We start from the raw sequence: 56374 nt of genomic DNA, 5'->3' as shown, positions 1-56374 counted from the left end.
AATCTTACCAATAATGGATTTGGCGATGGCTGGGTTTTCTTCAAACCATTCGTTCAACTTTTCACCAACAAGATTTTCAACAGCAGGGCGAACCTCAGAGCTGACCAGTTTATCCTTGGTCTGACTGGAAAACTTTGGATCAGGTACTTTCACGGACAGCACACAGGTCAGACCTTCGCGCGCGTCATCGCCGGTCAGCGAGACTTTTTCCTTTTTGGAAATGCCTGTTTCAGTCGCATATTTCGTGATCGCACGGGTCAACGCGCCACGGAAACCCGCAAGGTGTGCACCACCATCGCGTTGCGGGATGTTGTTTGTGAAGGGCAGCACCATTTCGTTGTAGCTATCGTTCCACCACATCGCGACTTCGACAACGATATCATCGCGCTCACCGACAACATAAATTGGCTCTTCCATCAGCGGCGTCTTTGAACGGTCGAGGTATTTGACAAATTCCTTCACGCCACCCTCATAGAAAAGGTCAGCTTTCAGCGGCTCTGCCGGACGCAAATCTTCTAGAATGATCCGCACACCGGAGTTCAGGAATGCCAGTTCGCGCAGTCGCTTTTCAAGTTGATTGAATTCAAAATCGCGACTGGTAAAGGTTTCCAACGACGCAAGGAACGTCACCTCAGTCCCTTTGCGCCCGTTGGCTGGGCCTTCGACACGCAAATGTTCAGTCGTAAAGCCGCCCTCAAAACGCGCGTAATGCTCCTTGTCGTCCCGCCAGATGCGTAGCTCCAGATAGTCAGACAGCGCGTTCACCACGGACACACCAACGCCGTGCAAACCGCCCGATACTTTGTACGAATTGCTGTCGAACTTACCACCGGCGTGCAGCTGCGTCATGATCACTTCGGCGGCTGAAACGCCTTCTCCCTCGTGGATGCCGACAGGAATGCCGCGACCGTTGTCGCCCACTGTGACCGATCCGTCAGCGTTGATTTTCACGTAAACATGGTCCGCGTGACCGGCCAGAGCCTCATCAATGCCGTTGTCGACAACCTCATAAACCATATGATGCAGACCGGACCCATCATCGGTATCACCGATATACATGCCCGGACGCTTGCGTACCGCCTCTAAGCCTTTGAGAACTTTGATGGAATCAGCGCCGTAGTCTTCTTGTTTTTGTGGTTCGTCGGCCATGAAGGAAATCCTGTATTCTTATCCCCAAAATATATGCGTTTTGGGGGCGTTTGTCACGCAAATGACACAAGATTTTGTGGTTTTGCGCTGACCTTTAGGTCAACCCAATCACAACACCGACACCGATCAAAAGAACCCCGGCGATGATGTTCATCCGGCGAACTGCGCCGGGCGATTTCAAGACGCCCCGCACCCGGTCCACCGAGGCCGCAAGAAGCAGGTTTCCGACCAGCGGCACGACAAAACTCAGCGTGCAAATCGCAACCATATCGAGGGCGGTAACCCTGCTCAGATCGAAGAACCCCGGCAAGACGCCCATGTAGAACAGCACGGCCTTTGGGTTCCCGATGATCACTGCGACACCCGCCATGAAGCCCGCCCACATGCCGGGACGCGTCAGGCGGCTGTTGGCATCAAGCGCGTGGTCTGCGTTGCGGATCAGCGCGGCCCCCATCAGCATGAACACCAAGACAGCAACGTATTTGAGCAGGTCCATGAAGCCCGCAAATTCAGAGACAAGCCAGGCGACCCCCAGAACCGCCACAAGCGGCCAGAGGATGTCCCCAATGGCCACACCAATGGCAAGCGGCCACGCCGCCTGAAATCCGCCCGACAATGATCTTGCCAGCAGCGCAACCCATACCGGCCCCGGCGTCATGAACAGGATGACGAGCGCGCCTGCGTATAGCAAAAGATCGTAGACGCTGATGGTCATGTTGCGGGCAACGTCAAACTGCCGTCCGCATTCAGTTCCCAGAACGGATTTTGCGCGACTTCCCAGACGTGCCCATCAGGGTCCGCATAGTAGCCAGAGTATCCGCCCCAGAATACCTTTTCTGGCGCCTTGAGGGCCGTCGCCCCAGCCTTGACGGCCAATGCATAGGCGGCGTCTACCTCTGCGTTGGTTGCAAAGTTCTGTGCCAGCGTCATCGCCCCAGTTCCCAGTGTCGCATCAGGCCGCCCCTGATCTTTGGCAAGCGGGCCTAAGCCAAAGAAACCCAAGGCCATGCCATTGATCTGGTAAAACACCACTTCACCCGGCATTTCGCGCGTCGGGACCCAGCCCATCGCACCATAGAAAGCCTTGGACCTTTCCAGATCGGCAACGCCGAGGGTGATCAGTGTCACGCGTTGCGGTGTCATGGCGCGTCCTTTTGTGTGACGATGGATTGCCCATCCGTTTCAGTGACTTCGGCATACTGCGCCCGGTCGCCCAGTTCCTCGAATAGCTCCGCGCCTGTCCCGGTCATGAAAGCCTGCGCGCCAAGGCTGCATATCTCGTCATAAAGTGCGGCCCGGCGGGTCGCGTCAAGGTGCGCTGCGACTTCGTCCAACAACAGGATCGGTGGCGCGCCAAAGTCGCGGGCAAGGGCGCGACCATTGGCAAGGATCAGGCTGATCAGAAGTGCTTTTTGCTCACCGGTCGAACAATCTTTGGCAGGCACACCCTTATCGGCAAACACAGCATCCAAATCTGCGCGGTGCGGGCCGATCAGCGTACGTCCTGCCGCCATATCGCGGTTGCGGTTGTCAGCAAGGGCCGCTTGCAGATCATCAGGAATGGGTTCGGCAGACGTCAGCGCAAGCGTTGCTGTTGGAAATGCCGTCGTTGCGGCCTCTTGCGCCGATGACAGCTCTTCGATCGCGCGATGCCGGTTTGACTGGATCGCTGCCCCGGCCTCGGCCATTTGACCTTCAATCGCGGTGTACCAATGCGGGTCGCGCACCATGTCTTTCAGCAAGCGGTTGCGTTCGCGCATGGCCTTTTCGTAGGTCAACACGGCCTCTGCATGGGTCGGCTCAAAGCTAAGCGTCGCACGGTCCAAGAAGCGCCGGCGCCCTTCGGCGCCTTCAATCCAAAGCCGGTCCATGGACGGCACCAGCCACAGGATACGCCCAATGCGTCCAAGCGCTGTTTGCGGGGCCGCTTTGTCATCAATACGAAGCTGGCGTGGATTGCCTGCCTCGGCCCATGTTTCGATCTCATGGGTTTGATGCAGGGATTGCAACACCGCGGTGATCTTCCAGCCCAGCGCTTCTGGCCGGCGCGTTAGATCGTCAGCACCAGCGCGGCGCAAACCACGACCGGGGGACAAAAGCGAGACAGCTTCGAGGATGTTGGTTTTGCCTGCGCCATTGGGGCCAAAGATCGCAAGTGGTCGCGCAGTCAGATTCATCTCCACACGTTTGTGCGAGCGGAAATGAGATAGTGTCAGTTCAGTTAGCGCAAGTTTACTCATGGGCGCTGGTCAGAAATTTCGAAATTTTCTGGCCCCGTCACACGCGCATCGGCATGACGACATAGACCGCAGAAGTGTCATTGCCTTCGCGCATCAACGTCGGATCACCGGCAGAGTTGAACATAAAGACCGCATTCTCGCGGTCGACCTGACTTGCGATTTCGAGCAGGTATTTGGCGTTAAAACCAATCTCCAAGCGTTCATCGCTGTAGGCCACGGCAAGCTCTTCTTCCGCCGCACCGCTGTCGGGGGCGTTGACAGACAGCACCAGCCGGTCCTCGTCCAGCGACAGTTTGACCGCCCGCGAACGCTCGGACGATACGGTCGCCACACGGTCCACGGCTTTGGCAAATTCGCTGGCATCCACTTCCAATTTGCGCGTGTTTCCCTGCGGGATCACGCGGGTGTAGTCAGGGAATGTGCCGTCAATGACCTTTGAGGTCAGGGTGATATCGGGGGTCGCGAAACGGATCTTGGTTTCCGACACCGAGACTGCGATCTGCATATCGTCATCGTCGAGCAGCTTGCGCAATTCTCCAACGGTTTTGCGGGGCACGATGACGCCCGCCATGTCAGCGGCACCTTCGGGCAGATCGGCGTCAATGCGCGCCAAACGGTGGCCGTCAGTGGCCACGCAACGCAGCACCTTGCCGCCGTCGCTGTCGGACACATGCATATAGACGCCGTTGAGGTAATATCTTGTTTCCTCAGTAGAAATCGCAAACTTCGACTTGTCGAACAAGCGACGCAGCACCGGTGCAGGTGCCGAAAAGTTCGCGGCATATTCAGACGACGCCATCACGGGAAAATCTTCTTTCGGCAGTGTCGCGAGCGAGAAGTTCGACCGCCCAGCCTCAATCGTCAACCGGCCTGATGCACCGTCTTCGGTCAACGTCACCAAGGCGCCATCCGGCAGTTTGCGCACGATTTCATTCAACGTCACAGCGGCCACTGTTGTGGCCCCTGCCCGTTCGACCTTGGCCGGTGCGCGGTCGACCACTTCGATGTCCAGATCGGTCGCCCGGAACTGTACGCTGTCGCCTTCGGCTTCGATCAGGACGTTGGCGAGGATCGGGATCGTGTTACGCCGCTCGACGACCGATTGAGCCTGCGCAACCGCTTTCAATAGTGCCGCACGTTCAATGCTGAATTTCATGTCCCAATCTCCGCATATCTTGATACCGGACGCTGCCGGGACGCGAAATGTACCCTATTTCGCGCCACCCTCAAGCGTTTTGTTGGACTGTTTACGATGGGTTTGTCCGCGTCAAGCGCAGGGCTGGTTTTGCCCGATTATTCCTGCAAAGCGCGGCGCAAGAGTTCCAGATCATCGGCGATCTGACTATCGAGCGCTTTCAATTCTTCAATCCGCTTCACACCGTGCATGACCGTCGTGTGATCACGACCACCAAAGCGACGCCCTATTTCAGGTAGTGATCGGCTGGTCATTTGCTTGGCCAGGTACATCGCGATCTGGCGCGGCCGCGCATAGTTGCGAACGCGTTTCGGTCCGATCATATCGGACAGACGGATGTTGTAATGCTCAGACACTTTGCGCTGGATTTCCTCAACGGTAACCTTGCGGTCAGAGGCCTTTAGCACGTCAGATAGGCAATCCTGCGTCAATTCCAGCGTAATTTCGCGGCCAACGAGCGACGCGAAGGCAAACAGACGCGTCAGCGCGCCTTCGAGAACGCGGACGTTGGTTGATATACGGTGTGCGAGGAATTCCAGCACGCCATCTGCGATCTCAAGCTCTGGATATTGGGCAGCGTAGACATCAACCTTAGACTGCAGGATGCCAAGACGAAGTTCATAGTCGGTCGGGTGCAGGTCAACGACGAGGCCGCATTGCAGGCGCGACTTGATCCGCTCTTCAAGGTCCTTGATCTCGCCCGGGGCGCGGTCAGCAGAGATGATGATCTGCTTTTGGCCGTCCACAAGGGCGTTGAACGTATGAAAGAATTCTTCCTGCGTGCTGTCTTTGCCGCCAATGAACTGGACGTCATCAACCATCAGCACATCGACTGACCGAAAAAGCTGTTTGAAATCCATCATCTTGCGTTCGCGCAAGGCGGTAATGAAACGGTACATGAATTGTTCGGCGGACAGATAAAGCACGTTCAGCTCTGGTGAACGGAGCTTCAGCTCATGGGCAATCGCATGCATCAGGTGGGTTTTACCCAGACCAACGCCACCATACAGAAACAGCGGATTAAAGGTGACAGGGCCGCCTTCGGCAACACGGCGGGCTGCGGCATGAGCCAATTCGTTCGGCTTACCTACAACAAAAGTATCAAAGGTAAATCGGGCATCGAGCGGAGCACCCGACGCGGCATCAGTACCCGTCGGTTTGGTCGCAACTTTTGGTTTCGCTGCGGGGCGGTTCTGGCTTGGAACACGGAATTGCAGGCGTTGGACGTCCTCGCCGGCTTTGTTCATATGATAGATGATCTGATCACCGAAGTTTTGCGACACGTAGTTGCCGATGAAATTGGTTGGGACGTCGAAGACCGCAACCCCCCCGGACAATTGTGTAAATTCGAGCGGTTCAATCCAGCTTGAATAGCTATTTGCGCCCAAAGCACCCTCGAGTGCGCTCAACACCTTTGCCCAGATATCGTTAGTCATTTTGTTCCTTTGTCCCAAACGTTGCCATCACCACAAAAGAACACGCAGCGCGTGCCCACGACACAATGCCGGGGTCAAAGAAAACGCGCGCTCAGGTTGCCCCACCCAAACGGATCGCCTTCCACCCAAAACCATAAACCGTAGCACATGACCGGTACCCATAAGATACATATCAGCGCCAATCGGCAGCAAAAGAGCCACAAACAGCATCCAAAACCAAAGAGCAGCCCTTGGTTTTAGCGCAGACACAATCGGGCTGGATTACGTAGCTTTTGCTACTTTTTTTCCACGCCACCATTGCATGAAGTTGGACAAAAACCAGAGCGGATGCCTCTATTCAAACAGAAGCTTCTGTCGCCAATTCCTGTGCAAACCCCCTCATGTCCCCCCGGAACGATGTGAATCGCAAGGCCAACGTAGCAAGGGGTTTGGGCGCGCTTCAACACAACATCGTACTTGACTCGGCAATTGTTGAAAAAGAATCTATCGGCCCTTTGAAATCTCTCAATTTCTGCGCGGGTCGATCACACCGTCACAAAAAAAGCGCGCCCTGCTCGGACGCGCTTGAATTTTCGTTTTTTCGCCGGTTTGGGCAGAATCAGCCGATGGCTTTGACCCGTGAAGACAGGCGGGACATTTTGCGCGACGCTGTGTTCTTGTGCATCACACCTTTGGTGACGCCGCGCATCAATTCTGGTTGTGCGACCTTCAGTGCGGCGGCTGCGGCTTTCTGATCGCCGGATGCAATTGCCTCTTCTACAGCGCGCAGATATGTGCGGATCCGCGAGCGGCGCATCTTGTTGACTGCAAAGCGGGCTTCGTTCTGACGGGCGCGTTTTTTCGCCTGAGGTGAGTTTGCCATGTGTTCGTTTCCTAAGCTGGGCCTGTTCAGGGCCAAATTAAAATATGGTCAGCGCAGCAAGCCCAAGCCCCGGGTTTTCGAACCGGTTCATCTGGCCAAAGCGGGCCTCACACGCATGTCTGCGGCGCTATTAGTGGATGACTGCGCGCGACGCAATCAAAAACTGACCAGCCTCAATAGATCCGCTTGGAGTGGTCTTGATACAGGACCTCAAGTTCCTCGATCCGATGCAGCTTTTCGACAAGCCCGTGATACAGTGCGAAACGCTCTTCTTCGCTGATTTCATCACCAGTTGCGACATGCTCCAGCTGCATGTGCACGTCTTCCCAATGATCACCGATCTCAGCAAGCTTCGCTGCAATTTCTTGTGTTGGCGGAGGGACGATCCCCAGTGACGGCATACCATTGGTCAAGGCCATCAGGCTGCCTTCGTAGATGCCCATCGACTTTTGCAAATCAGCAATCATTTCAGAGTCGCCGTCATGCGACCAAACACGGCACGCCTCATACGCCAGACGCTGATTCATCGCGGCCATCCGCCCAGAGATTTCCAGCAGCATAACGTCTTCTTGCAGTATTTCGGTCGGATTGCTGTACTCCGTCTCGATCACGCTGAGCAGATGATAGGTCTTTTCAAACATGATATCTGCTGCATCGTAGATGACATTAAGGGCTACGGCATCATCATGATTGTCGAGAACTTTCAGTGCCGCGTCGTGAATGGGCTCCCAATCTGCGATCATATGTTCAATTTCAACGGCAGTTCTGCGGCTTGTTTCTGCGCCTTCGATACCGATCTCCGGGTTGCCGTTCAGCAATGCATCAAGCACGACATCGAAAATTGTGACGTTGGTGACTAACAGCTCTTCCGCCTCTTCCACATCTATATCGTTATGCAGGTGGCAGGCAGCGGCGGGAATTTCTTGTGATAAGGTGCGCAGCAGGTCACCGGCGACGATCCGATTGGCGGCACCACTGTCATGCAAAAGCTCGCTCAAGTCCACTTTGAGCAATTCCGCGTTTGGTAAATCGTCCAAGGTTTGCGCGTTACTCGGCTCCGGGATCGAAAAACCGGCTGCTACGATAGAAACACTAAGAAGAAGTTTTGAAAGAATCATTTGCTACTCGTCCTGACTACACAAAAACCCAGGCCGATCTGTAAATATCGGCCTGATTTTCACTGTAAGCGTGTCATTCTGACGGAATTATGGCGCAGTTAGTGCACAATATGGTCAGCGATCGCGGAGTTATGAGTCATGCTTTTCAGTAAATGCGCTTGGAGTAGTCTTGATACATTTCTTCGATTTCTTCGACCTTGTGCACCTTGACGACCAACCGGTGATAGAGGTCCGTCCGTTCTTCGACGCTCAGATCATCTGCCGCAATGACACGATCAAGCAAGCCGCGAATGATAGACCAATCTTCATCAGCCGCCGTGAGGCTTTCGGCAATCTCGGCGGTTGGGGCGGGCTGCACGCCAAGTGAGGGCAGACCGTTGATCAGTGCATCCATTGATGCCTCATAAATCCCGATCGTTTTCTTAAGCTCCGCGATCAATTCCTCACTACCTTCACCAGACCATGCGCGACACGCCTCATAGGCCATGCGTTGCGTCATCGCAGCCATCCGACCGGACACTTCGATCAGCAGAACGTCAGATTGCAGCAATTCAACGGGGTTGGAGTACTCAGCTTCAATCTCGGACAAAAGATGGTAGGTCTTTTCCAACATGATGTCTGTCGCGTCATAGATAACGTCAACCGGTTGCCTGTTGGTTGGGTCCTCAAGCACAGCAATGGCCGCATCATGGATCGGAACCCATTCCGCCATCAAAGCCTCAAGCTCGGCCACTGTGCGAAACCGCGTCTCGCCGCCAATGATCCCCATCGCCTCATTGCCATTGAGCAAAGCAAGCGCGACAGCATCAAATTTTGCAACCGAATAGCTTAGCTCTGCTTTCGCTTCTTCAACATTGACACCATTATGTAAGTGACAAGCGGCGGCTGGGATTTCTTGCGAGAGGGTGCGCAGCAATGCAGCAGCGACAATCCTGTTTGAAGACCCGCTGTCAGTGATGATTTCAAGCTGCTGTACCAGAACGATCTTGCCATTCTCAATTCTGGTTTCGCCGGGTGATGCAAACGACATATCTGCCGAAAGACCAGGGAACCCCAGCGCAACCAAAAGAGCCCCGGGTATAGATCCGTTAAACGATTCAACCATCGTACCATCCTCACTCACTAAACAATCACTCGCACACCACGAAATGTACTCAAGTTATTGGCGAATAAAGATCAAATATGGCGAAAAAACACCGATTCTGTGTCACGTACAGGGAATACCTTACGTAAGGTTAATTCTAGTTGCTGTGTAAACGTTACTTGTCGCGAAACTGCGGTTCGCGCTTCTCGGTAAAGGCGGCCATACCTTCAGCCTGATCTTCAGTCGCAAAAAGTGAATGGAACAGGCGGCGTTCGTAATTCAACCCTTCGGCCAACGTCGTTTCATACGCCCGATCGACCGCGTCCTTGGCGGCGATTGTAGCGATCTGAGACTTCTCGGTGATCTTTTCAGCGGCGGCTTTCGCCTCGCTCAGCAGTTTCTTGGCAGGTACGACACGGCTGACCAAACCACTGCTTTCAGCCTCGGCTGCATCCATGAAACGCCCGGTCAGATGCATGTCCATCGACTTGGCCTTACCCACAAAGCGTGTCAGGCGTTGGGTTCCACCAAGCCCGGCAATCACACCAAGGTTAATCTCGGGTTGTCCGAATTTGGCGTTCTCGGCTGCAATGATAAAGTCGCACATCATCGCCAGCTCGCACCCGCCGCCCAGCGCGTAACCTGCAACGGCCGCGATAATCGGCTTACGTATGCGATTGAAGCGATCTGTTTCGCTCTCAAAGAAACGCTGCGTGTACATCTCAACAAATGACTTATCAGCCATCTCAGAGATGTCAGCGCCCGCTGCGAAAGCCTTCTCGGACCCTGTGATGATGATGCAGCGCACCTTGTCGCTGGCGTCGGCCTCTTCAAGTGCTGTGCAAAGTTCGCCCAGCAGTTTGCTGTTCAGCGCGTTCATTGCGTCGGGTCGGTTCAGCTTGATGGTTGCGACATAGTCGCTGATGTCCACGATGATCGTTTCAAAGGCCATGCTGCCGTCCCTGTTGCCGCGGGTTTGACCCTAAGGGTTAGCAAAGCGTGGCTGGGGATCAAGCTATCTTTGGCATTGCGGGCAAAAGAAAGATGAGCGTCCGGACTGCACGATTCGGGTGATTGTTCTGTCACACCCGTGGGTTACGCAAGGTTCGCCTTCACGGTCGTAGACCTGAAAAACATGCTGGAAATAACCCAACTCACCATCGGATTGCCGATAGTCGCGCAAAGAAGACCCGCCAGCGGCGATGGCTTGGGACAAAACATCGCGGATAAGTGGCACGAGGGTCGCGATCCGTGCGGCACTGATCCGCCCGGCCTTGCGTGCAGGGTGAATGCCCGCACGAAACAGCACTTCGCAGACATAAATATTGCCAAGGCCCGACACGATCCGCTGATCCAGCAGGGCTGATTTGATCGGTGTGTTGCGCCCTTTCAGGCGTTGGGTCAGGTAGCTTTCGTTGAAGGCGTTGCCCAATGGTTCCGGGCCTAGATCACGAATGAGCCAGTGATCGTCTTGGGTGGCCGTATCCATCAGGTCCATGGCGCCGAACCGCCGGGCATCATTGAAAGTAATGCGCGCACCATCATCCATGTGAAAGACAACGTGATCATGTTTGGCAGGAACGGGGTGCGGGTGATGAAATTCACCTACTGTATGCCCGGAAATCAACATGCGGCCCGACATGCCCAGATGGATCAGCAAAGTTTCGGCGCTGTCCAGATCAACAAGAATGTACTTTGAGCGGCGGCGCAGACCCAACACACGCTTGCCGGTCAACCGTTCTGCCATACGCTCTGGAAACGGCCAGCGCAGGTCTGGGCGGTTCACATCAGCCCGCGCAATCACATGCCCTTCCATCACAGGGGCGATGCCAGCTTTGACAGTTTCAACTTCAGGAAGTTCGGGCATTAATAGGCTTCATTTTTGGCAATTGATGCCCTGACATATCGCACAAAATCCTCAATACCGATCAGGTGTTTTGGCACATAGGCCTTTTTGCCGTTGTCAGTGCGCAAAATGTAAAAATACATGCCATCATCCCGAATGCTCAACAACCGGGCGACTGGCAGTTCAATGCGCTGATACAACCACGTGCGGTGCACGATGCGCGTGTCGTCATAGCGCAGCTCATATATGTTAAAATAGATGATGTTGTGCACCATGATCACAAACATCGCGATGGCGAAGACCTGTGTGATTTGATCGTTTGCAAGGTCATACCCTTGCGTCGTCTGCATCGCTTGCAGGATGAAATACAGGACTACCGGAAACCCGAACATGATCAACTTTAGGCCGATTGTCGGCCGCAAATACGTATCGTTGAACGTTTGGGGCGCTTGGCCTTTGCGACCCGCCCCGGCGATTAAGCTTAGGTCAAGCGGCAGACCGCCATCTAAAGATGCAGTAAAGGTTTTTTGCACCCCCGCACTTGGATCGGCGGCGCGGCCCGATAGCCAGTTGCGCAGACGCAAACCCAACAAAATAATCGTGGCAACAATCGGCGGACCAAGGGCCCATGCAAGGCTGCGGTAAACTTCGGTAATGTTAAACGCGTCAAACGCTTGTGCGTTCATTTGGCCCTCCGTGGCACATTGACAGTTTGTCTATCCTGTCGCTTGGGTATAACCCCTTTTGGGACAGTATTCAGGCGAAAGCATGACATGACAGACAAGTCCGATCCCACAACCCATTTCGGGTTTGAAACCGTCCGCGAAGATGAAAAAGCAGGCCGCGTGCAAGGCGTATTTTCATCTGTTGCCAGCAAATACGACATCATGAATGACGTGATGTCAGGCGGCGTGCACCGGATCTGGAAAGACGCGATGATGGATTGGCTGGCACCGCGCCCCGGTCAACGGTTGCTGGATGTGGCAGGCGGGACTGGCGATATCTCGTTTCGTTTTCTCAAGCGCGCGGGCCGTGGCCACGCGACCGTTCTCGATATCACCGAATCTATGCTGGTCGAAGGCCGCAAACGGGCCGAGGCAGAGCGCATGTCAGACAGCCTTGACTGGGTTGTGGGCGACGCGATGGCGCTGCCATTTGAGGCGAATACCTTTGATGTTTATACAATCAGTTTTGGCATTCGGAATGTGACCCGTCCGCAGGATGCGCTGGCTGAAGCTTACCGCGTGCTCAAACCCGGCGGCCGCCTGATGGTGCTTGAATTCAGCCAACTGCCCAACCCAATGATGCAAGCGGCCTATGATGCCTATTCCTTTAACGTCATCCCGCGCATGGGTCAGATGATTGCGGGGGACCGTGACAGTTATCAGTATCTGGTGGAATCGATCCGCAACTTCCCTGATCAGGACACCTTCTTGGGGATGGTGGACGATGCGGGTTTCGGGAATACCAAGTATCGCAACCTGACGATGGGTGTGGCGGCATTGCATTCAGGCTGGAAACTCTAGCATGCGCGGACCGCACAACATTATCCGCCTAATCCGCACAGGCGCGACACTGGAACGAACCGGAGCGATGAAAGTCGTGCTGGACGCATTTGATGCTGGGCCTTTGCTGCGCATCACATTCCGCACGCTGGTTTGGCCTTTTCAATGGTTGGGCTACAAAGGTGATGTGACAATGCCACCTGCCGTGCGGGCGCTGACAGCATTGGGGCCCGCCTATATCAAGTTCGGTCAGGTGCTTTCAACACGACCCGATGTTGTTGGCGATGAACTCGCTGTTCAACTGCGCGTACTGCAAGACAAACTGCCCCCGTTTTCGATGGCCGAAGCCAAGAAGGCGATCCAAACTGAGCTTGGCAGTTCCTTTGACCAGCTTTTCGCTTCCTTTTCCGAACCGGTTGCGGCGGCCTCATTGGCGCAAGTGCACAAAGCACATCTGGCCGACACCGGCGAGGCTGTCGCAGTCAAGATCCTGCGCCCCGGAATTGAGCGGGCCTTTCGCACCGATATTGACGCGTTCTACTTTGCCGCGCGCGCCATTGAGGTTCTGTCACCCGCTTCACGCCGCCTGAAGCCTATGGATGTGATCACCCATTTTGAGGGTGTGGTGATGGGCGAACTGGACCTGCGGCTTGAAAGCTCTGCCGCGGCTGAATTTGCAGCCAATACCGAAGGCGACGCAGGTTTTCAGGTGCCAAAGGTCCTTTGGCATTTGTCAGGGCGCCGGGTCATGACGATGGATTGGGCCGAAGGCACGAACATCGGGATCAATGATGCCTTGGATGCAGCGGGCCACGACCGCGGTGAATTGGCAACCCGCGTTTTGCAATTGTTCCTGAACCATGCGCTGCGCGACGGCTATTTTCATGGCGACATGCACCAAGGCAACCTGAAGGTCGCCGCCAATGGCGATATCATCGCCTATGACTTCGGTATCATGGGGCGGATTGATGAATATACCCGCCGCGTCTATGCGGAAATCCTGTTTGGCTTTATCCGCAAAGACTATCAACGCGTAGCCGAGGTGCATTTTGAGGCGGGTTATGTCCCTGCCGACAGGGATGTCGATGAATTCGCCCGTGCTCTGCGCGCGGTGGGCGAGCCAATTTTTGGTATGGATGCCGATCGCATTTCGATGGCGCGCCTGCTGAGCTATCTCTTTGAGGTGACCGAACGATTTGGCATGGAAACCAGGACCGAGTTGATCTTGCTGCAACGCACAATGGTCGTGGTTGAAGGTGTGGCCCGTTCGCTGGATTCGCGGATGAACATCTGGCAGGTCGCGAAACCCGTTGTCGAAGATTACATCAAACAAAGCATTGGACCAAAGGCTTTACTGCGTGATCTGGCGATGACCGCGCGCATCCTTGCCCGCTTTGGCCCGCAACTGCCGCGTCTGGCAGAGGATGCACTGATCCGCCTCAACAACCCGCCACCACCACCCAAACCACAGCGCCGCATCGCGCGCTTGTCTTGGATGGCGCTGGGCGGCGTTTTGGTTGGTGGCGCCATGTGGGTCAGTCGCCTGTTCTAGGCCGCGTTGGCATCCAACCTAGAGCGCCGATTTCAATATAAAATTGCGCACCGCTAGAAACAAAGCCCCCGGACAAACGGGTTCGTTTCAGCTGTTGCGACGACGGCATGGGCAATTTTGGTGAAATCGCGACGCCGTCGGGCGCATTTTGCCTCTGCCCGCGCGAATTTGCCCGTCCGAAGAACCACATCGCCGCGGTCAAATCAGCTTGTCAGGGGCAAAATATGTCTCGCGCAGGTGCTGGCTCGCTAGGAAACGTGGTCAACACCACAAGGCTCAGACGCCATACACCGCCCCGTCAGCCACCTCGGCCAAGGCGGCTGACGGGGACAGCATAGCAAAGTCGATATACAGAAGGGTCAGGACCCTAAGCACCGCCCTCGCGCAAAGCCGTGACCTGATCGCTGGCAATGACTGCCCCGCCAGATAAGACCAACGTCGTTTGGCCAGCATCCAATCGCACTTCTGTAACAGTGCTGTAGACCTCAACCGGGTCTTGCGCCACGATTTCATCGTTGATTTTGCCGACCACCTCAAACCGATAGAGACCCGGCGGCATTGGCGCACCGTCCGAGCCGACCCCGGCCCATGTCACCTTTTCCGCGCCGGGTTGCACAGGCAAACGCTGCACTTCATCGCCCGCGTCGTTGCGCACAACAAGTTCGGCCGTATCGGCCACACCAGAACGTGTCGGTAAAAGCGTGATTGGTTCTCCGTCAAAATAGGCAGGTGCTGTTGACCGCACCTCTTTGCCGACAAGGGCCGCCATATCAACCAGCCCCCCGCCTGCCATTTGTGTGGTCAGCGACTGCAACAGATCATTGGTCAGCACCGCCTGTTCCACACCCGAAAACGTAGCCAACTGTGTCGCATAATCGGTTGAATCGACTGGATTCAAAGGGTCCTGATACTGCATTTGCGCTGTGAGCATCTTCAAAAACGTCTCAAAATCGGAACTAATCTGTGCCGAAGCGCTGCTTGCTGGATCGGGCACAGATGGTGTGAAATTGGAGGCAGAAGTAAGCTGAGAAATTTCCATGAGTAATCCTTAAATACGCAGATCAAGACCTGAGGACGACGTTGCCTGTGCCGATGCCTGAGGTTGCGGGGTGTCGTTCGCTTCTAGAACGGGCTCACCTTCGATATCAGGCGCACCCTGTTCCTGTTTGGATTGTCCTTCTGGCCCAAATGAGAACGAAATCGTGTCATATCCCAAGGCCCGAAATTCTTGCGCCAATACGTCGATGTGGCGTCGCAACAGATCTTGTGTTTCAGGACGCTCCGTCGACATGTGCAATGTGATTGCCCCGTCCACGGCTGTCATGCTCAAGCGGACACGCCCCAATTCTTCTGGATTCAAGGCGATTTCAGTCGCTTTGCCCGAGCTGTTATTGATAACCACCGCTATTTGGTTTGCTGCATGGCGCGCCATTTCGGGTGCGGTTGAAGGCACCATTGCAGGTGTTGCTGCCGTTGTTAGGATGCTGCGGTCGCTACCATTCAAGCCAAGCGTTATCTCACCGTCGGACGTGTTCTTTTGAACATCGACGACCTGATGTCGTTCAGCAAGCATTGACTGCGCGATGGCGACGGCTGGCGGAGGTTCCGGTGGTGCCTGTGCCGTTGTGACAGAAGGGGCAGGGCTCGTATTCGGCAGAACCTCACCTTTCTTGGTCCGAGATCGGTCGATCTTAAGCTCCTGATCGACATCCTTTGATGTGGGAACCGGCATGATTGGCGCGGTAACACCCGGTGTTGGGGCCTGTGATGCGGCAGGTTTTGTAAAAGTGGCTGGCGCCACCTGATCCTTCGCATTCTGCACCCCAAGCGGTCTTTGATCGACCTTAGTATCGGGTCTTGCTTCATCTTTGGCAGCAGATGGCTTGTCGCCAGGTAGCTGGCTCTCAACTGCGGATTGCGCGAAAGACGGACGCACAGCCTGCTGTACGACATCCTTTGCTTTCAGCGCATCAGTTACGGCTGTGACATTATCGGACAAAGTAACGTCTTCTTTGCCGACGGACGCTTCGATCTTCGCCTTTTGCTCGGCGGGGATGGGAGCTGTTTCGCTGTCGCCAGCGACGGGACGTCGTACAGGTTGCTTGGGTAAACCTAACTCAATGGGCGCGCCCAATTCAGGCGCTGATTCAGTTGTTTGGGCAACCAATAAAATCACATCTTCAGACGTGTCCCCCGACAGCTCCACTTCTGACGCAGGGATCACTGTTTTGTCGTCCGCAACCTGTGCATCGCTTTCGACCAAGGCCAGCATATCGCCAAACGCAACCAAAGCATCGCCCTGCCCCGCAGGGGGTGCCAATACATCTTTCGGTGCCGATTTCCCGGCCATTTCAATTGTCATCAAAGGTATCATCGGTTCTCCGACAGATTCGGTGTTGGCCCTTTTCTAACCTTCAAAAACTTACTGAATGTTTAGGACTGTCGGTCAAATTGCGAATACTCAACAACGGAGAATCCGATGGACACGACACCTGTATTGCCCCCGCCACGGCCCATTTCAGCACTGCCTGACTATATACAAACCGATTCGAAACTGCGCAGTGCGGCCCAAAAACTAGAGGCAACTTTTTTGGCAGAAATGCTAAAATCCGCAGGTCTCGGCGCGCCACGGGATACCTTCGGCGGCGGTGTTGGCGAAGACCAGTTCTCGTCATTTCTGCGAGAAGCCCAAGCCGAAGAAATGGTCGCGGCTGGTGGCATCGGGCTGGCCGAGGCACTGTTTGAAGCAATGAAGGTGCGCATTGATGGCGGATGAAAACACCAAAACGCTCGATGATATTCTGACACAGGAAAAGGCCGCCTTGCTGGCTGGCAACTACGATGCGCTGCCCCCTCTGGAAAAACGAAAAGAGCAGGCTTTAAAGGCGCTGACCAAGGTCACCACATCAAAAGCCGCGCTGGCGCATATTCATTTCCGCATCAGTGAAAATCAGGCACTGCTGGCCGCCGCTATTGACGGGGTCAATGCCGCCCGCAAACGGATCGCGGCACTGAAGGACGTGCAAATGGGCCTGACGGTTTATAATGACGCAGGCAAAATGGCGGTCGTCCCAACAGGCGGCACGGCGATCGAAAAGAAGGCCTAATTTCGTTCAAATGCGCTTTATTCTCTGCGCGCGAGTTAAGAGGTTGTTTAGGCCAAATTGGTTTGTATGGGGCATCGCCATAACGGCTAACCGGTGCACATGCTGCATCGGTGACATTCGTCAGAACGACGCTTCAACCCGCAGAAAACCTGTGGATTCCCGAACCAACCCGGTGCAAAGCGCCAAACCTAAAGGACCATGAAACATGTCCAGTATTCTGACGAACAACAGCGCAATGGTTGCGCTGCAAACGCTGAAATCCATCAATATGGACCTCAGCAAAACGCAAGCCATGATCTCAACAGGTAAAGAAGTGGGATCAGCCCGCGACAACTCTGCCGTTTGGGCGATTTCCAAGGTCATGGAATCCGACGTGAAGGGTTTCAAAGCGATCTCTGAAAGCCTGTCACTTGGGTCTTCCTCTGTTGCAGTGGCGCGGAATGGTGCCGAAACGGTGACTGACCTTCTCAATGATATGAAGGAAAAGATTGTCGCGGCCCAAGGCGAAAACGTGGACCGGACGAAACTGCAAGCCGATGTAGAGGCTCTTTCTGGCCAGATCGCATCGGTCGTGGGTGCGGCTCAGTTTAACGGGCTGAACATGCTGCAGGGCACCGAAAGCGTCGATATCCTGTCCTCGCTGGATCGCTCCAATGACGGTACCGTCACATCTTCCAACATCACGGTTGGCCGTCAGGATCTCAGCTTTGATGCGGGTGTTTATGGCACAGGTGCAGACCTTAGCGCGAACGCAACGACCACGCTGGGCGGTAACCTTGCTGCAGACGGTACAGGTGATGCGTTCTCAAACGGGGCGAATGAGCTAACAGCGCTTGTCGCAGGCACAATCGCAGCTGATCAAACCTATAACTTCCAGATCGCGGGTGAGACTGTCAGCTTTACGACTGCGACAACTTCGGCCGACGATCTTGCTGCAGGTATCACCGCAGCGATCAACGCTGCTGGGATCGAGGATATCACAGCATCGGTGAACACTGCGACGATCACCATCGCATCAACCTCCAAATTCGATGCTGTTGAGGTGAACACCAGCGGTACAGGCGCGGCTACATTCGCGCTAACGGCCAATGGCGACACGCAAGCAGCAGCGACATCTAACAGTCAGACCATCACCGCGCGTGCATCTGAGATTGAATTCTCAACCACAGCCGGCGTTAGCGAAGGCGACAGCTACCGTGCCGCAATCGGCGGTGTGAACTACGACTATGTCGCTGGACCGGGCGAAACATTTGAAGATGTCGCGCGCGGCTTGAAAACCGTGATTGATGGCGCAGGTATCGAGAACATTGAAACCCGCGTGCGCCAGGACGAGACAACTGGTGCATGGGTTCTGCAGATCGACAATGACGGTGCTGCCCAGACCCTGACCGATGTTGGCGCCGCCGGTGGTGAGGCGACAGGCGGTCTTGTTGGCTTGGACAAGTTGGATGTAACAACAGATGAAGGTGTTCGGGCCGCTCTGGCCAATATCGAAACCTACATCGACACCACCATCGACTCCGCAGCACAGTTCGGTTCCAGCCAAGGTCGGATCGACACGCAGTCCGAGTTTATCTCGAACCTGACAGACAGCTTGCGGTCCGGTATCGGCGCTCTTGTGGATGCAGATATGGAAGAAACATCGGCCCGTTTGCAGGCGCTGCAGGTGCAGCAGCAGCTGGGTGTGCAGTCGCTATCGATTGCAAACCAGGCACCGCAGACAATTCTGTCGCTGTTCCGGTAATTCAATAGCGCGTGGCGCCGGGGATAACCCGGCGCCACGAACCCCCATGGCGCAGTAAAACTGTGCTCCCGTTCAAACTTGTCCCTGAAAGGACCGCACGTGAACGTCATTGAACAAGCTCACCAAGCCTATGCTCCTACCCAAACCTCTATTCGTTCGGACCGCTCAGTCGAGGCGCAGCTGATCAGCCAAATCACTGCCCGCTTGCGCAAAGCCAACACCGGTTTGCGGGCCGATTTCCCGGCTCTTGTCGCTGCCTTGCATGAGAATCGCCGCATGTGGGTCACTATGGCCGCGGGTGTTGCCGATGCTGAAAATGCACTGCCTCAGGCATTGCGTGCGCAGCTTTTCTATCTGGCTGAATTCACCGAACATCACAGTGCATTGGTGATCAAGCGTCTGGCTGATGTTACCCCACTGGTCGATATTAACACAGCCGTCATGCGTGGGCTCAACGCGCAGAGGCAGTCTTAATGTCTGGTCTGGTCTTGAAGTTGAACCCCAAGGAACGCGTACTTGTGAATGGCGCCGTCATTGAAAACGGTGATCGCCGCAGTCGATTGTCGATCCTGACCCCCAATGCGAACATCCTTCGCCTTCGGGACGCGATCCGTCCTGATGAGGTGAACACACCCGTTCGCCGCGTTTGCTATATTGCACAACTGGTCCTTTCCGGCGACGTCGCCGAAGAAGACGCAGAGCTGCAGATCCTGCGCGGGATTGAACAACTCAGCCAAGCACTGACTGATGATGACAGTCGTTTGCATCTGGATGCCGCGACTGATGCGGTCACGCGCAAGGACTTCTACCGCACGCTTAAATCCCTACGGAACCTGTTACAGCGAGAGGCGCGCCTGCTTGCCGCACGACCATCATGAGCTTTCAACCGATCGTCCCCCTTAGCGGCTATGTCGGCTGGCGCTTTCTTGAGCGGACGATGGAAGCCCAGCAAACGGCTTTTAACGAAAGTCAGCCGGTTTCGCGCGCAACAGACTATTTTCGGGAAAAGATCGGCAGCATCACCAATGCAGCCGATTTGGTCAATGACAGGCAATTGCTGTCTGTGGCCTTGGGTGCATTTGGCCTTGACGACGATATCAACAACACGTTCTTCATTCGCAAGATCCTTGAAGACGGAACCACCGCTGATGACGCGCTTGCCAATCGTTTGGCCGACAACCGATACGAAGAGTTTAGCAGCGCATTTGGGTTTGGTGATTTGCCGGCCGGGCGTACTTTCCTGTCGACCTTTCCGGACGAAATCATTGACCGCTTTGAAACGCAACAATTTGCGCGCGCCGTGGGCGACCAAAACAACGATCTCCGGCTTGCCCTAAACGTAAGCGAGGGTATCGGCGATATCCTAGAGCGCAACACCACCACTGCGGGCCAGTGGTTCTCTGTGATGGGAAACGCACCGCTGCGGTCGGTGTTTCAAACGGCCCTTGGATTGCCGTCTAGCATCGCGAGCGTTGATCTTGACCAACAGCGCGAGATTTTTCAGGAACGCGCCCGTTCTGTGCTTGGGACGGACCAATTGGCGGATCTCACCGACCCGGGCGAACAGGAAAAACTGATCCGACTGTTCCTGGTCCGGTCAGAAGCAGCTGAAATCGCGGCTTCAACGGCCAGTTCGACGGCGTTGGCCCTTTTGCAATCAGCCCCGCGCTTTAACAGCCTACGTTAGGCCGCGGTATCAGGTCGTTCACTATGTTGCATTGGCCCACTGGCCAATGCCTGCCGCAACTTGGCAAAATGGGCTAATGTGCCACGCTGATCTTTCATCATTAGAAACGCATTCAAGGCTGGTGCGCATTGGATAGCGGCATCAATCTGTGGATCGGATCCAGCGACATATAGGCCCGATTGGATCATCAACTCTGCCTCGGCATAGGTGCCAAGGCTGCGTCGCGCATTCGCAATGATTGCGTTCTCTTGCACCGTTGCTGCATCCGGCAGGGACCGCGACACGGATCGGACCACATCAACAGCCGGAAATTGGCCTTTCTCAGCCAAACCACGATCAAGCACAACATGCCCATCCAGCATCCCCCGCAACATATCCGCGATTGGCTCTTCCATATCAGATCCGGCCACCAAGACTGAAAAGATCGCTGTGATATCGCCCGCCATGCCGACGCCCGGTCCGGCCCGTTCGCAAAGTTGCGCCACCGCGGCACCCGTTGATGCCGGGAAACCCCGAAGGTTTGCATGTTCACCGCCAGCGACCGCCACTTCGCGGTGCGCTTCGCAGAACCGCGTCACAGAGTCGATCAGCAGCAGGACCTGTTTACCCTGGTCGCGAAAATGCTCTGCGACCGCCATCGCTGCGCCTGCGCACCGCCGCCGCACTTGCGGCGCACGGTCTGACGTCGCCGCGACAACAACGGCGCGCTGCATGCCCTCCGGCCCAAGCACGTTTTCGACGAAATGCCGGACCTCGCGCCCACGTTCACCCACCAAAGCAATGACGATCACATCAGTCGCCATTCCGCGTGCCATGTCCGCCAGAAGTGTCGACTTACCAACACCCGAACCCGCAAACAGACCCATCCGTTGCCCCCGCACAATCGGGAGCAGCGTGTTAAAGACAGCCAGTCCCGTTTCAAGCCGCTGTCCCATCGCGCGCCGGGCATGCGATCCAGGTGGCGACGCATTCAATCCCCGCGCTGCATCGCCTGGCAACAATGGTCGCCCGTCAAGAGGCTTTCCATCTGGGTCGATCACCCGACCGATCCAACAGGCATGAGGTGCAAATGTTGGTGGCGGGTCCAGAATGACCCGGTCATCAATCGAGATACCGGTGCTATCGCCATCAATAAGAATATGAATAACACCCTGATCCAGCTTTACAATTTCACCGCTCAGCGACGTGTGGCCAGTGCATACTTGGGCGCGATCACCCAGCCGCACGCTGGATGCTGATGACCGGGCCTGCACGGTGCCACCGGCCACACCAATGACCCGGCCAACGGCATGCAAACCGCGCAAAGAAGAGATCGCCAGTTGCATCTGATCAAGTATATTTTTCTGCACATTCGCACCTTGTTGGTTAACCACACACCTCTTCTTAAGGAATCACCCTTAATCCTTCGTTGAAACCAAGCGAGGGAGAACCCCCGATGTATGATTCTTTGGATTTATTCCAAACAGCCGCCGCGATGGCACGCCATGCAGGCGCACGGCAGGCGGTCGTTGCGCGCAATATCGCAAACGCCGATACGCCAGGTTTTCAGGCACAGAGCATAGCCGCTTTTCGCGACGCCTATGATGCATCTGGCCCGTCGCATATGCGGGCTACCCGGCCCGGCCACATGCAAATGGCTGCGGGCACAGATAGTGCCCCGCGCGATCTGACCGCTACCGGCACCCCATCACCGAACGGCAATACGGTCTCGGTCGAGGATGAGATGTTGCAATCCGTTGCCGTCAGCCGGGAACACAACCGTGCGCTGACGATTTATCGGCACACAATGACCATTATCCGCACCAGCCTTGGTAGAAATTAAGGGGGACATATGACTGATTTCAGTGACGCGATGTCTGTCGCGACAAGCGGGATGAAAGCGCAAGCCAACCGGCTGCGCCACGTTTCCGAAAACATCGCCAACACCGACACACCTGGCTATCAGCGTAAGACGATTGCATTTCAGGAAATGGTTGAAAACGGGCGTCGGTCCGGCGCGGTTGAAACCGGCCGCATGCGGTTGGACCAAACAGAACTGACCCGCATTTATGACCCGGCCAATCCGCTTGCCGATGAAACAGGGCATTATGACGGATCAAACGTCAACCTGTTGATCGAAATCGCAGACGCCCGCGAGGCCCAGCGCAGCTATGAGGCCAACCTCAAAATGTTTGATCAGGTCCGGCAAATGTCGTCGGCCTTGATGGATCTACTTCGCAGATAAGGAATATAGATATGGATATCAGCTCACTCGTTGCCCAGAATTATGCCGCTAGCAAGACAGCAACAGCGCCCGATCAGGCCAGCGGAACTGGGATGTTTGCAGCGGCGGCAAATGATTTTGCCGCAACCTTGCAAGCAAGCGAAACAGCCGCAATGCAGGCCATGACCACCGGGGCCGACCCGCATGCGCTTGTCGCGGCTTTGGCGCAAACAGAACTGGCAGTGCAGACTGCCGTTACTGTTCGCGACCGCGTGGTTGAGGCGTATCAGGAAATCCTGCGGATGCCAGTCTGATGAGCGAAGCCCTGTTTTACGACACCTTGCGCCAAAGCCTGTGGGTCGCCTTTGTAATTTCGATCCCAATCCTGACGGTGGCGTTGGCATCCGGTTTGGTCGTGGGCCTGTTTCAGGCACTGACCTCCATTCAGGAAATGACACTGACATTCGTGCCAAAACTGGCGGCGATCATCGGGGTTTTCTGGATCACAATGGCGTTCATGTCGGAAACACTTGTTTCGTTGTTTCAAAATACGTTGATCCCGATTATCGCAGGGGGCTTTTAGGATGGACAATGCATCTTACACGGCGCTGACACGACAGTCAGGGCTGATGCATGAAATGCAGGTATTGGCCAACAATATCGCCAATGCATCAACTGACGGGTTTCGCGCGGAAAAGGTGATGTTTGCCGAACATGTCAAGGCATTGGGCCCTGACGCAGATTCACTTTCGATGGCCACCGCAACCGTCCGCGATACGGTTATGAGCCAAGGCAGCCTGGGGCAAACCGGCGGGGCATTTGACCTTGCGATTGAAGGTGAAGGGTTCTTTCTGATTGAAACGGCCGCCGGGCAACGCCTGACGCGCGCTGGCGCGTTTCGGCCAAATGAAAACGGTGATCTTGTGACTGCCGATGGCAACCGCGTCTTGGATGCGGGGGGGGCACCGGTCTTTGTTCCACAAGGTGTGGGGCGTGTCGGCATCGCACCTGACGGCACGATGAGTGCGGGCGGTCAGCCAATCGGCCAGATTGGTCTGTTTCTACCAACCGACCCGACCCAGATGGTACGTGAAAGCGGCGTCCTATTTGATGCGCGCGGAGGGTTTGAGCCCACCCTAGACGGCCGCATGATGCAAGGATTTCTCGAAGCCTCCAATGTCGATCCCATCCTGCAAGTCAGCCGCATGATCGAGGTGCAGCGCGCCTATGAACTGGGTCAAAGCTTTATCGACAAAGAAGATGAACGCATCAGAAGCGTAATCGAAGCGATCCGAAGCAGATAAGGGACAGACACTATGCGAGCACTGAAAATAGCGGCCGCCGGCATGACAGCCCAGCAAATGCGGGTTGAGGTTATCTCAAACAACCTCGCGAATATGAACACGACGGGCTATAATGCGCGGCGGGCAGAGTTCGCTGACCTCCACTATCAGCAACTTGCGCGACCAGGCACAATTAATGCATCCGACGGGACTGTTCTGCCTACCGGCGTTCAGCTTGGGCTTGGCGTTCGCGCAACGGCTGTTTCAGTGATGCTCAGCCAAGGGTCTTTGGGGGCGACCGGTGGCGATCTTGACCTCGCAATTGAGGGCGATGGCTATCTTGAGGTTACGCTGCCATCAGGGGTTTCGGCCTATACGCGCGATGGAGCCCTAAAACTGACCGGCGACGGCCTGATCGTAACATCCGATGGATATCCCGTTGTGCCTGACATCACTGTGCCGCGCGATACGCGATCAATCTCAATCAACGCCGAAGGCGAGGTTTTCGGCTACTTTGCCGACGAAGTACAGCCGCAACTTTTGGGACAATTTTCATTGGCTGGGTTCACCAACCCCAAGGGGTTAGAGGCCATTGGATCAAACCTTTTTCGTGAAACAACAGCATCAGGTCCCTCTGCCGTCGCATCCCCGGGGCAAGATGGCCTTGGCGTATTGCGGCAAGGATATCTAGAAGACAGTTCCGTTGATCCGGTACGCGAGGTCACAGACCTGATCGAAGCGCAGCGCGGGTATGAGTTGAATTCCAAAGTCATCACAGCGGCTGACCAAATGCTCAGCGCGATGGTGCAGCTGCGATGATCCGTCTGATCGCCCTGCTGACGTGTCTGTCCACATCGGCGGTGGCTGACACGGTTGTAGCCGTGCGCACCATACCGGCACTGACGGTGATCGCACCTGAGGATCTAACGATCAGCAATCGCGACACACCGGGCGCGGCCAGCGATCCTGCGCAAATCATCGGGCTGGAAGCGCGTGTCGCACTCTTTGCGGGGCGACCCATCCAGATGGGCAATGTCGGTGCCCCAGCAGTGGTTGAACGCAACCAACTGGTCCCACTGTATTACAACAATAACGGCCTGATCATTTCGACCGAAGGGCGCGCATTGGGCCGGGCCGGGCCGGGCGACAGAATACGGGTGATGAACACGGCATCGCGAACAACTGTGTCTGCCACAATCGGATCAGACGGAGCTGCATATGTCGTGCAATAGACCGCTTAGAAACTGGGCCGGTGCTGGCCTGATCGCGATATCCGGCTGCAGCAGTACGCCAGTCGGGACGCCACCGCCGTTTTCACCCGTCGTTCAGAATAGTGAAAGCGCCGCAATGCAAACCCCCGGCCTACCCGCACCGATCGCAACAACAGCTCTGGGGCCATCTTCGCGGGCATCGCTTTGGACAGGCGACCGGGGATCGCTTTTGGGGGACCGGCGCGCAATGACCCGTGGTGATATCATGACCGTTGTTATCGAAATTGATGACAGCGCAGAGATTTCAAACTCTTCCGACCGGTCGCGATCCGGGTCGCAGCAAGCGGGGCTATCGCAACTTTTTGGCGTACCGCAAAGGCTCGACAAGCGGCTGCCAGATGGGGCGACCAGTGCCGGCCTTGTTGATCTGAATTCACAAAGCAACAGCTCAGGAGATGGATCTGTCCGGCGGAATGAACGGCTTACGTTGCGGGTTGCAGTGACGATCACCGATGTGCTGCCAAATGGTGTGTTGGCCATCATTGGACGCCAGGAGGTCAGGGTGAATTTCGAACTGCGTGAACTAATCGTGACTGGCTATGTCAGGCCCCAAGACATCACACGCCAAAACGAAATCACCTACGACAAAATCGCATCTGCGCGCATTTCATATGGGGGTCGCGGTCAAATCACCGACATGCAGCAACCGCGCGTCGGGCAACAGATTTTGGAAAATGTGCTGCCGTTCTAGGCTCATATCGGAGAGTTCTTAATGAAAGCTATCTTGATACCAATTGTCATGTTGTTGGTCGGGGTTGGTTCCGGGGTTGGCGCGGGCCTGCTACTGAAACCAGAACCGGACCCAGCAGACATAGCGGCGGATGTCGAAGCAGGTGAGGATCCGACTGAACCCGCTGCCCCAGCCGTTGAAGAAACCGAAGAGCGCGAATACGCCAAACTGAACAACCAGTTTATCATTCCCGTTCTTGAAGACGGAAAAGTTGCCGCCCTCGTGGTGATGTCGCTGAACCTTGAGGTCACCGTCGGCAGCCGCACAGCAGTTTTTTCGGCAGAACCAAAGCTTCGGGATCGATTTTTGCAGGTCATGTTTGATCATGCAAATACCGGTGGTTTTTCTGGCAACTTCACGCGTGGCACCAAAATGCGGGCACTGCGCAATGAACTGTTGCGCGCCGCCGAAGACGTGATTGGCGACCGCGTGACCGACGTACTGGTCATCGACATCGTGCGTCAGGATTCGTAACGCGCCCGCCGGTCTTTGATCAGGCGTTCATGCAATGCCGCCCGGGCAGACAGGGCCTGCGCCACCTGACTTTTGCCAAAGGCATTTTTCAGCTTTACCCGTATTTCTGCCTGTTGGGCCAGAACCTGCGCCAGTTCCAAATTGATAGTGGTTTGTCGCTGATCAATCCAACGATGCCAACGCAGATCAACGCCAGCGGTCAATGACGCAAGATCTTGTGCCATAAGCTGAGCGGACCTTGTCTGTTTTTGCTGCACAAGTTGCATAAGGTTACGGCGCAACGCGCGTTCCTGCTCCAACAGCTTTGCCATCTCTAGCTGAACGGATTGATACCGCAGGTCAGCAATTCTTGTCAGTGCCTCATGTTTCTCACGCAACGACGTCATCGGTGTGCCTTTTTGCGCAGTTCTTCGGCAAAGCGGATGGCGGCGGCGACCGCACGATAGTGCTCTGTTGCAATTTCTTGCCCCAGAGACACCTCAGCGTGCAGGGCCCGCGCGGTTGGTGGATCCGAATGCAACGGCACGCCGTGTTCAGCGGCAAGCGCTCTGATACTTGCGGCGGTTTCATCAACCCCTTTCGCGACACAAATCGGGGCCTGCGCTGCAGTCTTGTCCCACTTTAGTGCCACGGCATAATGCGTTGGGTTCACGATCACCACATCGGCCGTCGGCACATCGCGTAGCATCTGATTCATTGCAATCTCATGTCCACGCTGGCGGCGCTGCTGCTTGACGAACGGGTCGCCTTCGGCCTGCTTCAATTCATCCATCATTTCCTTGCGGCTCATGCGGTTTTTGCGGGTATGTTCCGCACTCTGCCAAAGAAAGTCGACGCTGCCCAAGGTCAGCGCAACCACAAACACGATGCCCATCAGCACGATTAGCATCTGACCCAACTCTACGACGACCAAACGCGGTGGAAGATGCATGCTGCCGATGATCCGCTCGATCTCACCGACCAGAAAGAAACCCATAATAACGCAATAGATGATCAGTTTTGACGTGCTCTTTGCGAATTCAAACAGCCCTTGGCGGCCAAATTTGTTCTTCACCCCCGAGATCGGCGAGATACGGCTCAGTTTCGGTGCGACCTTGCTGCCTGTGAACAAAAATGCACGTTGTGCGGTAACAGATACGATTGCAAACACCGCAGGAATAAGAAACCAAGGGGCCATACCCCAACTGATTTGTTGCAGAATGCCGCCATGCAGCGACGTACCTGACCCCGCAAAAATCAGCTGCGACAGGTCTGATGCCTGCTCTAACATGATCGACATGGTCGTCGCCAAACCGCCAAGGGCAGCAGGCCCGACCGTCAGCATAACAATCAAAAGTCCCGCGTAGGACGCCGCTGTTGTTAGATCTGCAGACCGCGCGATTTCCCCTTTTTTTCGCGCATCATCCAGCTTTTTCTGGCTTGGTTCATACTGCTTATCTTCATCCTGGTCTTGCTCGCTCATGGCCACCCGTCAAAAGGTGTTTCCATGAATGCAGAAAAAGCGGCAAACCAAAGTGCCAGCATCAAAGGGGCGGTCAAGAAAAACAAGAGCAGGCCACCCGCCGTCAACGCGGGCGCGCCGACAAAGGACACCATCAATTGCGGCATTGCACGGTTAATAACGCCTAGGACCACATTATAAATCAAAGACGCAATCAAAAATGGCGCAGCCAAAGTGAACCCTAGCCCAAAGGCCCGCGCGACCTCTTGCACGCCGACTTCAGCGACGAAACGCGTATCGAGCGCATTTCCAAAGGGTACGATCATATAGCTTTGGATCATGTAACTGGCGGCTTGAACGTGCAGCCCCATCAATGCGGCCAGGGCCGTGCCTGCAACGACGAGGACGTGACCGATTGCCGGTTGCGGGTCGACAACGGCGGTCCCACCAAAAATCTGTGATAAAGACGTTGATTGCGCCGCGATTGAACCTGCGATCTGCAAGGCCAGGATGAAAAACCGAAGGCATATCCCGAAAAACAACCCCGTCAACGCCTCTGGCCCTAGCACTTTTGCAGCGGCCATTGCTGTATCAGGCAAGGTCACCACTTGCGGCGCGACGGCAGGTGCGACGATCATCGAAAACATCACCGCCAGCACAAGCCGCACCCGCGTTGGCACCGGCTGGTCCCCAAATGCAGGCAATACCGCCATTATTGCGCCAACGCGGGTAAAAACTGCAAAACCTGACCACATGACGGATTGCGAGTAAGGCATGAGATCAAACAACGTATCCATCACGCTGGCACCAACCCGACCAGCGCAGGGCGTGCATCTATGCCGATCTCTTCGAACGACAGGACCGGGTTCATGATCCCCTTCGCAGCCATGACCGTCCGCAAAAATCGCCGACGCCGGGTTGAGGTGACAACGGCTGCATAGGCCCCGGCTTCTGCAGCTTGCCCAAGTTTTTCGGCGATCCCTTCGGCCAATTGATTAAAACTGTCAGGCGGCAATGCCACATCACCACTGCCCCGATCCGTCCGAATTTCATAGGTTGTAAACGTATCTTCCCATTCCGGCGCCAATTGCACCAAAGGAATTGTCCCATCCCCACGGCGCATATTGGCCACAAGTTGAAAGCCAAGCCTTTGACGCACATGCTCGGCGATGCCATCAACCGTTTGAAAAAGCTGACGCCCCTCAGCGGTCGCTTCAATTATCAGGGGCAGGTTACGGATTGAAACCCGTTCCTCCAATAGCAACCGCAGAACGGACAGCAACACATCAATCGGGACCTTATCTGGGATAAGCTCATCCAGCATGCGCCTGTTTGCCTCGGCCCTGTCAGGATCGCTTAGATTGGCCATTTCATCCAGCCTGCGGCGCAGTGCTTTAAAGGTCAAAAGGCGAGAGAAATTTCGTTTTACGATCTCAAGCAGATGCGTGGCAAGGACCTCTGTCGGTTGCACGGTCGTCAACCCGGCAAGTGCGGCCGTTTCCTGCTGCGATGGGTCAATCCAACGTGCCGGTGCACCAAAAACCGGCTCTTTGACCAAGTCGCCAGACAAATCCGCGTCGGCCGTTTCCGACATCAGCGCCAAAACTTGCCCGGACACCAAAGTATCGCGCACCTGCTCGACCCCTTGCACATTCACCACATAGCATCCCGGCGGCAAAGCCGCGTTATCGGTCAGTCGGATTTCGGGCAGCAAGACGCCAAAATCTGTTGCGACATGGCTGCGCATATTTGCAATCCGCGCATCCAGTCCAGTGCCGGGATCAAGAACCATATCGACCAGATCTGGGGCAAACTCCACATGGATATCATCCAGATCAAGCACGTCACCCATAGAGGTTTTTGCTGGCACATCTTCTTGTGGCTGGGCGGTGTCCACCTCAGCCAACTTCGCCTTTTTTGCCGCAGTTGACATCATCATCGAACAGCCGCCCAATGTCAGCGCGCCAACCAAGAACGGAATGAACGGCAGACCCGGCACCAAAGCAAGCAATGCCATCAAAAGAGCTACCGTCGCAAGTGCCGCTGGGTGCCGGCCCAACTGTGCGACCAAGGCAATATCTGTTGCACCTGTTGATCCGCCGCGGGCAAGCAATAATGCCGAAGCAATTGAAATCACAACAGCGGGTATTTGTGAAACCAGGCCATCACCAACCGTCAATATGGCATATGTTTCAAAGGCATCCCCGATTGGCATACCATGGACCGTTATGCCGATGATCAGTCCCATGATCAGGTTTAGCGCCGTGATAAGCAAACCGGCAATGGCGTCACCTTTCACGAATTTTGATGCCCCATCAAGTGAACCGAAGAACGTTGTTTCAGCCTGTTCCCGTTCCCGGCGCGCCTTCGCTTCGAGGTGGTCGATCGCGCCTGCGGCTACATCACTATCAATCGCCAACTGTTTGCCGGGCATAGCGTCAAGCGCGAACCGCGCCCCGACTTCCGCCATCCGGGTGGCCCCTTTGTTGATGACAACAAAATTGACAATCAAAAGTACACAGAAGACGACGACGCCTAGCAGTACACTGCCGCCCATGACGAACATCGCAAACCCTTCGATGACGTCGCCTGCTGCGTCGGTGCCTGTGTGCCCTTCACCGATGATTAATTTGGTCGACGACACATTCAATGATAGCCGCAATACCAAAGAAGCCAAAAGCACCGTCGGAAAGGCGGAAAAATCCAACGGTCGGTCGATGAACAACGTGACCGTAAAGATCAAAATGGCGAGGGCGAATGATGCCGCCAATCCAATGTCCAATACCCATGCTGGCATCGGCAAAATCATCATGACAATGACGGCAATCAGCCCCATCGCCAACAGGATCGTCGGCTGAAAAATGTCGCGCAGCGTAAGGCCGGTCATCTTAGAGCGGCCCAGAGCAACCCAAAGTGAACACGAGAGCAGGCTAAGACCTTTGCCAACTGCCACATCCGGCGCGATGATTTTGCACATACTGGCATTCTGCCATCCCCAAAGCTTAGACGTGAGAACCCATCAATAGGGACGGGTCGTTAAAACTTTGATAAATTGCGAGGTGATCGGCTTGATTTCAGAATGCCTCAGGTGCGGCGAAGGTCTCTAGCAGGTTCTCAAGTGTTTCGCGCGACTGTGCTGAACTTTCCAGCAGAGCGCGACCGCTCGTAAGCGGCGCTTCGAGATTCAACAAACCCCGCTCGGCTTGTCCAAACTGCCCTACAATCTCAGCGAACCTTTGGTCACTGCTCTCATCAGTCTGCTCTGGTGTCGCATCGCGATCTCGCGCCAAGATCGCACGCGTCAGACTGGCAACCTGCGCTTCTGCAATGATTTGTTGCGCGCGCTCAGTGTCACGACCCGCCAGTGTTTGAACGGCAACCTCAGGTTGGCCCAATGCGATTGCGGCCTCAGCCTGAAGATACAGCTGTTCGGGCCTGTCATCATCTTCGGACGGTCCGAGAAACTGTTGCGCCCTATCGGGAAAACCTAAGGTGATCAACCTATCCGCAATGGCGTTGCGAGTCGCATCTTCCAACGGCACATCGTCATCTGTCACGACAAGGCGCAAAAAACCGATGTCATCCATCGCGGCGGCGGCACCAGCGTATATCTGGTTCTTGAGCGGCGGGCCTTTATCCGCGCCAAGGTCTCGCTCCGACCGGGCAAATAGACTGATTGCATCGTTAAAACGCCCAACCGAAACATATGCCCTTATCTGTGCCGCCGCCAAATCAGCGGCGTCTGGCCCCCCGAGTTGTTCAAATAGCAGCGCATCAGCCAGCACAAAGTCAGCATCTGAAAATGGCGTGTCAGCATCAATACCGTCTTCAAAGAACTTGATCATCAACTCAGGAGTTGCACGCGCATCGTTCCGCGCTGCATCAGACACCACCTGAACCGCATCCTCACTTTCACCCAAGGCATCCAGTAACCCCGCATCGGCAAGAACGCGATCCGAATCCGTTCGGCCCTCATCCTGGACCAACCCAAGCACTTGCAAGGCGGCGTCGGTGTCACCGATTTCAAGCAGCTTTTCAGACAAAGGCACGCCAACGACCCTTTGCAGCGATACCGGCAAAGACCGATAGGTCGTCAGAACCGCGATATTATCGACTTTCGCATCGAACGGCAGGGTCGGTGACGCAAGAAAGGCCCAGAGAGCCACAAAAGACGGGCAGCTCACCTGCCCATCGAACAGGTCTGCATCCGGTTGATCACTATCGGCCAACCGCGCCATCGCCTGTAAATACTGCCGCTCTTGTGACCTGACCTGATCAATACCCAAGGTCTGAATCGCCTCGCGCCCAAACCCAAAATAGACGTAAAGCCGCGCGAGGCGTGTCACTGCCTCTTCATCAATACGTTCAAACTCTGGCACAATCGCCCTTCTGGCAGCATTGAGCTGGTCGAAAAATGGGCGCCCATCACCCCAAGAGCCCACATCAAAATACGCATCCGGCAGGCAGGACTGACCTGTTTGTGTCTGATCAGGCGCACTGACCGTCGGGAGAGTGTTTGGATCAACGCTTGTCCTTGCATTCACGCCAGGCAGCCCGGACGTGTGTCTGACGATGCTTTCCAGGCGGTCCGCAACGGCCTCCGAAGTTGATTCTGTGCCTGCCAAATCGCCTTCCAGCAAACCGCCGGTCAGGGCATTGCCCAATCCGGCGGCAATTGATTGCTCGAGCGTCGCAATAGCATCGCGAATGTCGTCGTTCGTCGCCTCTGGTGTTTCGGGGTCCTCTATTAAACGCGACGTTGTGACAGTCGAAGCAGTTGACGTTGTTGTGACAATAGGCCCTGGTGCCAATGAGGTCACCAAGGGCAATAGGCGGCTTCGTGGCACATCGTATGCAGGGCGAGGAACAGGGCGTGGCGAGCTTTCTGTTCCCGACATGACCGGATCAAGAGTTAACTCAAAGGACGAAATCCGCGCTGGTGGCCCGTCTCGCACATCAATGACAAGCAAGTCTGACCGAAACAGATAGGCCCGCGCATTGCATACACACTCCACATCAATCCGTAACTCACCATTGACCACGTCCTGCGAAACGGCAGTGATACGTTGACGCGGTATTATGTCAAAAAAGCCGGAAAGGTCGAAACCCTCGGCTTCAGGAACACGCAATACATAGCCCTCGGCCCGCCGCCCCAGGCGCCATTCCGCACCTACCGGTAGCGTCAGCACAACACGCGTGAAATCCGCGTGTTCACCCGTTTGCACATCAATCTGCGCCGAAAACGCGGGCAGCGACCATAAGACCATAGTCATTAGGATGGCTGGCAACCTCATGCTGCATCCTGCTTTGTTGCCTTCAGCGCATCCTCCATATCGGAAAACGTCGGGCGGTAGCGGCTTGGCATATTCTGGCGGCCAACCTCAACACAGATGTTAGGCGCATGCGCATAAAGGTTGGCGACCAAAACTTCGCGGATGAGCTGATGGAAATGGGCGTCTTCTTCGACCACTGCCTTCACCTTGTTGGAGAACGGCCCGACAAATCCATAAGCCAGAAAAACGCCCAGAAACGTCCCAACAAGTGCGCCACCGATCAACTTGCCCAGCACCTCTGGTGGTTGATCAATAGAAGCCATCGTTTTGATCACACCCAACACCGCAGCAACGATGCCCAGTGCCGGCAGCCCGTCAGCCACCGTTTGCAACGCATGTGTCGAATGCAGCTTGTGATGCAGCGTCGCCTCAATCCGTTTTTCGAGAATTTCCTCAACCTGGTGCGGATCATCGTAATTCATAGAGGCGGATCGCAACGTGTCACTGATCAAAGCAATAGCTTCACTATCGCCAAGTATTTTTGGGTATTTGCCAAAAATTGTTGAAGTATCCGGCGCTTCGATATGACCCTCAAGTGCGACGGGATTGGTGCGCGCAACCCGGATCAACTCAAACAGCATGCAAAGCAGATCACGGTAATCCTCTGCCTTCCATTTTGGACCCTTAAAAACCTTACCGAGGTCTTTGACCGTATGCTTGATGCCGGAACCATCATTGCTGATTGCGAAAGCGCCGATTGCCGCACCACAGATCATCAACATCTCAAACGGTAACGCCTTGAGAATAATGCCCATTTTGCCGCCCGCCAAAAGGTAGCCGCCAAAAACGGTACAAAAGACGATAACAATGCCGATCAAACCGACCATGCAATTCAATTCCTTTTATGCAGGTTTCAATCCGTAATTCGAATCCCCTTCTAAATCACAGGGATTAACTTTTCCTCAGCGGCTACTGCGTGGGCACATTTGCATGGCGTCCGGCAAGGACAACACTGAAGGAATAGGCGGTTTCTGGTTCAAGCTGGGTCATGATCAGCGCTGCTGCATCTGGGCGCATCATGCCCAAGAAGCCTGCTGCAAACTGAGGTGGCATTTCTTCAAAAAGGGCCGCCGCCTCTTTTGGTTTCATGTTCTCATAGACCGATGTGAGACGCGCCAAATCTGTTTCTGCGGCACCATCGGCAAGGATAATCATCTCGCTCAACGCAGTTTCAGCAGCAAGAAGCGCCTGCAACTTGTCCTCAATTTCAACCTCGGCCAGATGCAGAGCTTGCATCCGGTCGCGCAACATCGCCTCACGCGCAGCAAGGCGTTCTTCGCGGTCCTGAAACGCCGCGAGCAAGGCATCCGACTCACCGGTAAGCACCGGTGCAATCGTCGTTTCCTCCATCATTCCAATAGCTTCGTCAGCCATTGCAGGTCCGGTCACACCACCACCAAGCCGTATCATTGCCGATGCAACAAGGAACCCTGCCACTATATGCAGTACACCGAACCGTTTTCGCCGTGAAATGCGCGCCCTCATGAATGCACACTTTCAGTGGCGGATCTGCGGACAAAGAACGGGCTATCCGCCTGTTTGGTATCGGCAGGTGGTGGCGGTTCCGGCAGATTATGCAAAGACGCCACCAGAAGTTCGAGCCGCTGTTGAGCAGCCTCAGCACGTGTGCTGACATCATCAAGTTGCGCCACAGACGATTCTGCCGTCCCCTGCGCACGGTTGAGCGTCTTTGTCAGGTCATCGACCTGCACAGCCAACACTGCAACAGCACCGCCAACCCCTTTTTCAAGGTCGGTAAAGCGCCGCAATCTGCGCGACAGAACAAAACAGTAAAGGGCTGCACCGAAGGCCCCTGCCACCAACAGTATATCTGCAATCATGTTCATGTGGGTTGCCTTTCTAGCTAAGTACAAATTCCATAATAAGCAGGTCATTCACCCGCCCTTCACCAGTCACAACTTGCACGCGACGAAGCATTTGTGCGCGCAGTCGGATCAAGGCCGCCGGGTCTTCCAATTCGGCGAGGTCCACCGAACGCAAATACCCGTTCAACACATCAACGACGCGGGGTTTGATCGCTTCAACCTCGGCGACATAGGCTGGCACGACCTCCAATTGGGCGGCGAATCTTAGGTGATCGCGCCCGCCAGAACTTGGCAACGAGATGACCAAAGGGTCGATTGCGACAAAGTAAACAGTCGCCGCAGCTGCGTCCTTTGTATCTGTCGGAGCTTCTTTTGCTGTCGATTCGGAGCCGCCCAGTAGCCCGGCCTGCACTGCAAGAAACCCACCTGCCCCACCAACGATGGCAAGCACAAGTCCTATTATCAAAGGGAGTTTGCCCCCCTTTTTCGGCGCGTTATCCGCGACATCAGCGTCAGCAGTCATCAGTGCATCCTCAAGAAATGAACAATCCACAGATAAACCAAGAAGCCCTAACTGATTGTTAAGGCTCATGCTCCAAACAAAGAACATTCGGCAGAACGCCAATGTGATGGAGACGAATTTGGAAAGCATCGGACATGTCTGGTCGGCGCTCAGCGCACAACGCCGGATTTTCGTCGTTTTGGCGACTGCGGCTGTGTTTGCAGCGGTCCTGTTTTTGGCCCGCGGTGCCAGCACGCAAGATATGTCACTGCTGTTTGGCGGGCTAGAGGCGCAAGCAGCGGGCGACGTTGTAACAGCGCTGGATCAACAAGGCGTCGCCTATGAGATACGTGGCAACGCGATTTTTGTACCAACGGCGCAACGCGATAGCCTGCGGATGGGTCTTGCCGGACAAGGGCTGCCTGCGAACGGCAACCAAGGGTACGAAATCCTTGATCAGCTATCCGGTTTCAGCACGACAGCACAGATGTTTGATGCAGCATATTGGCGCGCGAAGGAGGGCGAACTTGCCCGTACAATTCTTGCCAGCCCTCATATCCGGGCAGCACGCGTGCATATCTCCACCCCGTCAACACGGTCATTTCAGCGCGATCAGGTACAGACCGCGGCAGTGACGGTGACGACCGCCGGTGGCGCGCTATCCGCGCCGCACGTCAGGGCGCTGCAGTTCCTGATCGGCGCTGCCGTTCCAGGGCTGGATCCGGCATCTGTCGCAGTGATTGACGACAATGGCGGGCTTTTGTCAGACGGTGAGGGTACAGGGGTCGTATCCAACGGGAATGACCGGGCAGAGGCATTGCGCCGCCAGGCGGAACGGCTTCTTGCTGCACGCGTTGGACCGGGCAATGCCGTTGTCGAAGTCTCGGTTGAAACGATCACAGAAACAGAACAAATCACCGAACGCAGGCTGGATCCTGACAGTCGTATCGCGATCAGCACTGAGGTCACGGAAAGCTCAGGCACATCAAACGACAGCCGAGGCGGCGACGTTACCGTTGCGTCCAACCTGCCGGATGGTGATGCGGCTGGCGCTGGTGGTGCTGCCAGTAATGAGAACAACGAAAGCCGCACGCTGACGAACTATGAAATGTCTGAAACGCAGCGGGAATTGATCCGCGGACCAGGTGCAGTCAAACGACTGACCGTTGCGGTGCTTGTCAACGATGTCACGTCCATTGCGGCCGACGGCACCACAACCACAACCCCCCGTTCCGAAGAAGAACTTGCAGCCTTGGAAGAACTTGTCGCATCAGCTGTCGGGTTGGACAGCGGACGCGGCGATATCCTGACGGTGAAGTCCATGCCATTTGAACCCATTGTGCCCATGGGGACCGAAGGCATGGCTTCGGCATCTAGCGTGCCGCTGGACATGATGCAATTGATCCAAGTGGGGGTTCTTGCAGCCGTCGCGCTGATCTTGGGGCTGTTCGTTGTGCGCCCCATTTTGACCGCATCCACCAATAGTCCAACTGCGATCGCATTGGACGAAAGCGGCCCTTTGAATGACATTGATCCGCCAATGGCAATCGCAATGGGCGACAATATGATGGGTGATTTCATGGGGGGTGAACCGGACCTTCTCGGTGGGGTGGGCGATGATCCCGTTGCCCGCCTGCGCCAGATGATCGACGAACGCAAACCAGAAACAATTCAGGTTCTTCAAGACTGGATCGAGGAACCATCGACGAGGGCGAACGCGTAAATGCTCCATGCTCTTTCACTTGAGGCGTTTGACGCCGATTTAACCGAAGATATGCCAAACAACCCGGCTGTCCAGCAGGCCTATGATGACGGGTATGCTGCTGGGCTGACGGCAGCAACCCAAGACCAATCCGCGATTTCTGCCGAATTGGTCCAGCATATTGCCGACCTTGAGTTTTCGTATAGTGAGGCACGGGGCGATATCCTGCGAACGCTGTCGCCACTTCTCGACCGGGTGGTGGAAAGACTCTTGCCGCATTGTGTCGCTGCAGGGTTTGCCACAGAGCTTTCCGCGATCCTGTATCAGGCAGCCACGACCGATTTACCCGACGCGGTCAGCATCACCGTGCATCCTGATCAGCGTGCTGCGGTTGCTGCGGAACTATCAGACTACAACACTGACATTTCTATCATTGGTGATGCTGCGCTTGGGCCGAACGCCGCATGGATCACGCAGGGCACCCGCGAAAGCTACCTCGATCTTGACGCCTTATTGTCCCAGATCACCGAAATTCTCAGCACGATTGACCTGACTGAACCAAGGATAGAAGCGAATGGATGACACAAACCATAACGCCAACGAACATGAGCAAGAGCACCCGCTGCACAGCATTCCAATCGAGATTTCGGTCTCTGTCGGAAAAGCACGACCTTTGGTGCGCGATCTGCTTAACCTTGGCGAAAACACGGTATTGCCGCTAGACAAACGTATCGAAGATCCGGTTGAGCTATATATTGGTGAAAGACTGATCGCACGCGGTGAGCTTCAAGAGGTGGACGGGGGCGAACCGGGGCAACTGGCGGTCCGCCTGACGGAAGTCGCACAAGACGACAGTCAACTGAACTAGAATGCGTCACCTTGTCTGGATCAGCATTTTGGTTTTGGTTGGGCTGGCTGGGCCCGCAACCGCACAGGAAGTGTCTATCACACTCGGCGATGACGGATCACTAGCCACACGGTCGATCCAACTCTTGGTGCTCATCACTGTCCTAAGTCTGGTGCCCGGTATCGCGATCATGGTCACCTGCTTTCCATTTATCGTCACGGTCTTTGCAATTCTGCGCCAAGCCATCGGGCTGCAACAGTCGCCGCCCAACATGCTGATTGTTAGCCTCGCGCTCTTCCTGACGTATTTCGTAATGGAGCCCGTCTTGATCGCCGCCTGGACCGATGGGATCACACCACTTCTGGACGGCGACATTACGGTCGAAGAGAGTTTTCAGCGGACCATGGTACCATTGCGCGGTTTCATGCTGTCGCGCATCGACCCAGATACATTTGCGGCATTGGCCGATTTACGACCAGACCTAAGCAGCACTGCGCCGATAGATGACGCACCTGTGTCCGTCATCATACCTTCGTTTCTGCTTAGCGAGATGGCGCGTGCATTCCAGGTTGGTTTTTTGATTTTCATGCCATTCCTTATCATCGACTTAGTGGTTGCAGCCGTCTTGATGTCGATGGGTATGATGATGGTGCCGCCAGCAATCGTTTCACTTCCATTCAAACTGGCGTTCTTTGTTGTAGCAGATGGATGGGCCTTGATCGCACACAGCCTTGTAAAGAGTTACCCGGTTTAGAGTTTACGTTGAGACGAACCCAAAGGCGCATAATCAACTAAGCTCCGATCCCATAACCAAAACATGACGATTGCAGCGGGGACGGTTACTGACAGGAGTCCATTGGCACATCGGTCATAGCAGGTCGCTAAGCGTTGCCAGTCTTTGAAACTGCCAAACATGCGTTCGATGTGGTTGAGCCGTCTAAAAGGTCATTTCTCGTATCCTACATCCTATTAGATGACTTGCGACGTCGTACTCTGGGTCGCATACCCCTGTCTGACAAGGCCTTACGGAACCATAGCTATGGTAGGCGATAGAACAAACAACCTTAAGCAACCGACGCAACAAGGCGGCTGCGCCATTGAAGTTACCGACCGGCGGCTATGAGGCAGTTGATCGGGCAATCGCCTGTGTCCGTGACGACATATAGCTTGGGCTCTTTCGGCAGCTGTTCCAATCACCTGCCAGTCAGTGGTCCACCCCGCCCTTGGTATGCCCAATAGCACCTCTACACCCCCTTTTTATCCCTATGCCTGATGTAGTGCGCTTTCGGGTAGGTCGCCTCCATCCAGATAGTCTTGTTATCAAGTGCTCCAACCGCCAACCCCCGTCATCATCCGCGCAAACACTTATGTCGCTGACGCTTCGAGGGTTGTACAACGTCTTTGGTGCGCCATCGGCAGTGGGCGAAGCATACCATCGCAACCCATCGCGATTGAAGAAGACAGTACCGCTCAAAAGGCGCGGCGCGCCGACGTATGCCTCACCTCTGCTCTTCAGAAACTATGGCCGCAATGGCATCAAATGTTCCTCAGTTAACCAGTGCAGATTACTCATAGTACCCCAGATTATTTGGGGCCATAAGTCCTGGCGCTGGGTGCATCGCAAAGCCGAACACAGGCCCTCAGCCTAAGCTAACGAACGGAGTCGGCACGTTGTGTTGTGTTTGAACATCGCTGCCCGCGTCGTCGATGGAAGTCCAACATCCGATCAAGCTTATCAACCGAACCTCAGTACATCATATTTGCCACGCGAGTGACTTCATCGCACGAATGCTCCTCGAAGATGTCAAATCATCGCACAATAAACTCTGCATGAAGTGCACCACTGGCTTTTATACTTTTCAAAATATCGATCATGTCGCGCGGCGCGACGCCCAAAGCGTTCAGCCCCGCAACAACCTCACTCAAAGATGTGCCGCCACGAACTTCGGCTAGGCCGATACCGGGTTCGTCAATGATGGCGGTTTCAGTCCTAGGTACGATCACAGTCTCACCCGGCGCGAATGGGTTCGGCTGCGATACGAGTGGGGCTTCTTGAATGCGTAGGGTTAGGTTTCCTTGGCTGACGGCGACCCGGCTTATGCGGACATCTTCCCCCATAACGATGGTCCCGGATCTTTGATCAACCACGACGCGGGCGCGGCGTTCGGGTTCAACCAATATATTTTCAACCCGACCCAGTGCATGCGCTGGTGACTGCATTCGTGTTGCTGCGATGTTGAGTTCAACCGTGCCCGCATCAAGCATAACAGCAACTGGCCGTTCAAAGCTTCGATTGATGGCCTGCTCAATGCGACCTGCCGTCGTAAAATCGGGGGTTCGCAAGGCTAATCTAACTGATGTGAGCCCACCGAAGTCAAAATTGACTTCGCGTTCAATCGTCGCCCCGGACGGAATGACACCCGCCGTAGGAACACCCTGAACAACGGTGGCCCCATCGCCGGTGGCTGATGCGCCGCCCGCGATAATCGTGCCTTGAGCGACAGCGTAGATATCGCCATCAGCCGCGTTCATCGGCGTCATAATCAGTGTGCCACCCAAAAGACTGTTTGCGTCACCGATTGCGGAGACGGTGACATCCAGGGGGCTCCCCGCCCGCGCAAACGGGGGTAGCGACGCGGTTACCAGCACCGCCGCAACATTTTTGGGGCGAAACTGTTCGCCCGTTACGTTCACGCCAAGCCGTTCCAAGATATTGCTCAGGATATCTTCGGTGAAGGGCGAGTTACGCAAACCATCGCCGGTTCCGTTGAGGCCCACCACCAAACCGTACCCAACCAAATCGTTTGAACGCACACCATCAAACTCGACCAAGTCCTTAATACGTATTGGATTTGCCTGCGCAAACAGAGGAAGTACCACTAGGGCCAGCAAGAATATGAACCTAACCCGCATCAGATATACCTTAACAGGCTGAGTTGGGACATGCGGGCAGTGACGCTAAAATGTGTTTCAAGCTGCAATTGAACCGCCTGCAGGCGTGTTGCCGTTTCGAAAGGGTCAGCGAGCATCTGATCGTTTTGCACAATCCCGAGTGTCGTGATCTGGGCTTGCGTTTCAGACAGTGCCTGCTCCACCCCAGCCTCAGAAAAACCAATGCCCGCTTGAATGGCCACCAAGTCACTTGATGCAACAAAAAGTCGCTGACCCGCTGTTTGCAACAGTGTGATCTTTGTGTCGCGATCCAATCCGGGGATGTCGTCGGCAAGTGCAGACAGCGCTGTTGCTTTGAGAATCTCAACAATAGCCGGGTTGTCGGCGCGCGCATCCACCGAAACGCTCTTGCTTTCTGAAATACGCCTTTGTGGTGGGGCACCTGTGTCACCAAGATAACCAAGTGTCGCAAAGCCGCCGGCGGGATCATCAAACCAAGCGTCCACAGCCGCAATGATGGTGGGCGCATCGGTGGCCGCGCCCACTTGCGTCAAGATATCCGACAACATGGTATTGCCGGCGGCAAGTGGCGGCCCGGTAACATCTGCCCCACCCAAGAGCGCGCGGTCAGCGATTTGCGTGTTGAGCGTTGTAACGACGGTGTCAAACGCGCTTCGCGCCGATGATGCTGCCTCATCCACCTGGGCAATTGTACTGCTTGCATTCACAAGCAGCAGCCGGTCTGCGGTTTGGCTGCGCGTGCTATCAACTTGGCCGAGTACCGTTTGAATGGCACTCAGGAACTGCTGCGTTTCTCTGGCGACTTGACTGTAGGCGTCAAGTTGCGTCAGGTTGTATTGCACCGCAGAGAATTGCGCGGTCTGCCCGCCCAGCTGCCGGGTGACATCGGCAACCTTACCAGTGGATAGGCTTTCGCTGAGGCGGGCCAAATCCGTTTTGATCGCGCCGGTATTGCGCAAAGATCGGAATTGTTGCGCCATGTCACCAACTGAAATCGCAGACATCTAAATCTCCATCAATCTTTGCATCATGAAATCGACTGTTTGGATCACCTTGGCGTTGGCCGCATAGGCTTGCTCAATCCGCAAAAGAGACTGAAGTTCCACATCGGTATCAACACCATCCGCGAGTTCAGCTTCTCGGAGTGTTTCCCAACGTGCGTTTGTAAAGCTAAGCTTGTCTTCGACGGCGATGCGGGTTGCCCCGATGTCCGACGTAAACGCGCCAATCCGACCGGAGGCAGAACGGATTTCAGCACCCAGTGTGTCAGCGCGTGCGGCGCTTAGCGCAGCAATCCAGTTGTTGATTTGCGCGGTATTGCCTGCGGGACCGGGTCCTGCGGCATTCAATCCGTCACGCAGCAGCGATGGCTCTCCGCCCAGCTCGGAAACGATAGCGGGATTCACGGCAATACGACCCGCCAAACCAGGGATGTCCCCCAGATCAAGTAAGCCGCCTTGGTCAGTTAACAGTCCGATATCTGCTGGTGCGAGCGTCGGGTCATTAGCCGGGTCTTGAAACCGCGCCACCAGATCCGCTGCAATTTCATCCAGCCCGGCCTGCGCCTCAACCAGTGTTTGATCGCGCAATGCAAATGCCGCACCAAGCGATCCACCATCCAATCTACCGATCCCGGTGGTCAAATCCAGTGGCTGACCATCAAGGGTAATTGCCCCCAAAGCCCCGGATGCCAACGTCATGTCAGCTGTGATCGTGGCTGTGCGTTCAAATCCGAATTGGGCGGGTTGCGACGCAAGAAGAGTGGTCCCTGTCTGCGAGATCAACCCGACTGTTCCATTGTCGCGCATGACCTCGCGCAGTGGAACAATGCCCGCAATCTGATCAACAGCGCGTTGACGCGCATCCAACAATGCCGACGGGTCATCACCAGACCCATTGATCCGCAAGATATCTTTGTTCAGCAAATCGACCTGCTGCAACGCTGTATTTAACACCTCTATATCGCGCGCGATGGATGTATCCGCTTCCTGGCGCAAGGATTGGATGCTGCGGGTATTGGACTGCAAGGTCAGCGTCAGATCCTGCATTCGTGAGACAACCAAAGACAGGCGCGTTTCAGATGCGGGATCGCCACTTGCGCTGATCAGGGCGCGTTCAACTTCTGCCAGCCGTGCGCCAAGACCCGCTGCATCGTCGGCGCCGCCAAGCGCCTGTTGCAGCCGCAGCACCATGTCCGCGCTGCGTTCTTGTCCACTAAGCGCTGCGTCAGCCAAGCGTCTGTCCGCAAGAAGCCCCGCATCAACGAAACGGTTGACGGCGTCAACCCGCACACCGCCACCGCGGTCACCGACCTGAACAGAGGACAGTTCCACCGATCGCCGACCATATCCTTCGGTCAGAGCGTTGGATAGGTTGGACGATACCACCTCTGCCATGCGCGCATTGGCGGTCAGGCCAGTGACAGCATTGTTGAGTGCGCTCGACATGCTCATATCAGATCAATCCCATCAGATTAGCGTTTGATATTCGTGGTCTCTTGCAGCATTTCATCGACGGTCTGGATGACCTTCGCATTCGATGAATAGGCGCGCTGTGTCTGGATCAACTCAGTCAGTTCACCAGCAACGTCAGTGGCAGACTCTTCGCGGGCAAAACCGACGATGTCACCTGTGGGGCCATCACCTGCATCCCACAAGAAGAACGATCCGCTGTCAGGCGTCACGCGATAGCTTTGCTGGTCAAGTGTCTCAAGCCCGTTCACGTTCGGTATGTCGACGAGGGGGATTTGGTACAGCACCCTATTGATCCCGATATCAAAGGAGGCGCGGACAAACCCGTTTTGATCAACCTCGATTGAGGTCAGGCTGCCCACCGGTGTTCCGTTTTTGGAAATCGAAACCGGAGCAAAAGCATCGGATAGCTGCGTCAATCCGATTGAGCTACCTAATTCGCCGATATTGATTTCCATCGGTCCGCCATCAACTGCGATCGTCAGCGCACCAGTCAGTGGATCATAACCGCCGCCAATCGGTGCAGCCGGGTCGGCAAAATCAACATTGGCAAGCGTGCCGCCCCCACCGCGTGTTGCGTCAAATGTCAGCGTGTATTCACCGACCACATCGGGGATGCCGTTTGCATCAACATCGGACTCACTATCACGAATTTCCATCGTCCACTGGTTGGATGCCCCGTTAGCCGGAACTGTCGGCGTGAATGTAAAGCTCAGGTTGGAGGACGCACCAAGGTTGTCGAAGTATTCAACAGAGAGCGACTCGGAATCGCCGGGCGATCCTTCACGCGTTGAGGTGGCAGGCAGGTTCACCGACAAATCCACGCGAGTCGTTGCTTCACCGGCGAATTGGTTTGCATTGATTTGCACAGGCACCAGCCCGTCAATCGAATCCCTTGGATAGTTCGGAATTGTGCCGTCAGCGGCGGCAGGCACACCCAACAGAACCAAGCCACCCGGCGACCGCAAATAGCCCTGCGCATCGGGTCGGAAAGACCCCGTTGTCGTCAAGAACAGTGGGTTGTCGCCATTATCTACCGCCACGGACGTTTCCGACGTCACTGGCAACATCCCCCGCCCCCGCACCGCAATATCTGTTGGGTTTGAGGTCGATACCAAAGCCCCACGTTCATCAATCAAACGTGCTGTTGTCGTCCGCACGCCACCGGCAGAATAGGTTCCCTGCCCACTTTCGATCACCATCGACTGAAAATCTGTAACCGCCCGTTTGTAGCCATAGGTCGACGAATTTGAGATGTTGTCAGAGATCGTCGCCAAGCGTGAAGCATTGGCTGCCAAACCAGCCACGCTAGCATTCAGGGAAGATGAAATCGTCATATAGTTGAGCCTTTCTGCGTCAGGGGTCCTCCTTTGCTTAAGCCCTCCTTCTTAACGGCCCCCTAATGACTAAAATTCGATCGAATTGCCCTCAAATGTCAGAGCGCAGCAAAATGACCTCAATCCGGTTGTTGCGCGGCGCCGTTGCATCGCGCACAGCCGGTTCGCGATCACCGGCACCGGTTTGGCGCACGATCCGGCGCGGATTGAGTCCGCCACTTTGCAACATCAGACGCATCTGCGAGGCGCGATCTGTGGACAATTCCCAGATTGGATAGTCGATATGCACAAGGGATTTTGCACTCAGGTGCCCCTCAATGGCGACATCATTGCTAACAGCCTGAAACAGGCGGGCCATGATAGCGGCAATCTCGGCCGTAACGGGGTTTGGCACAGCCGTTTCGCCCTGAAATAGTGTCACTTGCGGTAAATCGTAGATTTCGATCACCAGCCCCTCTTCGGTCAGGCGTGTGATAATGTGGCGTAGCGCCTGATCGGACAGCATGCTTTCACCACCTTGCCCCATCAAAACAGCCTCAATATCGCGTAAGGCAGCGACTTGTGCGGCCACGGCGGCGTCACCTGCGGCATCGCTTTCGCTGCGCACCGGGTTCATACCGATGGTGGGTTGGCTGATGCCTGTCCCGCTTTGCGCCAGCGTTTCTTCGGTAAAGATATTGTCGCCACCGAACGCACCAGAGCCACCGCCCGACACCCGGTTGATCGGGATCGTCGGTGAAAAGAAATCCGCGATACCCTTGCGCTGCTGCTCGGTGGTCGCGTTCAACAGCCACATCAGCATGAAGAATGCCATCATAGCGGTCACAAAATCCGCATAGGCCACCTTCCAAGCACCACCGTGATGGCCGCCACCAGCGATGACTTTTTTGCGTTTAATAATAATCGGTGCGTTTGATCCTGCACTCATCCCACTACCTCGTTTCTTCACCCAAGACAGGGGATAAAGGGGCGGAAGTGAAAGCAGGCTTAACGGAACAATTCTATGAAAATAAGCGGTTAGATCGCTTGATCGCAGGCCCCGGCGGCATCGGACGCAACAGCCTGATCCAGAACCCGTTGTAACGCTGCACCACGGGCAAAATCTGGCGTTGCCGGTTGACCCGCGTTGATCGCTTCGACGAAACGGCGGAAATTCGGGACGACGGGGGTTGGATCAACATCGACCCATTTGCCTTCGCGCAAATCATCGCCCCTGCAGATCGACAAGTGGCTTTCCCAGCCTTCAAACCGCACATCCAGTCCACCCTTTGTGCCATAGAGACGCAAACGCAGATCATTGATATGACCGCTGGCAAAGCGGCTGGCGTGGATCACCCCGATCGCTCCGTTTTTCAGGGACAGATGCATGGCCATGCTGTCATTGGCGTCCAGCGTATAGTCGCCAATGCGGTCACCTGCGGCTTTGTCAAAAGTCTTCAGCCTGCATGACACCCGATCCGGTTCGGCACCTGCGGCAAAACTGGCGAAATCCAGAATATGCACGCCCACATCACCCAACACTCCCATTGATCCATGCGCGGTGGACAGACGCCACAACCATGTTGCGTCGCTTTGCCAGTCTCCCCATAGATCTTGGGTCAGCCAGCTTTGCAGATACGACGCCTCAAAGTGGCGGACCTCACCGATCTGGCCGTCTTGGACCATCTGCGCGGCCTGCATCAGCGCAGGCACGTTGCGGTAGGTCAGGTTGACCATATTCACCACGCCAGCAGCAGCGGCAGAAGCAGCCATTTCGGCCGCATCGGCATAGTTGACAGCCAGTGGTTTTTCACACAGCACATGCTTGCCTGCCGCAAGCAGGGGCATCGTCGTGCGGTGGTGAATGGCGTCTGGGGTCACGTTAGAGACCGCATCAAATCGCCCCCATGCGATGGCATCAGCAACCGATGCAAAGCGGTTCTCAATCCCGTATTCACTACAAAAAGCCTGCAAATTATCCGCGTTGGGATCAACGCCTGCGATCATAGTGACATCATCCATAGCGGCATATGCCTTGGCATGGTCATGCGCCATCGCTCCGGTGCCAACGATCAAAACACGGATCACCGGAATCCTTCCTCACCGTCGGCATGCAATCGGGGGCCGCGTTCGACAAGCGGCTCCAACGCCTGATCAACGGGGACATTTGGCGCATCATTCACCCCGACGACACGAGGTGCGGGGTTGTAGGCCCAGCGCACGGCGTTCCGAAGTACCGTCTGCACATTGGCATCATGATAGGTGGGATAGGTTTCATGGCCGGGGCGGAAGTAGAACACATTGCCCGCACCCCGCTTATAAGTCAGGCCCGACCGGAACACCTCACCCCCTTGGAACCAACTGATGAACACGGTCTCAAGCGGTTCGGGCACACCAAAGGGCTCGCCGTACATTTCTTCGTGTTCAAGCTCAAAGTGATCAGGCAAACCCGCAGCAATGGGGTGGTTGCGGCAGGTGACCCACAGCCGTTCCCGCTCACCCGCCTCACGCCATGTCAGGTTGCAGGGCGTACCCATCAGCCGTTTGAAAATCTTTGCAAAATGGGCGGAGTGCAGCAGGATCAGACCCATCCCGGCATTGACGTGATCGGCAACACGCTCAACCACCTCGTCGGCCACATCGCCATGCGCCGCATGGCCCCACCAAAGCAACACGTCCGTTTCGGCCAAACGGGCCTGGGGCAGGCCGTGGTCAGGCTCTTGCAGGGTCGCTGTCGTCGCGGTGATCTCATCTGATTGCAAGGCTGCGGCGATCGCACCATGCATACCGTCAGGGTAAAGATCAGAGACAATATGGTTGGTTTGCTCATGGACGTTTTCGCCCCAAACCACTGTTCGAATAGCCATGCGATTTCTCTTTCCAAAGCGCTTTGAAAAACACTGCACCAGTGATGGCAGAACGGCAAGACCTCACGTTCTGGCACCTAAACGACCCCGTAAAAATGCAGTGACAAGATGGCACAGTGTCAACATACCTTTACACTTGCTCCAACCCTATCTGTCATTCTAAACTGACAGTATGAGTGTCACGTCAGACTTACAGCTTGATCCGACAGGCCGCCGCTGGCCCGAGCCGCGCGCGATGCTGCGCCTGATCAAACCTGTGACATGGTTCCCGCCCATGTGGGCGTATCTTTGTGGGGTCGTGTCATCCGGCGCAAGCCCCTCTGATCATTGGTTTTTAGTGGCGCTGGGTGTAATCCTCGCCGGGCCAATCGTCTGCGGCATGTCCCAAGCAGCCAACGACTGGTGCGACCGCCATGTGGACGCGATCAATGAACCCGACCGCCCGATTCCATCAGGGCGGATTCCGGGGCGCTGGGGCCTATATATCGCGCTTGCAATGACCGTTCTTGGGCTTGTTGTTGGTTATAAACTGGGGCCTTGGGGCTTTGGTGCGACAATTCTTGCTGTCGCGGCCGCCTGGGCGTATTCCGCTGAACCGATCCGCGCCAAGAAATCCGGCTGGTGGGGGCCGGGGCTTTGTGGCCTCGCTTACGAAACACTGCCTTGGGTCACCGGTGCCGCCGTCGTGGCAGCAGGTGCACCTAGCCCGCAGGTGATCCTGATCGCGGTGCTTTATGGCATTGGCGCGCATGGGATCATGACGCTCAACGATTTCAAAGCGATTGAGGGCGATCGGGCCACTGGCCTACGATCATTGCCCGTCACACTGGGCCCTGACCGCGCGGCGCGTGTTGCGTGCTGGATCATGGCGGTACCCCAAGTCATGGTCATTGGCTTGCTGACCTATTGGGGCAAACCCGGCTTTGCGCTGGGCGTCATGGCGATGCTGGCCGTGCAGCTGACTGCAATGCGCGTCCTGCTGCGCGACCCCGAAGGCAAAACGCCTTGGTATCAGGGCATGGGCATTCTTTTCTATATCAGCGGCATGATGATTGCCGCTGTCGCACTGCGCAGTATCGGAGGCTGAGATGACACTTTCATGGTTCCAGATTGTCCGGCTTGGCTTTGTGCAAATGGCACTGGGCGCGATTGTGGTTTTGACAACATCAACACTGAACCGGCTGATGGTGGTGGAACTATCGCTTCCCGCCATCCTGCCCGGTCTGTTGGTCGGTTTGCACTATGGCATCCAACTGACGCGCCCGCATTGGGGTTTTTATTCTGACACCGGCGGACACCGCACGCGGTGGATTATTGGCGGCATGTTCGCTTTGGCGCTGGGTGCATTCCTTGCGGCCTATGGTGTGCTTGCATTCGCACAATCCTTTGCGCTTGGCCTTACCATTTCAATCATCGCCTACACGTTAATCGGTCTTGGCGTTGGCGCATCTGGCACCTCTTTGCTTGCATTACTTGCCACAACAACCGCACCGCATCGCCGCGCTGCCGCCGCAACAATCACATGGCTGATGATGATCTTTGGGATCGCGATGACTGCAGGGATCGTCGGGCAGTTTATTGATCCGTATACGCCCGCACTTTTGCTCAAGATCGTGGGCATCGTCGTTTCAATCGCGACATTGGTCACCTGCCTTGCTGTCTGGCGGATTGAGCGGAATCTGATCGCCATCCGCGAACCCGACCCCACGCCCTTTATGGACGGGCTGCGCGAGGTCTGGTCCGAACGCAAAGCCCGCAACTTCACCATCTTCGTGTTCCTGTCGATGACGGCCTATTTCATGCAGGAACTGATCCTTGAGCCATACGCCGGCCTCGTCTTTGGCTTCACGCCGGGGCAATCCACCTCACTTTCAGGCGCACAAAACGGCGGTGTCTTCATTGGCATGCTCGCCGTCGGCATCCTCGCCACTGGTTTCAAAATCGGAGCGCTCCGCAATTGGGTCATGACAGGTTGCATCGGCTCCGCCTGTGCACTGATCCTGATCACCTTCCTTGGACCCATCGGCCCAAGCGCGCCGCTCGTTCCAGCGGTCGTCCTGCTGGGGTTCTTCAACGGCATGTTCGCTGTCGCCGCCATCGGATCAATGATGGCACTGGCCGCACAAGGCGCGGAACGCCGCGAAGGCACGCGCATGGGTCTTTGGGGTGCGGCGCAAGCCATCGCCGCCGGGTTCGGTGGGTTGATAGGTGCCGGCATGGTCGATGTGCTACGCGTGACCCTCACCGACACGCAAGCCTTCGGTTCCGTCTTCATTGCCGAAGCCGCTCTTTTTATCGCTGCCACCGCAATGGCTGCCAAAATCATGGATCGCAAAATGCCATCCGCCACACTCGTTCCGGGAGAATGATCAATGCAATATGATGTCGTTGTCGTGGGCGCAGGCCCATCCGGGGCCACCGCCGCAGAAGACCTCGCGCGGTCTGGTCACAAAGTTGCATTCATTGACCGTGACGGGCGGATCAAGCCATGCGGCGGGGCAATTCCCCCGCGCCTGATCGAAGATTTCTTTATCCCCGACGACCAGATCGTCGCCAAGGTGAACACCGCGCGCATGATCTCGCCCACAGGACGGCAGGTCGATATCCCGATCGAGAACGGCTTTGTCGGCATGGTGGACCGCGAACACTTCGACGAGTTCCTGCGCAAGCGGGCGAAAGATGCAGGCGCACATCGCTACACCGGCACGTTCACCAAGATCGAACGCGATGCAGACGGCACCCACGTCGTTTACCGCGACAAGGTCAGTGGCAATGAGATGAAGCTACACACAAAACTGGTGATCGGTGCCGATGGTGCACGGTCAAACGTGGCGCGGGCGGAAATCAAGGACGGTGACAAGATTCCTTATGTCATCGCCTATCATGAGATTATCGAAGCGCCACAATTGAACGCTACCTACGACCCCGCGCGTTGCGATGTGATCTATGACGGTAAAATCTCACCCGATTTTTACGGCTGGGTCTTCCCGCATGGGGGACAGGCCAGCGTCGGCATGGGGTCAATGATCAAATCGGTAGACGTCAAACGGGCCACCGCTGATCTGCGCGCAGCCTCTGGTCTGACCAATTGCAAGACAATCCGCAAAGAAGGCGCGCCGATCCCGCTGAAACCGCTGGACTGCTGGGACAATGGCAGCGATGTGGTGCTGGCAGGCGACGCCGCGGGCGTTGTCGCCCCGTCATCGGGCGAAGGCATCTACTATGCCATGGTCGGCGGGCGTGTTGCCGCAACGGCAGCAGCGGCTACTTTGGCATCAGGACGCGTAAAAGATTTGCAACTGGCGCGGAAACTCTTCATGCGCGAACACAAGCAAGTGTTCCGGGTTTTGGGCGCGATGCAAAACGCCTATTATCGCAGTGATGAGCGGCGTGAGAGGTTTGTGTCCCTGTGTCACGATGTCGACGTGCAAAAGCTGACGTTTGAGGCGTATATGAACAAGAAACTGGTAAAGGCGCGGCCCATGGCACACCTGAAAATCGGCATCAAGAACCTTGCGCACCTGACGCGATTGGTTTCGCCTCTGCGCACATGACGATCATGATCCCGGCCTGGGAAAACGGCACGCTCAAACCTATTGAAAAACTGGATGCGCACTTGCGCGGGCTAAAACACAAGGCGGTCAGCGTCTTTGTGATGAACCGCGGGCGCGTGTTGATCCAGCAGCGGGCGATGGGCAAATACCACACACCGGGGCTGTGGGCGAACACGTGCTGCACGCATCCTGAATGGGACGAAGACCCAACCGATTGCGCCGTGCGCAGGTTGGACGAAGAGCTTGGGATCAAGGGCATTTACCCGTCGCACCGGGATGAGATCGAGTATCGCGCCGATGTGGGCGGCGGGCTGATCGAACATGAGGTTGTGCAGGTCTATGTGGCCGACGCACCCAATGATCTCAAGATCATCCCCAACCCCGATGAGGTGATGAACACACGCTGGGTCGATTTCTACGATCTTTCAGCCGATGTGGCCCGCCACCCCACGCAATACACACCGTGGCTGCGGATTTACCTGCAAGAACACACCCACGCGATCTTTGGCGATCTGATGCGGGTCGGTTAAACCCCTTTTCGTTCGGCGCAATTCAGTGTTTATGAACCCTTGCAACACAGGGGGTCGCATATGGCGTTTTGGGTATTTGGATATGGGTCACTTTTGTGGAACCCCGGTTTCACACCCGTCCGACAGGTCAAAGCGCGGCTGCACGACTATCACCGCAGCTTTTGCATGCTCTCAATCCATCATCGCGGATCAGAAGAAGACCCCGGCCTCGTCCTCGCGCTTGACGCACAGCCGGGCGGGCAATGCACGGGGGTGGCCTTTCAGGTTGCCGACGAAGAGGCGGACAAGGTGCATGCGGAACTGCGCGCGCGTGAACTGATCTCATCTGCCTACTACGAAGACACGGTTGAGCTGATCAGCGATGAGGGTGACAAGATCCCGGCACTCGCCTACATCATCAACCGCGACCACGTGCAGTACTGCCAATTCGACCTTGAAAAGCAGGCGCAGATCATCGCCCAAGCGGTCGGCGGACGCGGGCCGAATACCGAATACCTGTTCAACACAGCCGCCCATCTGACCGAACTTGGGATCAAAGACGCCGAGATGGAATGGCTGGCGGGCCGCGTGCGTGCCCTGACAGCAACATAATCCGACCCCGATTTTGTTTGGGTTTGCGGCAAAGCAGCCATATGGTGTTATGCGAGCAGAGCAATCACACAATATGAGGACTCCCATCCGTGTCGGACAAACGGGGACCCAAGGCCCAACCACAGTTTTCACAGCCCATCAGGCAACTGCTATTCATGTTGATCGTGATCGGGTTGGTCGGATCAGGTTTCTATCTTGGCCTGGAAGAGATCACCGCGATCTTCATGTCCAACCCCTATCTCAATGGCGTCATCCTTGGGGTTTTCGTCTTGGGGGTGCTGTCATGTTTTAATCAGGTCTTCGTTTTGATGAAGTCCGTCGGCTGGATTGAAAGCTTTGCCAAAGAGCAGGGCGGACATTCCTACAGCGCCGCGCCATCTTTGCTGGCACCATTGGCCACACTTCTACGGTCACGTGGGGCACGCCAGCAAGTGTCGTCCACATCAGGGCGGTCCATCTTGGACTCGGTCGCCCAGCGTATCGACGAAGATCGCGAAATTACGCGCTATATCGGTAACGTTTTGATTTTCCTTGGCCTTCTGGGGACGTTTTACGGACTTGCAACAACCGTTCCGGCCCTCGTTGAAACCATCCGTTCGCTCAATCCCGGCGAAGGCGAAAGTGGCGCTGATATATTTGCACGCCTCCAATCGGGCCTGGAAGCACAATTAGGCGGCATGGGCACGGCCTTCTCAAGCTCTCTTCTCGGACTTGCCGGATCATTGATTGTGGGACTTCTGGAACTCTTCGCAGGTCACGGGCAAAACCGTTTCTACCGCGAGCTTGAAGAATGGCTATCCACCATCACCCGCGTCGGCATTGACGGCGAAGAAAGCGGAGGCTCTGCTGACTTCAGCGCGATGGGCCCCTTTGTCGATCAATTGGGCGAACTGATAGATACGATCCAGATGATGATGGGGCAAACAGACGCCGACCGCGAAGAAAACGACCGGCGCTTTGGTACCCTTGCTACGGCCGTGGAAAAGATGGCGCAGGCCAGTGCGACGAACTCCAGCACCGATATGCTCGAACGGGTGGCGCAGGGACAAGAGGCGCTGATCCAAAAGCTTGATGATAGCGGCATGGAAGGCATTGATGCCGAAAGCCGGATGCGCCTACGGTCCATCGACGTACAATTGCTGCGGATCCTGGAAGAAATGTCCGCAGGACGGCAGGAAAGCGTGGGCGACCTACGTGGCGAAATCGCCAATCTGGCCAACGCGATCAAGGACAGAGGCTGATCAATGGCGTTAAGCCGCAGATCATCAAACAGGTTCCAGAACGCGATCTGGCCGGGTTTCGTCGACGCGATGACCGGGCTTTTGCTGGTGCTGATGTTCGTGCTGACGATCTTTATGGTCATTCAATTCGTGCTGCGCCAACAGATCACGGGCCAAGAAACCGAACTTGATGCTTTGACCGATGAAGTTGCCGCGTTGACAGCCACGCTTGGGCTGGAACGTGATACGACAGCGCGGTTGAACTCTGATCTGGATGCCGCAAACGCCGAAGCGACGCGCCAAGCGGGCCGGATTGCAGCGCTTATTGCAGAGCGCGAAGTGCAGGATCAGGCGCTTGCGCAGGCCCAAAGCGAGATCACGCAGTTTGAAGCACAAGTTGCCGGTCTCCTGTCCGAACGCAGCGATGCGCTGGCAAATATCGCAGGGTTGGAAGCTGAACAGGACCGTCTGCTGACGCAGCAGCAAGCACTCAATCTCGCGCTGGCCCAGGCAAGGACAGAAATTGACGAGGGCACCGAAGCCGCGCGATTGGCCGCTGCCCGGCGCGAAGCGCTTGAGGCTTTAGTTGCTGATCTTGAAACTGAAAATGACGCAAATACCGCCCGAATCACAGCGTTGGAGGCTGACCAGATCACCAGCGCTGCAGCGGCCGAAGCCTTGCGCGAACGGCTTGCCAATGCAGACACCGAGCTAACGGCGATGACGCTCAACCTCGAACAACAACGGCAAGAGGCCGAGAATACTCTGACGTTGCTGGCCGCGGCGCGTGCGGCACAGGCAGAGTTGGATGCGCTACGCGGATCGTTGGAAACTGAGAATGAAACGCTGGCGGCACAGCTTGCCCAGCTTCAGGGCAACCTTGGCACCCAATCCACCGAAGCGGAGCGTCAAGCCGCCTTGCTCGCCATCGCAAATCAGGAACTTGCAACGCAAGAGGCGCTGTCGGCAGAAAGCCAACGACAGGTGGCGCTACTCAACGAACAAATCATGGAATTGCGCACCCAAGTTGGTAATCTGCAATCTCTGCTGAACTTGGCGGAAGAATCTGACCGCGAAGCGCAGGTTCAGATTGAAACGCTGGGCGCGCAACTGAACACAGCGCTCGCGCGCGTAGTATCCGAAGAACGCCAGCGTCGCGCATTGGAAGAGGCCGAGCGTATCCGGCTTGAGGCCGAAGCTGCACGACTGGAAGAAGAAGCGACGCGTCTGGCAGCCGAAGCAGAAGACCTCGCCCGTTTCAAATCAACCTTCTTTGGCGAGTTGCGACAAATTCTTGAAGGCCAGGACCGCATTCGGATCGAAGGCGACCGGTTTATCTTCAACTCTGAAGTCCTGTTTCAACCCGGCAGTGCCACCCTGTCTGCGGAAGGCGAAAGTGAGATCGCCAATATCGCAGACATCCTGCGCAGCATCGCCGCCGATATCCCAGCGGGCATTGATTGGGTGATCCGCGTCGATGGGCACACCGATAACATCCCCGTAAACCGCAACGGTCGTTTTGCCGATAACTGGGAACTTAGCCAAGCGCGCGCGCTGTCTGTTGTACGGTTTATGTCGGGGGACCTTGGGATTGACCCAAGGCGATTGGCCGCAAACGGGTTTGGAGAGTTCCAACCGATTAACCCGCTCAATACTGAAGAAGCACGCGCGCAGAACCGACGGATTGAGTTAAAACTGACCGAGCGGTGAACCTTAGGTCGGGCGTGAAACCTGTGTCGCAAAGACACCGGCAATTCCCAAACAACCCGCGCCAGTGCGATTGAACAAACGCATGACCGCCGGCCTTTTGAATTGGGCGCGCAAGCTGGCCGCGCAGAACAACCAAAACAGGGTATTCAACGTGGCCACGCCAAGGAACGTCGCGATCAAAATAGCAAACTGTTGGAAAATCGGGGCCGTTGGGGTCACAAATTGCGGGACAAATGCGATGTAAAATGCCGGTCCCTTGGGGTTCAGGGCACTGACCAGCAAAGACTGCCAGAACAGTTTTGCCAATGGTTTCGCAGGTGTATCACCGTCAACTTGAACGCCGTCAATTGGTGCCGTCCAAAGCGAGTACGCCAGCCATAGCAAATAGATCGCCCCTGCAAACTTAAGCAGTGTAAACAAGAAAACTGATGTCGCCAGCACAGCACCTGCGCCCAGTAGCGAGATCGACATGGCGATGAGAGCCCCGACAGTGACGCCCGGCACGGTCGCCAAACCAGATCGTTTCCCATCCCGGATCGCGTAGTTGACCGTCAGTACAATGTTTGGGCCGGGTATCAGCACAACGATTGTACTGGCCAGCGCAAACGCGATCCATGTTTCGAATGTCATCAAGAACCTCTGCTACTCATGCGATGATCCTTGCAGAAATCACAGACGGCGCAACACAGAACTGAAAACGAAAAAGGCCGTGACTTCGACGAAGTCACGGCCTTTCCCAATTTCTTCTCTAAAGCTTAGTCAGCCGTCAGCAACGGCGGTTTATCCCCACCGCCCTCAATCCGGCCTTGCGCTGGGGCTTCGTACTTCAGCTCTAGCGCGCCTTTCTTGACGCCAACTTTGACGATCCCGCCTTTGACCAATTTGCCGAAAAGCAATTCCTCGGCCAGCGGCTTTTTGATGTGTTCCTGAATGACACGACCCAGCGGACGCGCACCCATCTTTACATCATAACCTTTGTCTGCCAACCATTCGGCGGCGGCAGGTGTCAGCTCAATATGCACATTGCGGTCGATTAGTTGCGCTTCAAGTTGCAGCACGAACTTT

The 56374-nt window shown here is 55.7% G+C and carries 61 protein-coding genes (2 of these 61 only partly in view); 28 read left to right on the top strand and 33 right to left on the bottom strand.

Annotation, left to right across the window (positions count from 1 at the left end; genetic code table 11):
• From gyrB to MWU60_RS09465, 12 genes are all read right to left on the bottom strand, one after another.
• Positions 1-1149 carry the 5' portion of a DNA topoisomerase (ATP-hydrolyzing) subunit B gene (gyrB, locus tag MWU60_RS09520; RefSeq protein ID WP_247227038.1) on the bottom strand. Its footprint begins 1266 nt before the window's first position, so only the first 1149 of its 2415 coding nucleotides appear in the window; it begins with the start codon at positions 1147-1149; the stop codon falls past the left edge of the window.
• A 94-nt stretch (positions 1150-1243) separates the two neighbouring features.
• Positions 1244-1864, bottom strand: a complete 621-nt coding sequence (locus MWU60_RS09515; RefSeq protein WP_247227037.1) for a LysE family translocator — start codon at positions 1862-1864, stop codon at positions 1244-1246.
• A complete protein-coding gene (locus MWU60_RS09510) occupies positions 1861-2292 on the bottom strand; it encodes a VOC family protein (protein WP_247227036.1) in 432 nt (143 codons plus the stop codon). The genes MWU60_RS09515 and MWU60_RS09510 overlap by 4 nt, the downstream gene beginning before the upstream one ends.
• On the bottom strand, positions 2289-3389 hold the full coding sequence (recF, locus tag MWU60_RS09505) for a DNA replication/repair protein RecF (RefSeq protein ID WP_247227035.1): 1101 nt from the start codon (positions 3387-3389) through the stop codon (positions 2289-2291). Before recF ends, MWU60_RS09510 begins: the two co-directional genes overlap by 4 nt.
• A gap of 37 nt (positions 3390-3426) precedes the next feature.
• Entirely contained in the window at positions 3427-4545 is a 1119-nt protein-coding gene (dnaN, locus tag MWU60_RS09500; protein ID WP_247227034.1) for a DNA polymerase III subunit beta, read from the bottom strand.
• A gap of 137 nt (positions 4546-4682) precedes the next feature.
• On the bottom strand, positions 4683-6020 hold the full coding sequence (gene dnaA / locus MWU60_RS09495; RefSeq protein ID WP_247227033.1) for a chromosomal replication initiator protein DnaA: 1338 nt from the start codon (positions 6018-6020) through the stop codon (positions 4683-4685).
• 598 nt (positions 6021-6618) lie between these two features.
• Complete coding sequence (gene rpsT, locus MWU60_RS09490) at positions 6619-6882, bottom strand: 30S ribosomal protein S20 (protein WP_247227032.1); 264 nt, start codon at positions 6880-6882, stop codon at positions 6619-6621.
• A 173-nt stretch (positions 6883-7055) separates the two neighbouring features.
• Positions 7056-7880 carry a type IV pili methyl-accepting chemotaxis transducer N-terminal domain-containing protein gene (locus tag MWU60_RS09485; RefSeq protein ID WP_247227031.1) on the bottom strand — a complete coding sequence of 275 codons (825 nt, stop codon included), beginning with the start codon at positions 7878-7880 and terminating at the stop codon, positions 7056-7058.
• Positions 7881-8145: 265 nt separating this feature from the next.
• Positions 8146-9030, bottom strand: coding sequence for a type IV pili methyl-accepting chemotaxis transducer N-terminal domain-containing protein (locus MWU60_RS09480; protein WP_247227030.1), 885 nt, complete (start codon positions 9028-9030; stop codon positions 8146-8148).
• A gap of 229 nt (positions 9031-9259) precedes the next feature.
• Positions 9260-10036 (bottom strand): enoyl-CoA hydratase, encoded by a 777-nt coding sequence (locus MWU60_RS09475; protein WP_247227029.1) that lies wholly within the window; start codon positions 10034-10036, stop codon positions 9260-9262.
• Between the two features lie 63 nt (positions 10037-10099).
• Positions 10100-10951: a bifunctional DNA-formamidopyrimidine glycosylase/DNA-(apurinic or apyrimidinic site) lyase gene (mutM, locus tag MWU60_RS09470; protein WP_247227028.1), complete on the bottom strand. Its 852-nt coding sequence runs from the start codon at positions 10949-10951 to the stop codon at positions 10100-10102.
• Positions 10951-11616 (bottom strand): hypothetical protein, encoded by a 666-nt coding sequence (locus MWU60_RS09465; RefSeq protein WP_247227027.1) that lies wholly within the window; start codon positions 11614-11616, stop codon positions 10951-10953. Before MWU60_RS09465 ends, mutM begins: the two co-directional genes overlap by 1 nt.
• A gap of 87 nt (positions 11617-11703) precedes the next feature.
• Here MWU60_RS09465 and ubiE point away from each other — a divergent pair, with 87 nt between their 5' ends.
• Both ubiE and ubiB read left to right on the top strand, forming a co-directional pair.
• Positions 11704-12456 (top strand): bifunctional demethylmenaquinone methyltransferase/2-methoxy-6-polyprenyl-1,4-benzoquinol methylase UbiE, encoded by a 753-nt coding sequence (gene ubiE / locus MWU60_RS09460; protein ID WP_247227026.1) that lies wholly within the window; start codon positions 11704-11706, stop codon positions 12454-12456.
• 1 nt (position 12457) lies between these two features.
• Entirely contained in the window at positions 12458-13987 is a 1530-nt protein-coding gene (gene ubiB, locus MWU60_RS09455; protein ID WP_247227025.1) for a 2-polyprenylphenol 6-hydroxylase, read from the top strand.
• Between the two features lie 367 nt (positions 13988-14354).
• Here ubiB and MWU60_RS09450 read toward each other — a convergent pair whose 3' ends face one another.
• Positions 14355-15026, bottom strand: a complete 672-nt coding sequence (locus MWU60_RS09450; RefSeq protein WP_247227024.1) for a flagellar hook capping FlgD N-terminal domain-containing protein — start codon at positions 15024-15026, stop codon at positions 14355-14357.
• Positions 15027-15035: 9 nt separating this feature from the next.
• Positions 15036-16349 carry a flagellar hook-length control protein FliK gene (locus tag MWU60_RS09445; protein ID WP_247227023.1) on the bottom strand — a complete coding sequence of 438 codons (1314 nt, stop codon included), beginning with the start codon at positions 16347-16349 and terminating at the stop codon, positions 15036-15038.
• Between the two features lie 117 nt (positions 16350-16466).
• Between MWU60_RS09445 and MWU60_RS09440 the strand changes: the two genes are divergently transcribed.
• From MWU60_RS09440 to MWU60_RS09415, 6 genes are all read left to right on the top strand, one after another.
• Complete coding sequence (locus MWU60_RS09440) at positions 16467-16763, top strand: rod-binding protein (RefSeq protein WP_247227022.1); 297 nt, start codon at positions 16467-16469, stop codon at positions 16761-16763.
• Complete coding sequence (locus MWU60_RS09435) at positions 16753-17094, top strand: flagellar protein FlgN (RefSeq protein ID WP_247227021.1); 342 nt, start codon at positions 16753-16755, stop codon at positions 17092-17094. Before MWU60_RS09440 ends, MWU60_RS09435 begins: the two co-directional genes overlap by 11 nt.
• A 205-nt stretch (positions 17095-17299) precedes the next feature.
• Positions 17300-18838 carry a flagellin gene (locus tag MWU60_RS09430; RefSeq protein ID WP_247227020.1) on the top strand — a complete coding sequence of 513 codons (1539 nt, stop codon included), beginning with the start codon at positions 17300-17302 and terminating at the stop codon, positions 18836-18838.
• Positions 18839-18937: 99 nt separating this feature from the next.
• Complete coding sequence (gene flaF / locus MWU60_RS09425) at positions 18938-19312, top strand: flagellar biosynthesis regulator FlaF (protein WP_247227019.1); 375 nt, start codon at positions 18938-18940, stop codon at positions 19310-19312.
• Positions 19312-19716 (top strand): flagellar biosynthesis repressor FlbT, encoded by a 405-nt coding sequence (gene flbT / locus MWU60_RS09420; protein ID WP_247227018.1) that lies wholly within the window; start codon positions 19312-19314, stop codon positions 19714-19716. Before flaF ends, flbT begins: the two co-directional genes overlap by 1 nt.
• Positions 19713-20525: a DUF1217 domain-containing protein gene (locus MWU60_RS09415; RefSeq protein ID WP_247227017.1), complete on the top strand. Its 813-nt coding sequence runs from the start codon at positions 19713-19715 to the stop codon at positions 20523-20525. Before flbT ends, MWU60_RS09415 begins: the two co-directional genes overlap by 4 nt.
• Here MWU60_RS09415 and MWU60_RS09410 read toward each other — a convergent pair.
• On the bottom strand, positions 20522-21874 hold the full coding sequence (locus MWU60_RS09410; RefSeq protein WP_247227016.1) for a FliI/YscN family ATPase: 1353 nt from the start codon (positions 21872-21874) through the stop codon (positions 20522-20524). The genes MWU60_RS09415 and MWU60_RS09410 overlap by 4 nt on opposite strands.
• A gap of 86 nt (positions 21875-21960) precedes the next feature.
• Between MWU60_RS09410 and MWU60_RS09405 the strand changes: the two genes are divergently transcribed.
• Genes MWU60_RS09405 through MWU60_RS09365 form a run of 9 tightly spaced genes read left to right on the top strand, consistent with a single transcriptional unit; the run spans position 21961 to position 26486 of the window.
• Positions 21961-22347: a FlgB family protein gene (locus MWU60_RS09405; protein WP_247227015.1), complete on the top strand. Its 387-nt coding sequence runs from the start codon at positions 21961-21963 to the stop codon at positions 22345-22347.
• A gap of 9 nt (positions 22348-22356) precedes the next feature.
• Entirely contained in the window at positions 22357-22749 is a 393-nt protein-coding gene (gene flgC, locus MWU60_RS09400) for a flagellar basal body rod protein FlgC (protein WP_247227014.1), read from the top strand.
• An 11-nt stretch (positions 22750-22760) separates the two neighbouring features.
• The gene (gene fliE, locus MWU60_RS09395; RefSeq protein WP_247227013.1) at positions 22761-23042 is read left to right on the top strand and encodes a flagellar hook-basal body complex protein FliE; all 282 of its coding nucleotides are present in this window, start codon (positions 22761-22763) and stop codon (positions 23040-23042) included.
• Positions 23039-23311 carry a flagellar biosynthetic protein FliQ gene (locus MWU60_RS09390; protein WP_247227483.1) on the top strand — a complete coding sequence of 91 codons (273 nt, stop codon included), beginning with the start codon at positions 23039-23041 and terminating at the stop codon, positions 23309-23311. The genes fliE and MWU60_RS09390 overlap by 4 nt, the downstream gene beginning before the upstream one ends.
• 1 nt (position 23312) lies before the next feature.
• A complete protein-coding gene (locus tag MWU60_RS09385; RefSeq protein ID WP_247227012.1) occupies positions 23313-24032 on the top strand; it encodes a flagellar hook-basal body complex protein in 720 nt (239 codons plus the stop codon).
• Positions 24033-24044: 12 nt separating this feature from the next.
• Positions 24045-24830: a flagellar basal-body rod protein FlgG gene (flgG, locus tag MWU60_RS09380; protein ID WP_247227011.1), complete on the top strand. Its 786-nt coding sequence runs from the start codon at positions 24045-24047 to the stop codon at positions 24828-24830.
• The gene (gene flgA / locus MWU60_RS09375) at positions 24827-25243 is read left to right on the top strand and encodes a flagellar basal body P-ring formation chaperone FlgA (protein WP_247227010.1); all 417 of its coding nucleotides are present in this window, start codon (positions 24827-24829) and stop codon (positions 25241-25243) included. Before flgG ends, flgA begins: the two co-directional genes overlap by 4 nt.
• The gene (gene flgH, locus MWU60_RS09370; protein WP_247227009.1) at positions 25230-25973 is read left to right on the top strand and encodes a flagellar basal body L-ring protein FlgH; all 744 of its coding nucleotides are present in this window, start codon (positions 25230-25232) and stop codon (positions 25971-25973) included. Before flgA ends, flgH begins: the two co-directional genes overlap by 14 nt.
• Before the next feature lie 21 nt (positions 25974-25994).
• Positions 25995-26486 carry a flagellar basal body-associated protein FliL gene (locus MWU60_RS09365; RefSeq protein WP_247227008.1) on the top strand — a complete coding sequence of 164 codons (492 nt, stop codon included), beginning with the start codon at positions 25995-25997 and terminating at the stop codon, positions 26484-26486.
• Here the strand turns inward: MWU60_RS09365 and MWU60_RS09360 are convergent.
• The 9 genes from MWU60_RS09360 to MWU60_RS09320 form a co-directional block, all read right to left on the bottom strand.
• Positions 26474-26872 (bottom strand): hypothetical protein, encoded by a 399-nt coding sequence (locus tag MWU60_RS09360; protein WP_247227007.1) that lies wholly within the window; start codon positions 26870-26872, stop codon positions 26474-26476. The two genes, MWU60_RS09365 and MWU60_RS09360, sit on opposite strands and share 13 nt — an antisense overlap.
• Positions 26869-27948 (bottom strand): flagellar type III secretion system protein FlhB, encoded by a 1080-nt coding sequence (locus MWU60_RS09355; RefSeq protein WP_247227006.1) that lies wholly within the window; start codon positions 27946-27948, stop codon positions 26869-26871. Before MWU60_RS09355 ends, MWU60_RS09360 begins: the two co-directional genes overlap by 4 nt.
• Complete coding sequence (locus tag MWU60_RS09350) at positions 27945-28724, bottom strand: flagellar biosynthetic protein FliR (RefSeq protein ID WP_247227005.1); 780 nt, start codon at positions 28722-28724, stop codon at positions 27945-27947. Before MWU60_RS09350 ends, MWU60_RS09355 begins: the two co-directional genes overlap by 4 nt.
• Positions 28724-30814 carry a flagellar biosynthesis protein FlhA gene (flhA, locus tag MWU60_RS09345; protein ID WP_247227482.1) on the bottom strand — a complete coding sequence of 697 codons (2091 nt, stop codon included), beginning with the start codon at positions 30812-30814 and terminating at the stop codon, positions 28724-28726. Before flhA ends, MWU60_RS09350 begins: the two co-directional genes overlap by 1 nt.
• 187 nt (positions 30815-31001) lie before the next feature.
• Positions 31002-33200 (bottom strand): hypothetical protein, encoded by a 2199-nt coding sequence (locus MWU60_RS09340; RefSeq protein WP_247227004.1) that lies wholly within the window; start codon positions 33198-33200, stop codon positions 31002-31004.
• A 17-nt stretch (positions 33201-33217) separates the two neighbouring features.
• Entirely contained in the window at positions 33218-34087 is an 870-nt protein-coding gene (motA, locus tag MWU60_RS09335; RefSeq protein WP_247227003.1) for a flagellar motor stator protein MotA, read from the bottom strand.
• A gap of 82 nt (positions 34088-34169) precedes the next feature.
• Positions 34170-34670 carry a hypothetical protein gene (locus MWU60_RS09330; protein WP_348644679.1) on the bottom strand — a complete coding sequence of 167 codons (501 nt, stop codon included), beginning with the start codon at positions 34668-34670 and terminating at the stop codon, positions 34170-34172.
• A gap of 71 nt (positions 34671-34741) precedes the next feature.
• Positions 34742-35107 carry a hypothetical protein gene (locus tag MWU60_RS09325; RefSeq protein ID WP_247227001.1) on the bottom strand — a complete coding sequence of 122 codons (366 nt, stop codon included), beginning with the start codon at positions 35105-35107 and terminating at the stop codon, positions 34742-34744.
• 13 nt (positions 35108-35120) lie between these two features.
• A complete protein-coding gene (locus MWU60_RS09320) occupies positions 35121-35609 on the bottom strand; it encodes a flagellar basal body-associated FliL family protein (RefSeq protein ID WP_247227000.1) in 489 nt (162 codons plus the stop codon).
• Positions 35610-35676: 67 nt separating this feature from the next.
• On the opposite strand from MWU60_RS09320, the gene fliF reads away from it, so the two are divergent.
• Genes fliF through fliP form a run of 4 tightly spaced genes read left to right on the top strand, consistent with a single transcriptional unit; the run spans position 35677 to position 38891 of the window.
• The gene (gene fliF / locus MWU60_RS09315; protein WP_247226999.1) at positions 35677-37311 is read left to right on the top strand and encodes a flagellar basal-body MS-ring/collar protein FliF; all 1635 of its coding nucleotides are present in this window, start codon (positions 35677-35679) and stop codon (positions 37309-37311) included.
• A complete protein-coding gene (locus MWU60_RS09310) occupies positions 37312-37872 on the top strand; it encodes a hypothetical protein (RefSeq protein WP_247226998.1) in 561 nt (186 codons plus the stop codon).
• Positions 37865-38158: a FliM/FliN family flagellar motor C-terminal domain-containing protein gene (locus tag MWU60_RS09305; RefSeq protein ID WP_247226997.1), complete on the top strand. Its 294-nt coding sequence runs from the start codon at positions 37865-37867 to the stop codon at positions 38156-38158. The genes MWU60_RS09310 and MWU60_RS09305 overlap by 8 nt, the downstream gene beginning before the upstream one ends.
• A gap of 1 nt (position 38159) precedes the next feature.
• Positions 38160-38891, top strand: coding sequence for a flagellar type III secretion system pore protein FliP (fliP, locus tag MWU60_RS09300; protein WP_247226996.1), 732 nt, complete (start codon positions 38160-38162; stop codon positions 38889-38891).
• Positions 38892-39946: 1055 nt separating this feature from the next.
• On the opposite strand, the gene MWU60_RS09295 is transcribed toward fliP, so the two are convergent.
• From MWU60_RS09295 to MWU60_RS09265, 7 genes are all read right to left on the bottom strand, one after another.
• A complete protein-coding gene (locus MWU60_RS09295; protein ID WP_247226995.1) occupies positions 39947-41050 on the bottom strand; it encodes a flagellar basal body P-ring protein FlgI in 1104 nt (367 codons plus the stop codon).
• Entirely contained in the window at positions 41050-42054 is a 1005-nt protein-coding gene (locus MWU60_RS09290; protein WP_247226994.1) for a flagellin, read from the bottom strand. The genes MWU60_RS09295 and MWU60_RS09290 overlap by 1 nt, the downstream gene beginning before the upstream one ends.
• The gene (flgK, locus tag MWU60_RS09285) at positions 42055-43503 is read right to left on the bottom strand and encodes a flagellar hook-associated protein FlgK (RefSeq protein ID WP_247226993.1); all 1449 of its coding nucleotides are present in this window, start codon (positions 43501-43503) and stop codon (positions 42055-42057) included.
• Between the two features lie 20 nt (positions 43504-43523).
• Positions 43524-44858, bottom strand: a complete 1335-nt coding sequence (locus tag MWU60_RS09280) for a flagellar hook-basal body complex protein (RefSeq protein WP_247226992.1) — start codon at positions 44856-44858, stop codon at positions 43524-43526.
• A gap of 91 nt (positions 44859-44949) precedes the next feature.
• Positions 44950-45786, bottom strand: a complete 837-nt coding sequence (locus tag MWU60_RS09275; protein ID WP_247226991.1) for a flagellar motor protein MotB — start codon at positions 45784-45786, stop codon at positions 44950-44952.
• Positions 45787-45875: 89 nt separating this feature from the next.
• On the bottom strand, positions 45876-46925 hold the full coding sequence (locus MWU60_RS09270; RefSeq protein WP_247226990.1) for a Gfo/Idh/MocA family oxidoreductase: 1050 nt from the start codon (positions 46923-46925) through the stop codon (positions 45876-45878).
• Positions 46922-47704: a ThuA domain-containing protein gene (locus MWU60_RS09265; RefSeq protein WP_247226989.1), complete on the bottom strand. Its 783-nt coding sequence runs from the start codon at positions 47702-47704 to the stop codon at positions 46922-46924. The genes MWU60_RS09270 and MWU60_RS09265 overlap by 4 nt, the downstream gene beginning before the upstream one ends.
• Before the next feature lie 172 nt (positions 47705-47876).
• On the opposite strand from MWU60_RS09265, the gene chlG reads away from it, so the two are divergent.
• The 7 genes from chlG to MWU60_RS09230 all read left to right on the top strand — a co-directional run bounded on the left by chlG (position 47877) and on the right by MWU60_RS09230 (position 55309).
• On the top strand, positions 47877-48791 hold the full coding sequence (chlG, locus tag MWU60_RS09260; protein ID WP_247226988.1) for a chlorophyll synthase ChlG: 915 nt from the start codon (positions 47877-47879) through the stop codon (positions 48789-48791).
• Between the two features lies 1 nt (position 48792).
• Positions 48793-50073, top strand: coding sequence for a BCD family MFS transporter (locus MWU60_RS09255; protein ID WP_247226987.1), 1281 nt, complete (start codon positions 48793-48795; stop codon positions 50071-50073).
• A 3-nt stretch (positions 50074-50076) separates the two neighbouring features.
• Positions 50077-51258, top strand: a complete 1182-nt coding sequence (locus MWU60_RS09250) for a geranylgeranyl diphosphate reductase (RefSeq protein ID WP_247226986.1) — start codon at positions 50077-50079, stop codon at positions 51256-51258.
• Complete coding sequence (gene idi, locus MWU60_RS09245; protein WP_247226985.1) at positions 51255-51788, top strand: isopentenyl-diphosphate Delta-isomerase; 534 nt, start codon at positions 51255-51257, stop codon at positions 51786-51788. Before MWU60_RS09250 ends, idi begins: the two co-directional genes overlap by 4 nt.
• A gap of 60 nt (positions 51789-51848) precedes the next feature.
• The gene (locus tag MWU60_RS09240) at positions 51849-52379 is read left to right on the top strand and encodes a gamma-glutamylcyclotransferase (protein ID WP_247226984.1); all 531 of its coding nucleotides are present in this window, start codon (positions 51849-51851) and stop codon (positions 52377-52379) included.
• A 155-nt stretch (positions 52380-52534) separates the two neighbouring features.
• Positions 52535-53620 carry a biopolymer transporter ExbB gene (locus MWU60_RS09235; protein ID WP_247226983.1) on the top strand — a complete coding sequence of 362 codons (1086 nt, stop codon included), beginning with the start codon at positions 52535-52537 and terminating at the stop codon, positions 53618-53620.
• Positions 53621-53623: 3 nt separating this feature from the next.
• Positions 53624-55309 carry a peptidoglycan -binding protein gene (locus MWU60_RS09230; RefSeq protein WP_247226982.1) on the top strand — a complete coding sequence of 562 codons (1686 nt, stop codon included), beginning with the start codon at positions 53624-53626 and terminating at the stop codon, positions 55307-55309.
• A gap of 3 nt (positions 55310-55312) precedes the next feature.
• Here the strand turns inward: MWU60_RS09230 and MWU60_RS09225 are convergent, their stop codons facing one another.
• Together MWU60_RS09225 and clpA are read right to left on the bottom strand one after the other, a co-directional pair.
• The gene (locus MWU60_RS09225; RefSeq protein ID WP_247226981.1) at positions 55313-55939 is read right to left on the bottom strand and encodes a LysE family translocator; all 627 of its coding nucleotides are present in this window, start codon (positions 55937-55939) and stop codon (positions 55313-55315) included.
• 125 nt (positions 55940-56064) lie between these two features.
• Positions 56065-56374, bottom strand: partial view of an ATP-dependent Clp protease ATP-binding subunit ClpA gene (gene clpA, locus MWU60_RS09220; protein ID WP_247226980.1) — the 3' end only. 2015 nt of this gene lie beyond the right edge of the window; only the last 310 of its 2325 coding nucleotides appear in the window; its start codon lies off the right edge, out of view — the gene reads right to left on this strand; its stop codon occupies positions 56065-56067.

It is taken from the genome of Yoonia sp. F2084L (assembly GCF_023015625.1).
In the GTDB taxonomy this organism is placed as follows: Bacteria; Pseudomonadota; Alphaproteobacteria; order Rhodobacterales; family Rhodobacteraceae; genus Yoonia.
Note: the sequence above shows the minus strand (reverse complement) of the source record. Positions and strands in the feature narration are given on the sequence as shown.

Bases quoted from the DNA above. Each gene is read 5' to 3' on its own strand.
- MWU60_RS09320 (WP_247227000.1), bottom strand. From the start codon at position 35,609: ATGACTGCTGACGCTGATGTCGCGGATAACGCGCCGAAAAAGGGGGGC.
- MWU60_RS09325 (WP_247227001.1), bottom strand. From the start codon at position 35,107: ATGAACATGATTGCAGATATACTGTTGGTGGCAGGGGCCTTCGGTGCA.
- flgH (WP_247227009.1), top strand. From the start codon at position 25,230: ATGTCGTGCAATAGACCGCTTAGAAACTGGGCCGGTGCTGGCCTGATC.
- ubiE (WP_247227026.1), top strand. From the start codon at position 11,704: ATGACAGACAAGTCCGATCCCACAACCCATTTCGGGTTTGAAACCGTC.
- MWU60_RS09365 (WP_247227008.1), top strand. From the start codon at position 25,995: ATGAAAGCTATCTTGATACCAATTGTCATGTTGTTGGTCGGGGTTGGT.
- MWU60_RS09280 (WP_247226992.1), bottom strand. From the start codon at position 44,858: ATGACGATTTCATCTTCCCTGAATGCTAGCGTGGCTGGTTTGGCAGCC.
- chlG (WP_247226988.1), top strand. From the start codon at position 47,877: ATGAGTGTCACGTCAGACTTACAGCTTGATCCGACAGGCCGCCGCTGG.
- MWU60_RS09440 (WP_247227022.1), top strand. From the start codon at position 16,467: ATGGACACGACACCTGTATTGCCCCCGCCACGGCCCATTTCAGCACTG.
- MWU60_RS09355 (WP_247227006.1), bottom strand. From the start codon at position 27,948: ATGAGCGAGCAAGACCAGGATGAAGATAAGCAGTATGAACCAAGCCAG.
- MWU60_RS09480 (WP_247227030.1), bottom strand. From the start codon at position 9,030: ATGTCGTTTGCATCACCCGGCGAAACCAGAATTGAGAATGGCAAGATC.
- MWU60_RS09295 (WP_247226995.1), bottom strand. From the start codon at position 41,050: ATGCGGGTTAGGTTCATATTCTTGCTGGCCCTAGTGGTACTTCCTCTG.
- MWU60_RS09250 (WP_247226986.1), top strand. From the start codon at position 50,077: ATGCAATATGATGTCGTTGTCGTGGGCGCAGGCCCATCCGGGGCCACC.
- flbT (WP_247227018.1), top strand. From the start codon at position 19,312: ATGTCTGGTCTGGTCTTGAAGTTGAACCCCAAGGAACGCGTACTTGTG.
- idi (WP_247226985.1), top strand. From the start codon at position 51,255: ATGACGATCATGATCCCGGCCTGGGAAAACGGCACGCTCAAACCTATT.
- MWU60_RS09255 (WP_247226987.1), top strand. From the start codon at position 48,793: ATGACACTTTCATGGTTCCAGATTGTCCGGCTTGGCTTTGTGCAAATG.
- MWU60_RS09450 (WP_247227024.1), bottom strand. From the start codon at position 15,026: ATGGAAATTTCTCAGCTTACTTCTGCCTCCAATTTCACACCATCTGTG.
- fliF (WP_247226999.1), top strand. From the start codon at position 35,677: ATGCTCCAAACAAAGAACATTCGGCAGAACGCCAATGTGATGGAGACG.
- MWU60_RS09350 (WP_247227005.1), bottom strand. From the start codon at position 28,724: ATGGATACGTTGTTTGATCTCATGCCTTACTCGCAATCCGTCATGTGG.
- MWU60_RS09290 (WP_247226994.1), bottom strand. From the start codon at position 42,054: ATGTCTGCGATTTCAGTTGGTGACATGGCGCAACAATTCCGATCTTTG.
- fliE (WP_247227013.1), top strand. From the start codon at position 22,761: ATGGATATCAGCTCACTCGTTGCCCAGAATTATGCCGCTAGCAAGACA.
- flgA (WP_247227010.1), top strand. From the start codon at position 24,827: ATGATCCGTCTGATCGCCCTGCTGACGTGTCTGTCCACATCGGCGGTG.
- fliP (WP_247226996.1), top strand. From the start codon at position 38,160: ATGCGTCACCTTGTCTGGATCAGCATTTTGGTTTTGGTTGGGCTGGCT.
- MWU60_RS09465 (WP_247227027.1), bottom strand. From the start codon at position 11,616: ATGAACGCACAAGCGTTTGACGCGTTTAACATTACCGAAGTTTACCGC.
- MWU60_RS09305 (WP_247226997.1), top strand. From the start codon at position 37,865: ATGGATGACACAAACCATAACGCCAACGAACATGAGCAAGAGCACCCG.
- flgK (WP_247226993.1), bottom strand. From the start codon at position 43,503: ATGAGCATGTCGAGCGCACTCAACAATGCTGTCACTGGCCTGACCGCC.
- MWU60_RS09235 (WP_247226983.1), top strand. From the start codon at position 52,535: ATGTTGATCGTGATCGGGTTGGTCGGATCAGGTTTCTATCTTGGCCTG.
- MWU60_RS09265 (WP_247226989.1), bottom strand. From the start codon at position 47,704: ATGGCTATTCGAACAGTGGTTTGGGGCGAAAACGTCCATGAGCAAACC.
- MWU60_RS09225 (WP_247226981.1), bottom strand. From the start codon at position 55,939: ATGACATTCGAAACATGGATCGCGTTTGCGCTGGCCAGTACAATCGTT.
- MWU60_RS09230 (WP_247226982.1), top strand. From the start codon at position 53,624: ATGGCGTTAAGCCGCAGATCATCAAACAGGTTCCAGAACGCGATCTGG.
- MWU60_RS09240 (WP_247226984.1), top strand. From the start codon at position 51,849: ATGGCGTTTTGGGTATTTGGATATGGGTCACTTTTGTGGAACCCCGGT.
- recF (WP_247227035.1), bottom strand. From the start codon at position 3,389: ATGAGTAAACTTGCGCTAACTGAACTGACACTATCTCATTTCCGCTCG.
- MWU60_RS09435 (WP_247227021.1), top strand. From the start codon at position 16,753: ATGGCGGATGAAAACACCAAAACGCTCGATGATATTCTGACACAGGAA.
- mutM (WP_247227028.1), bottom strand. From the start codon at position 10,951: ATGCCCGAACTTCCTGAAGTTGAAACTGTCAAAGCTGGCATCGCCCCT.
- MWU60_RS09405 (WP_247227015.1), top strand. From the start codon at position 21,961: ATGTATGATTCTTTGGATTTATTCCAAACAGCCGCCGCGATGGCACGC.
- MWU60_RS09510 (WP_247227036.1), bottom strand. From the start codon at position 2,292: ATGACACCGCAACGCGTGACACTGATCACCCTCGGCGTTGCCGATCTG.
- MWU60_RS09430 (WP_247227020.1), top strand. From the start codon at position 17,300: ATGTCCAGTATTCTGACGAACAACAGCGCAATGGTTGCGCTGCAAACG.
- dnaN (WP_247227034.1), bottom strand. From the start codon at position 4,545: ATGAAATTCAGCATTGAACGTGCGGCACTATTGAAAGCGGTTGCGCAG.
- MWU60_RS09515 (WP_247227037.1), bottom strand. From the start codon at position 1,864: ATGACCATCAGCGTCTACGATCTTTTGCTATACGCAGGCGCGCTCGTC.
- MWU60_RS09385 (WP_247227012.1), top strand. From the start codon at position 23,313: ATGGACAATGCATCTTACACGGCGCTGACACGACAGTCAGGGCTGATG.
- flgC (WP_247227014.1), top strand. From the start codon at position 22,357: ATGACTGATTTCAGTGACGCGATGTCTGTCGCGACAAGCGGGATGAAA.
- dnaA (WP_247227033.1), bottom strand. From the start codon at position 6,020: ATGACTAACGATATCTGGGCAAAGGTGTTGAGCGCACTCGAGGGTGCT.
- rpsT (WP_247227032.1), bottom strand. From the start codon at position 6,882: ATGGCAAACTCACCTCAGGCGAAAAAACGCGCCCGTCAGAACGAAGCC.
- MWU60_RS09415 (WP_247227017.1), top strand. From the start codon at position 19,713: ATGAGCTTTCAACCGATCGTCCCCCTTAGCGGCTATGTCGGCTGGCGC.
- MWU60_RS09275 (WP_247226991.1), bottom strand. From the start codon at position 45,786: ATGAGTGCAGGATCAAACGCACCGATTATTATTAAACGCAAAAAAGTC.
- MWU60_RS09330 (WP_348644679.1), bottom strand. From the start codon at position 34,670: ATGATACGGCTTGGTGGTGGTGTGACCGGACCTGCAATGGCTGACGAA.
- MWU60_RS09340 (WP_247227004.1), bottom strand. From the start codon at position 33,200: ATGACTATGGTCTTATGGTCGCTGCCCGCGTTTTCGGCGCAGATTGAT.
- MWU60_RS09360 (WP_247227007.1), bottom strand. From the start codon at position 26,872: ATGACGTCGTTGCGTGAGAAACATGAGGCACTGACAAGAATTGCTGAC.
- motA (WP_247227003.1), bottom strand. From the start codon at position 34,087: ATGGTCGGTTTGATCGGCATTGTTATCGTCTTTTGTACCGTTTTTGGC.
- ubiB (WP_247227025.1), top strand. From the start codon at position 12,458: ATGCGCGGACCGCACAACATTATCCGCCTAATCCGCACAGGCGCGACA.
- flgG (WP_247227011.1), top strand. From the start codon at position 24,045: ATGCGAGCACTGAAAATAGCGGCCGCCGGCATGACAGCCCAGCAAATG.
- MWU60_RS09445 (WP_247227023.1), bottom strand. From the start codon at position 16,349: ATGACAATTGAAATGGCCGGGAAATCGGCACCGAAAGATGTATTGGCA.
- MWU60_RS09475 (WP_247227029.1), bottom strand. From the start codon at position 10,036: ATGGCCTTTGAAACGATCATCGTGGACATCAGCGACTATGTCGCAACC.
- MWU60_RS09310 (WP_247226998.1), top strand. From the start codon at position 37,312: ATGCTCCATGCTCTTTCACTTGAGGCGTTTGACGCCGATTTAACCGAA.
- flhA (WP_247227482.1), bottom strand. From the start codon at position 30,814: ATGACCGGCCTTACGCTGCGCGACATTTTTCAGCCGACGATCCTGTTG.